The following is a 54,840-nucleotide window of genomic DNA, read 5'->3' as shown; positions in this document are numbered from 1 at the left end:
GTCCTGTACATTCATTGCATGCCTACTTCTTATATGGTGGGGATATTAATGCCCCGATTATTTATGAAGTGGATCGTTTGCGTGATGGTAAAAGCTTTTTAAGTCGTCAAGTGCGTGCCATTCAACATGGGCGTACTATTTTTTCAGCAATGGTTTCATTTGCAACACCTGAAGAGGGGCTGAATTATCAAATTGCTGAACCTGAATATCCAGATCCAGAATCATTAAAATCTGAACAGGAATTAAAAGAAAACTTAATCAGTTTTATTCCTGAAAACATTCGTGCTGCATTTATGCGTCCACGTCAGGTAGAAATTCGTCCGATTAATGTGACCAATCCTTTTCAACCGCAACCTGAAGCGCCATCCTATGCGCATTATTTGCGTACACATGAGCCATTAGCTGCGGAATTGGTAGATGATATTTCATTAAATCAGGCGATTGTTGCCTTCTATTCAGATTATACCTTGATGATGACTGCATTGCGTCCACACGGTTTAAATTATCTCTCGCCAAGTTTGCAGTGTGCGAGTATTGATCATGCGATCTACTTTCATAAGCCTGTCAAAGCAGATGATTGGATGCTGTATGACATGGATGCAACGGTCAGTGCAAATTCACGCGGTCTAAACTTTGGACGGATGTGGCAAAATGGTGAATTGGTGTGTAGTACTGTTCAGGAAGGTCTGATGCGTGTACGTGAAATCGAAACACAATAAACCAATAAACCATTCAGGATTAAACCATAAACAATTAAGCCATCATCATTGATGGCTTTTCTATTTTTTAGCAGAGCTTGTGACAAAAAAATGCTCGATTCTAAATAACTTCAATGGCATAGTTTAAAATGTGAAAATATATAACAGTCAATGACGATGAGCTTAAATACCCAAATTTTAATTGCCGCCATTCTTGGTGTGGCATTTGGATTTCTGTTAAACCAATTCCCTGATACTCAGTTTTTAGACAGTAGCATTTATGCTTTAAGTATCGCCAGTAGTATTTTTATTGGCTTACTCAAAATGCTGTTGGTACCGCTAATTTTCAGTTCAATTTTAGTTGGGGTTTCTAATTTAGAAGCAGGTAGCCAGTTAAGCCGTGTCTGGAAAATTACCTTAGCTTGCTGTGTAACCACCACCACCTTAGCCTTGATTCTTGGCTTGGCCTCCACTCACTTTTTCCATGTCGGGCAGGGTGTGGATATTGACTTGTTTAAAGATGCTATGAGTCAGCATAAAAGCCCTGATTCATTAACACCCAGTTCATTTCTGACCAATTTTATTCAAAACACTTTAATTAATCCTTTTAAGGCTTTTAGCGATGGCAATGTTTTGGCGGTTGTGCTGTTTGCATTGTTATTGGGTTTAGCATTGGTGCAGGGCGGAGAACGTTTTAATTCAATCAAACAACTGGCACGTCAATTTTTTGACATTATGATGATGTTGGTTGGTTGGGTAATGAAAGTTGCGCCAATTGGTATTTTTGCCTTAATGGCAAAGCTGATTGCAACAGAAGACATCTCTATTTTGAGCCGTCTTGCTGAGTTTGCGATTGTGGTTACTGGGACAACCATATTTCATGGCGTGGTGGTTCTACCGCTGTTGTTATGGATTTTTGGGAAAATGGATCCCATCACTTTTTTCAAAGGAACGCGTGCGGCATTAATCACGGCTTTTGCGACCAGTTCAAGTTCAGCAACAATGCCTTTAAGTCTGAAATGTACCCAAGAGAATTTAGGGGTACGTCCACAAATTGCAGGTTTTGTCGTTCCATTCGGTTCGCAGTTAAACATGGATGGGACCGCACTTTATGAAGCTGCTGCTGCACTGTTTATTGCGAACCTCATGGGGTTGGAGTTATCGATTACCCAACAAATTATTGTGTGTTTGACAGCGATGATTGCATCATTAGGTGCGCCAGGAATCCCAAGCGCAGGTATGGTCACCATGATTATGGTCTTACAGTCTGTGGGCTTGCCTGCTGAGGCGATTGCGATTTTATTACCAATTGATCGAATTCTCGATACGGTGCGTACTGTAGTGAATGTGCAAGGGGATATGATGATCAGTGTTGTGGTTGATCGACATACTCGAGATATGGAAAGTTCATCTTAGTGTACAGAGTGTAGACAGAAGCGTTATGCACTTATTTTAAAGTGTTAAGTATAAAAAGCAGGACTTTAAATCCTGCTTTTTTGATTCCAGTACTATTTAGGCTTGAGCAGTCCCTATGCTGCAACTCTAGGCAAAGCGCGTTTTGCAGCAGGCGATTGATCTAAATACGCAATTGCATCTTCAGTTTTAGCTTCATGTACAGGGTCGTACCATGGCATTAAGTAGCCCAACTGCTGTGAAACCAACCAAAGAGGGTGTGGCATTAAACGATTGTCAGATTGTGCAATACTTGCCCATTCACGCCAAATCCAAGGTTTATAGAATGCTGGCTTTTTGTCTGCAAAACGTGGGTCTTGTCCCATGATGTGTGCAGCACCATCTACCCATAAACCTAATACGGCAGCAATCACGATCACACTTTGATAATAACGTGAAATATAACCACCACCTAAGTGACGATATAGATCAAATGCAACTGTGCGATGTTCAATCTCTTCTGCACCATGCCATTTGACCAAATCGAGCATGTTTGGATCTGCGCCTAATTCAGCCCACTTTTTATTATAAAGTGCATATTTACCCAATACACAGGTCATATGTTCAACAGTTGCCACAATACCTAAACGGAACAAATCCCATTGATGATCAAGAACTTTAGGAACTTTGAAACCAAGAGGTTGATCTGCCAGTAACTTTCCAAACAAGAAATCCATAATTTCAAGATTTCTTTGAATATCAATATGGCGAACGGTTAAGTATTCTTTATTTGCTGACACATGTGCTTGTGCATGCATGGCTTCTTGGCGGATAAAAGCACGAACATCTTCTGCAAGTTTTTCATCTGTGACTTTGGGTAAAACGCGGTTGTATAAACGGCAAAACCAAAACTCACCCGCAGGAAGAATATTGTTGATCTCGTTGATAAAGTAGCTGACAAAAGGCTGATTTGGAATCCAATCGACTGGTGTGTCTTGCCATTCAAACTTCACTTTACGTGGTTTGATGTGGTACTGAATAGACGATCCAATCCGACTGTTTTTAAATTTAGCGAGTAACTTCATCACAGTGTCCTAATTTTTCTTTGGTGATTTCACACTTTATTTATTCAAGTATAAAAAAATGTCCTAAATAGTTATTAGCAATTTAGGACATTGAAGTATCAATATGTGATGAATTTTGTCAGACAAGACGATTTTTAGTTGTTACTCTGGTTTTTCATTTATATTTCCATCAATATTTTCAACATCAAGGTCTGCTTCAGCATCTTGATCGATAAACTCATCTTCGATGTCGTCAGCACTGAGTTCTGGAATCGCATCGAGATCAAAGCCTAAAGTTTTATCTAAGGTGTAATTTAGACGACCTGCCATCACAGAAGCGAGTTCTTCTAAACCTTGTTTATTCAGTGATGAGAACAGTTGAATCGAAAAGTTCAGCTTCATCTTTTTCAGTTGTTGCTGTACTTCTAACAAGGCTTTATTGGCAGGACCACGATTGAGCTTATCTGCTTTAGTGAGTAGAACGTGTACAAACAAATGACGAGAATATGCCCATTCCAACATCATGACATCAAAATGTTGCAGAGGATGGCGAATATCCATCAATAAAACTAAGCCTTGTAAACTTTTCCGATGAATCAAATAATTTTGAAGTTCTTTTTGCCAAACGATTTTCATTGCTTCAGGGACAGCGGCATAACCATAACCCGGTAAGTCGACTAAACGTTGGTCTGGATTTCCCAAGCTAAAGAAGTTAATCATTTGGGTGCGACCAGGTTTCTTAGATGCGCGTGCCAATTGTTTTTGATTGGTGAGTGCATTGATAGCGCTGGATTTCCCTGCATTTGAGCGACCCGCAAAGGCGATTTCATAACCTGTATCTTCTACACAAAGATTTAGTTTTGGCGCACTCATCAAGAATTCAGCTTTACGTAACCAGTTTAAAGATGAGGTTGAGTATTCCGAAATCGCAGGATCAGCCTTTTTTTCATAACTGATTTTCTGTTTAGGGGCATGTGATGCCTTACTATTTTTAGACTTTCCACTGCTGCGATGCATACTTCAACTTCAATAAATGGATAAACAAGGGACATTATAAAGGAAGTCGAAGATTCAAGCGAATTTTGACACAGATAATTCAAACGGGATTGAGGCGCTTATTTAAATGAAGACATTAAAATAATTTTAAAACAGTTCAATTGAGATCCAAATGCTTAAACATTCAAGTTTGGAATAGGAGAGTTAACAATGGTAGTTTGTGGTGGGGCATTTAAAACATCGGCAACCGTATATTGGTCTAAACTCTGATAAAACTGTTCAACGGCCTGATCTAGAATACCTTTTAAACCGCAACGAGGGCGAAGGACGCATGGTGGGGTATTGCATTCTACGATTTGTGCATCACCTTGCAGGATGCGCACGATATGCCCTAATCGAAACTCAAGAATTACAGGGTTTAAGCGTAAACCTCCACCTTTACCACGCGTGGTAATTAACCAGTCCTGTTTTCCCATAAAATGCACAATTTTAACCAAATGATTCTGTGAAACATTCAAGTCTTGTGCAATTTCGGCAATCGTATAAGGTGTATCTCTTGGAAGAGAGATGTACATCAAAATACGTAAGGCATAGTCGGTAAATTTATTAAGTTGCATAGATTTAAATTAATTGGACATGAACAGATTGCATGTTTATCTTAGCGTGAATAGACAATGAAAGATATGTTGTCTACAAATTGGCATATTCGAGGATCTCTTGTCCCATGAGTATGCAATCACTTTGGCTATAATACTCAAAGCGCATACGATACTGACCTTTATATATGTAGCCCCAGACTTCTAATACATCGAATCTTTGCTTTTTATTACGTGGGTTGACGATAGATGGAAGCGCTTTGACCTCTGGTTGAATTTCAATACGATCATCTGGACCAAAATGAAACTCTAAAAGTTTGGCGGCTTGTTTGATTGCTTGATCTTTACATTGCGTAGAAGATTTTATTTCAGTTGCATGGCTAGCCACTGAAAAAGATAACAAACTAATGCTTAGACTGAGAATCAATATGATACGTTGCATGATCTGAACTCTGCTTCATCAATATAAGTATCAGTGTATAAATATTGATTTAAAAGTTAAAGCGCAAAAAGATCAACGATAGTGTAGAGATTTTGAGCTATTCAAAGCATCGTAATGTATGGATTAATCAGGCACCATACATTACGGAGAATATCATTGAGTATTATTTTACCTGTGGTGCAGTCAATTTGACTTGATCACCCACTTGATAGTGATTCAATAATATATTGGATACCGAATATTCAGTGTGATTTTCTTCAGGCTTTACAGCAAATTGATAAGTGTTTTCAGTCGCCTGAAGGACAGTGTATTGATGTGGTTGCTCAATATCTTTTTGCGGTACTTTTACTTTTACTGAAATGAATTCGCCTCCATGAATCTGGGCAACTGTCTGTTGATCTACTGCTTCTACTGTAAAGGTTTTACCGTTTTCAGATACTTCAATTGAGATAATTTTAAATGCTCTCCAACCTGCCCAACCGCCATTTTGAGCAACTAGGTTTTCATATTTTTGCTTTTCAACACCAATCAAAATATCTGCCAATTGTAGATAAGCCACTTTCCATGCAGCAATCAATTCAGAGTCCATCGGCACATCTAAAACTTCACTAATAGAATGCAGTAGATTTTCACCGACAATTGAATACTGGTCGGGTTGAATATCTAAGCTAACATGCTTGGTCGCAATATGCTGAACTGCTTTTGCTAAAACAGCAGGATTTTCAATATTCTCAGCATAAGCCAAAACTGCTGCTGCAAGTGCACGAGGTTGGCGACCTGAGTTTTGACTATCTAAGTTGAAAATATTGTTCAGCTCAGGATTATTACCCAACATTCTTTTATAAAAATAGCTGGTTAATGCAACACCATTTTCACGAAGTACAGGGACTGTAGATTTTACAAGTTCAATATGCTGTGGAGTCATTGGCTAGACCTTTTTTATCTGGCTTAATAAGATGTATTTAAAATACATCTTATTAAAAATATTTGCAATACATCTATTTGAAAAGACATAAAATAATTATGGTTTATTTTAAGATTAAGCCTTATTGCTTGAAATAACTTAATTTATTTTTAGATTTTCATGAAAGTTCTTATATAAGTTCGGAGCAAATGATAAGGAAAAAGCAAATATCAAAATAAGTAATATATGTGGTTAAAGCATGGGAAATAAAAAGGAGCGTTAACGCTCCTTATAGATGTGTTTAAAAGAATTAACGCCCACCAAATAACGAACCTAATAAGCCACGTACCAGTTTTTGTCCTGTTGGACCGCCAAGTGTTCTGGCTGCACTCTTGGCAAATGTACCAATGACATCCTGCGTCAGTTTGGCACGAGCAGCGGCGGCTTTGGCTTCTTCTTTTTGTAAACGTTCTTGCTCTTTGGCTTGTTGTTTGTCTAGGACTTGTTGCTGTTTTGCGAGTTCTTCCAATTGTTTGGCTTGTTGTGCGGCAGCTTCAAAGGCAACTTGTTGCTGTGTGTTGTCGGTCACTTTACGTTGAAGCATTTCATAGGCACTGTCACGATCCACTTCATTGTCATAAACACCCGCCACAATACTTTGTGCCATCAGAGCTTTACGTTCTTCAGGTGTGATTGGGCTAAAAGAGGAGTAGGGTGGCATAACCATACCACGCTCTACAATTTGGGGGGTGCCTTGCTCATCCAGAAAACTAATCAATGCCTCACCAACTGCTAATTCTGTAATGGCTTGATCAACTTTGAATTCAGGATTGGTACGGAAAGTATCTGCAGCTGTTTTTACTGCTTTTTGATCCTTGGGGGTGAATGCACGTAATGCATGTTGTACCCGATTTCCTAATTGCCCTAATACATTTTCAGGAATATCTAGTGGGCTTTGAGTGATGAAATAAATACCCACGCCTTTTGAACGAATCAGACGAACCACTTGTTGGATTTTTTCTTGCAATGTTGGACTGGCATTATTGAATAATAAATGAGCTTCATCGAAAAAGAATACCAATTTAGGTTTGTCTAAATCACCGACTTCAGGCAATTTCTCAAATAACTCTGAAAGCATCCACAGCAAAAAGGTTGCATAAAGCTTTGGCGTATTCATCAACTTATCCGCAGCCAATAGGTTGATGTAGCCATGCCCATTTGAATCAGTTTGAATAAAGTCCATAATGTCTAGGCTTGGTTCACCAAAAAAACGCTGTCCGCCTTGATCTCCTAAAGCCAATAAATTACGTTGGATTGCACCTAAGCTGGCTGGAGAGAGATTGCCATATTCAGCTTTTAAGTCAGCAGCATTTTCGCTGACATAAGTCAACATGGCTTTTAAATCTTTAAAATCAATCAATAATAAACCTTGATCGTCTGCAACACGGAACACAGCTGAAAGCACACCTTCTTGGGTATCATTTAAATTCAACATTTGTGCCAACAATAAGGGACCAATTTCTGAAATGGTGGTGCGAATTGGGTGCCCTTGCTCACCAAATAAGTCCCAAAAAATGGTTGGTGATGCGGCAAAAGGAATACTGTCTATACCTAAGCTTTTAATGCGTTCATCGAATTTAGGGTTGCTTGAGCCAGCTTTGGCAATACTTGATACATCACCTTTGGCATCAGCAAGAAATACTGGAACACCAATTCTGGAAAAACTTTCAGCGAGCACTTTTAGGGTTACGGTTTTACCAGTACCTGTCGCACCTGCAATGAGTCCGTGACGATTGGCAAATTGTGAGTGTAGAACAATATCTTGAGTGGAATCTGAGGTCTTTTTTGCAATGACGATTGGTGTGCCCATTGTTATTCCTATAGCTTTGATCTAAGTTCGAATCTTATTCATTTGACTCGGTATTTATATGCTTATTGTTATACAAAATTGCATAAAATGATGATGTTGTAAATCTGTGTTCAATGATAAAAAGTTTTCACGTATCAAAAGCGATACGTGAAGTTATTAAAGCGCTATATTAAAAAAATATCAGATATAAATTAAATTGAAATCGCTTGAAGAGCTGTTTGAATATCATAGATTAAATCTTCTGGATCCTCTAATCCAATACAAAAACGCACCAAGATTCCTTGTTGTAAATGTGGACGTGCTAGCTGACGCATCTGGTCAAGTTGATACAACATCACAAGGCTTACTGGACAGCCCCAGCTAAATCCGAGCTTAAATAGTTGAAGCTGATCGCAAAATTTACGAACTGCCGTGAGATCGAATTCGGATTTGAAGATCACGCTGACGAGTCCTGCACTTTGCTGAGTTTCACAAGTTTCTTTCCAATAAGCATGACTCACATTGTCTGGGTCCGCTGGATGTAAAACCTGTGCAAAGACCGCTTGTTGTTTTAACCAGTTTAAGAGTTTTAAGGTACTTTGAGATTGATGCTGATAACGCAATTGCATTGACGCTAGACTACGTTGTACTTGGGCAGCATCATCACCTGATATGGAGATTCCTTGTATTGCATGCATACGATACAACTGATGATGTAAAGCCCGATCTTGTGTAACCACAGAACCCATCAAAATATCGCCCCCACCACTAGGGTATTTGGTGAGTGCATGTATGCTGATATCAACGGCTAAATGTTCTTGGCTAAAATCAAAAGCATTAAATGCCAGTCCTGCGCCCCAAGTATTATCCAAAGCGACCAGTATATTTTTGGCTTTTGCTTTTTTCACTAAATTAATCAAATCTGGGAATTCAAGCGTGACTGAACCTGCGGCTTCGAGCCAGATTAATTTTGCTTGTTCAGACGGTTGAAATGAGTCAGCACAAATAGGGTCATAAACTTTGACGATGATCCCATAGCATTGTTCAAGATTGCGCAAATGTTCCATATTTGGACCATAGATATTGTCTGCAACCCAAACTTCATCACCATGGCTTAAAAAACATGAGTTCACAAGGTTGATGGCTGATAACCCACTTGGAGTAAGCAAGCAATATTGACCACCTTCTATTTTTGCAATGTTGTCACCCAGCGTGAAAGTTGTTGGAGTGCCGTGGGTACCATAACTATAGTCATAATCATCAGTCCAATGGCGATTAAATAGTGCATCGGTATTTTCGAATATGATTGTCGATGCACGAAATAAGGGAGGTTGAACTGTATGGATGTACTGTGGCGCTTGTCTTGGAGAATGAATTAAAGCTGTTTGTGGTTTTAGTTTCACAAGAATACTCAAATTTTGTAAATATCAGGACTAAAATAAGGAAAACATAATCACTCGGTGACGAAAAGCAATAATTTGTGAAAAATAATAAATAAAACTGATATTGGCTTCATTTTTGCATTTGTTGAACTGTGTTTTTTGATTTGTAGCGTAGTCGATACAACAAGAATAGGTGATAACATGAAAAAACTTAAAGTGCATTATTTTCAACATATTGCAGGTGAAGGCTTTGGTAGTTGCTATGAATATTTAAAGGCAATGGGTGCCGAAATTACTGCAACAGAGTTTTTTGCTTTACCGACAGATTCAGCATTAGATATAGATGCATTACCTCATGTCAATGATGTGGATTTGCTCATTATTATGGGTGGGGAAATGAGTGTAAATGATGAAGCAAACTTTCCTTGGTTAAAAGTGGAAAAACGCTGGATTAGACGTTATTTGGCATCTGAGAAACCGGCAATTGGCTTGTGCTTGGGTGGGCAGTTAATTGCTAATGCACTTGGTGCAAATGTGCGCCGTAATAATGTGCAAGAGTTAGGCTGGACTTTTGTCAACAAAAGTGATCATGTGCCAGCAGAATACTTTCAACTTCCTGAGCAAATCAGTGTCATGCAGTGGCATAGTGAGACTTTTGATATTCCTAAAGGTGCGATTCGTTTGGCAGAAAATCAAGCATGTCCAAATCAACTCTATCAAATTGGTAAAAATGTTTTGGGTTTCCAGTTTCATCCAGAAATTACACCGCATAGCTTAAACATATTTATCGAGCATGAAGAGGAAGGCATGGTATTTAGCGATATACATAATCAGTCACTCTCCAATTTGAAAAAAACGCCAAACGCAGATTATGTCATTGGAAACCAGTTGCTGAATCATGCAATTGACTATGTTTTAAGGGTTTAAACCTTTGTTTAAATCTTAAACATTTTATTTCTTTACCAATATTGGAATACTGCGAAAAAAATCTAAATTTATTTGCTTAAGCGTTAAACAATCGTTATAATGGGCGACCCTTCGATATGAAGGGATGAATGGCGAAGAAAGTCATTCAGATCGTTACAGTCGTGGCATCGATCACGACCTTAGTGATTTTCACTGCCTTTGACACTTGCCTTATTTAGTGGGGTGAGATGCGTCAAGGGTGATTCTTTATATATTTGGCTTGGAGTTAACTGGTATGTCTAACCAGAGAATTCGTATCCGTCTTAAGTCTTTTGATCATCGTTTAATTGATCAATCTTCTCAAGAGATCGTAGAAACAGCAAAACGTACTGGCGCACAAGTTTGTGGTCCAATTCCGATGCCTACTCGCATCGAACGTTTTAACGTTTTGACATCACCACACGTGAACAAAGATGCGCGTGACCAATATGAAATCCGCACATATAAACGTTTGATCGACATCGTTCAACCTACAGACAAAACTGTAGATGCATTGATGAAGTTGGATCTTGCAGCTGGTGTTGATGTTCAGATCGCATTGGGTTAAGGCTTTCGGTTAATTAACGCTCTAAGTTAATTAAGCCGCTTTTTTAGAGGTTTATGCACATGGCTATTGGTTTAGTCGGTCGCAAGTGCGGTATGACACGTATCTTTACAGATGCTGGTGTTTCTGTGCCTGTAACAGTGATTGAGGTTGATCCTAACCGTATCACTCAAATCAAAACGCTTGAAACTGATGGTTATCAAGCGATTCAAATCACTACTGGTGAACGTCGCGAATCTCGCGTAACTAACGCTCAAAAAGGTCACTTTGCGAAAGCTGGTGTTGCTGCTGGTCGTTTGGTTAAAGAATTCCGCGTTGCAGAAGCTGATCTTGAAGGTCGTGAAGTTGGTGGAACTATCGGTGTTGATTTGTTCACAGTAGGTCAAGTTGTTGATGTTACTGGTCAATCAAAAGGTAAAGGTTTTCAAGGTGGTGTTAAGCGTTGGAACTTCCGTACGCAAGATGCTACACATGGTAACTCTGTATCTCACCGTGTAATCGGTTCTACAGGTCAAAACCAGACTCCTGGTCGCGTGTTCAAAGGTAAAAAAATGCCTGGTCACTTAGGTGATGATCGCGTAACTGTACAAGGTCTTGAGATTGTATCTATTGACGCAGAACGTTCAGTTCTTGTTGTTAAAGGTGCGATTCCTGGTGCTACTGGTGGCGACGTTATCGTTCGTCCTACGATCAAGGCCTGAGGGGAAATAACGTGAATTTAAAAACTGTTTCCGGCTCTGCTGTTGAATTGTCTGAAGTTGCTTTCGGACGTGAATTTAATGAAGCTCTTGTACACCAAGTTGTTACAGCTTATTTAGCTGGTGGTCGTCAAGGTTCTAAAGCTCAGAAGTCACGTGCAGACGTTTCTGGCGGTGGTAAAAAACCATTCCGTCAAAAAGGTACTGGCCGCGCTCGTGCTGGTTCTATTCGTAGCCCAATCTGGGTTGGTGGTGGTAAAACTTTTGCTGCTCGTCCACAAGATTGGTCTCAAAAAGTTAACCGTAAAATGTACCGCGGTGCAATGCAATGTATCTTAGCTGAACTTGTTCGCCAAGATCGTCTTGTATTGGTTGAAGAGTTTGCAGTTGAAGCTCCAAAAACTAAAGAATTGCTTGCAAAACTAAACGGCTTGAACGCTACTCGCGCATTAATCGTTACTGAAGCTGTAGATGAAAATCTATACTTAGCTGCACGTAACCTTCCACACGTTGATGTGGTTGATGCTGCTGGGATCGATCCTGTTGGTTTGATTGCGTTCGATAAAGTTGTTATGTCTGTTGCTGCTGCTAAGAAAATTGAGGTAGAACTCGGATGAACAACGAACGTATCTATCAAGTCCTAAAAGGACCTGTATTCTCAGAAAAAGCACAAGTTTTAGGTGAAACTGCTGGTGTTCAAGTATTTAAAGTTGCACTTGATGCAAACAAGCTTGAAATCAAAAAAGCAGTAGAACAATTATTTGGTGTGGAAGTTGTTAAAGTTAACACGACTATCACTAAAGGTAAGACTAAGCGCTTTGGTCGTACATTAGGACGTCGTTCTGATGTTAAGAAAGCATACGTCACCCTGAAAGCTGGCCAAGATGTTGAAATGGCTGACTTGGGCGATACCGCTGAAAGCGCAGCGGAATAAGGACGAAAATTATGCCGATTCAAAAATGTAAGCCAACGTCTCCAGGACGTCGCTTTGTAGAGAAAGTGGTTCATGATCACCTTCACAAAGGCGCGCCTTATGCACCGTTGGTTGAAGCTAAAAAACGTACTGGTGGTCGTAATAACAACGGTCACATTACTACTCGTCACGTTGGTGGTGGTCATAAACAACACTACCGTATCGTTGACTTTAAACGTAACAAAGATGGCATTCCTGCTGTAGTTGAGCGTATTGAATACGATCCTAACCGTACATCTCATATTGCTTTATTGAAATATGCTGACGGTGAGCGTCGTTATATTATCGCTGCTAAAGGTTTACGTGCTGGTGATAAAGTACAGTCTGGTAACGATGCTCCAATTCGTCCAGGTAACTGCTTACCACTTCGTAACATGCCTATCGGTTCTACACTACATAACATCGAGCTTAAAATCGGTAAAGGTGCACAATTAGTGCGTTCAGCTGGTACTTCTGCTCAGTTGTTAGGTCGTGACGGTTCTTACGCAATCATTCGTCTTCGTTCAGGCGAAATGCGTAAAGTACACGTTGAATGTCGTGCTGTGTTAGGTGAAGTATCTAACTCAGAAAGCAACCTTCGTTCACTTGGTAAAGCAGGTGCTGCACGCTGGCGTGGCGTTCGTCCTACCGTTCGTGGTATGGCGATGAACCCAGTAGACCATCCACATGGTGGTGGTGAAGGGCGTAACAAAGGTATTCAACCTGTAAGCCCATGGGGTCAAAAAGCTAAAGGGTACAAGACTCGTACCAATAAGCGTACGACTAAGATGATCATTCGCGACCGTCGCGTTAAGTAACAAGTAAAGGAATCTGACAATGCCTCGTTCTCTGAAAAAAGGCCCATTCGTCGATGCGCACTTGTTCGCTAAGGTTGAAGCGGCAATCGCGGCTAATAACCGTAAGCCGATCAAAACTTGGTCGCGTCGTTCGATGATCCTCCCGGATTTTGTTGGTTTAACAATTTCTGTACACAATGGCCGTAACCATGTTCCAGTGATCGTATCTGAACATATGGTTGGTCATAAATTAGGTGAATTCGCGCCAACTCGTACCTATCGTGGTCACGGTGTTGACAAGAAGTCTAAACGTTAATAGGTGCTATGATGGAAGTAACTGCTAAATTACGCGGTGCCGCTATCTCGGCACAAAAAGCACGTTTGGTTGCAGACCTAATTCGCGGCAAATCTGTTGCGCATGCTTTAAATATCTTGAACTTCAGCAACAAAAAAGCTGCAGTTTTAGTTAAAAAAGCTTTGGAATCTGCGATTGCAAACGCTGAACACAATAACAGTTTAGATGTTGACGATCTTAAAGTATCTACGATTTACGTTGATGAAGGCATGAGCCTTAAACGTATTATGCCACGTGCTAAAGGCCGTGCAGATCGTATTACTAAGCGTACTTGTCACATTACCGTTAAGGTAGGGGTTTGATATGGGTCAGAAGGTTCATCCAATCGGTATCCGCCTTGGTGTTGTAAAACGTCATAACGCCAACTGGTATGCGAGTCCGAAACAATACGCTGAATATTTGCTTAAAGATCTTCAAGTTCGTGAGTTTTTAACTAAGAAACTTAAAAGCGCGATGATCAGCAATATTCTTATCGAGCGTCCTACAGGCGCTGCTAAAGTAACAATTAGCACTGCTCGTCCAGGTATCGTGATCGGTAAAAAAGGCGAAGACATTGAAAAATTACAGCGTGAACTCACCACTATTATGGGTGTTCCAGCGCAAGTAAGCATCAACGAAATCGATCGCCCAGATTTAGACGCTCGTTTAGTTGCTGAAGCAATCGCTTCTCAATTAGAGAAACGTGTAATGTTCCGTCGTGCTATGAAGCGTGCGGTTCAAAATACGATGCGTGCTGGTGCTAAAGGTATCAAAGTTGAAGTTTCTGGTCGTTTAGGCGGTGCAGAGATTGCACGTACTGAATGGTATCGTGAAGGTCGTGTACCTTTGCATACACTTCGTGCTGATATCGACTATGCAACTATGCGTGCTGAAACTACTTACGGTACGATTGGTGTTAAAGTTTGGATTTTCCGTGGTGAGATCTTAGGTGGCATGAAACAAGTCATGAACCCTGCTCCTGCTGAAGAACGTCCAGCTAAACGCGGTCGCGGTCGTGGTGAAGGTCAAGAGCGTCGTGGTCGTCGCAATGATCGTTCTGCTGAAAAAGGAGAATAATCCATGTTGCAACCTAAACGTACTAAATTCCGTAAGGTGCAAAAAGGCCGTAACACTGGTCTAGCGCATCGTGGTAGCACAGTATCTTTCGGTACAATCGCACTTAAATCTATTGAACGTGGTCAAATGACTGCACGTCAAATTGAAGCTGCGCGTCGTACAATTAGCCGTCGTGTTAAACGTGGTGGTAAGATCTTTATCCGTGTTTTCCCAGACAAACCAATTACTGAAAAACCATTAGAAGTTCGTATGGGTAAAGGTAAAGGTTCTGTGGAATACTGGGTTTGCCAAATCAAACCAGGTAAGATCTTGTACGAAATGGATGGTGTTAGTGAAGAATTGGCACGCGAAGCGTTTACGCTTGCAGCTGCTAAGCTTCCATTTAAAACCACTATCGTTACTAAGACGGTGATGTAATGAAAACTAAAGATCTACGTGAAAAGTCGGTAGAAGAGTTGACAGCTTTGCTTGATGAGCAACAGTTGAACCAATTCCGTCTTCGTATGGCGAAAGCAACAGGTCAATTGGGTAAATCGCATGAAGTTGCGTTAACTCGTAAGACTATTGCTCGTATCAAGACCCTCCTTACCGAAAAACAGGGGAACGCACAATGAGTGAGCAAACAGTTCGCACGTTAACAGGCAAAGTAGTAAGCGACAAAATGGACAAGTCTATTGTTGTACTTATCGAACGCCGCGTTCAACACCCGTTGTATGGCAAATCAATCCGCCGTTCAACAAAATTACACGCTCATGATGAGAACAACACTGCTAAAACTGGTGATGTTGTAACCATTAAAGAAAGCCGCCCAATTTCAAAAACTAAAGCTTGGACTTTAGTGGAAGTTATTGAAGCAGCTGCTGAGTAATTAGACGTTCTTGTTGCATCATCGGTCAATTTCGAGTACTCTTTGAGCCTTTCGAAATTGCGACCGGTGATGCTCGGTTTTGGAGTAGGGCAATGATTCAGACCGAAAGTATGCTAGACGTAGCAGACAACAGTGGTGCTCGCCGCGTACAATGTATTAAAGTACTTGGTGGTTCACATCGTCGTTATGCTTCTGTTGGCGACATTATTAAAGTTACTGTAAAAGAAGCAATTCCGCGTGGTCGTGTTAAAAAAGGCGACGTGATGAATGCAGTTGTAGTTCGTACTAAATTCGGTATTCGTCGTCCAGACGGTTCTGTGATCCGTTTCGATGATAATGCTGCAGTTATCTTGAACAACAACAAGGCTCCGATTGCCACTCGTATTTTCGGACCAGTGACTCGTGAACTTCGTACTGAACAGTTCATGAAAATCATTTCATTGGCTCCTGAAGTTCTATAATAGAGGCAATCATGGCTAAGATTAGAAAAGGCGATCAAGTAATTGTGATCGCAGGTAAAGAAAAAGGCAAACAGGGTACTGTTTTGTCTGTTTCAAATGACCAAGTTAAGGTTGAAGGCCTTAATTTAGTTAAGAAGCATCAAAAGCCGAACCGTGCAACAGGTGCTGAAGGCGCTATCGTTACACAAGAAGCTTCGCTTCATATTTCAAACGTGGCAATTTTAAATGCTACAACCCAAAAGGCTGACCGTGTTGGTTACCAAGTGATTGAAGGCGTGAAAACTCGCGTTTACAAATCAAATGGTGAATCAGTGGCGGTAGCGAAGTAATAGGTTGAAATAGGCTATGGCCAGACTTAAAACACGTTATAACGACGAAATCCGAGCTAAGTTAAAAGAAGAACTTGGTTTGGCTAATGTGATGGAGATTCCTCGCATCACTAAAATCACCATCAACATGGGTGTTGGTGCGGCTTCAGCTGACAAGAAATTGTTAGATGGCGCTTTGGCGGATATGCAAGCTATTGCTGGTCAAAAACCAGTTCTTACATTAGCGCGTAAATCAATCGCTGGTTTTAAAATCCGTGATGGTTGGCCGATTGGTTGTAAAGTAACTTTACGCGGCGAACAAATGTACGAATTCTTAGATCGTTTGATCTCTATTGCGATTCCTCGTATTCGTGACTTCCGCGGTTTTTCTGCGAAATCATTCGATGGTCGTGGTAACTACTCAATGGGTCTCAAGGAACAAATCATGTTCCCTGAAATCGATTTTGATAAGATCGATCGTATTCGTGGTATGGATATTACTATCACTACGACTGCTCGCACCGATGACGAAGGCCGTGCGCTAATCCGTGCATTCGGCTTCCCGTTCAAATAAGAGGTCGATATGGCTAAGAAAGGTATGATTAATCGCGAATTGAAACGCGAAGCTACAGTTGCTAAATACGCTGCAAAACGTGCTGAATTAAAAGCAACAATTGCAAACGTAAATGCTTCTGATGAAGAACGTTTCGAAGCGATGATGAAGTTACAAGCATTACCACGTAATGCGTCTCCAGTACGTCTTCGTAACCGTTGTGGTTTAACTGGTCGTCCTCATGGTTACTTCCGTAAGTTCGGTTTAAGCCGTAACAAATTACGTGACACAGTAATGCAAGGTGATGTACCGGGCGTTGTTAAGGCAAGCTGGTAAGGAGCGACTATAAATGAGTATGCAAGATACCGTTGCCGACATGTTAACTCGTGTTCGTAACGCACAAATGGCAAAGAAACAAACTGTTTCTATGCCTAATTCTAAGTTGAAAGTTGCAATTGCAAACGTACTTCAACAAGAAGGTTACATTTCAAATGTAGAAGTTGCTGATCTTGAAGGCAAAGCTACTTTGACAATTACTTTAAAATATTTTGAAGGCAAACCAGTTATCGAAACTGTGAAGCGCGTAAGCCGTCCAGGTCTACGTCAGTATCGCGGTAAAGATGCACTTCCGAGCGTTAAGCAAGGTTTAGGTATTGCAATTGTTTCTACAAGCAAAGGCATCATGACTGATCGCGCTGCACGTGCTGCGGGCGTTGGTGGTGAAGTTATTGCTTTTGTTTCTTAATAGGTGATTCCTCATGTCTCGTGTGGCTAAAGCCCCAGTAACTGTACCTAACGGTGTAGCAGTTACTCAGAACGGCCGGCAGGTCGAAGTGAAAGGCAGCAAAGGTACGTTGTCTTTCAACCTGCATGCGCTGGTCGAGCTTAAACAGGAAGAAGGTCAACTTCATATTGCTCCAGTTAAAGAATCTCGTGATTCTTGGATGCAAGCTGGTACTGCTCGCGCTGTTCTTAATAACCTTGTTAAAGGTGTTAACGAAGGCTTCGAACGTAAGTTACAACTGATCGGTGTTGGTTATAAAGCTGCGGTTAAAGGTACTGTTGTAAACCTTAACCTTGGTTATTCTCATCCAATCGATTACGCTCTTCCAGAAGGTGTAACTGCTGAAACTCCGACTGCTACTGAAATCATTTTGAAATCAGCTAACAAGCAATTGTTAGGTCAAGTTGCTGCAGAAATCCGTGGTTATCGTCCGCCAGAGCCTTATAAAGGTAAAGGTGTTCGTTATTCTGACGAAGTTGTACTTCGTAAAGAAGCTAAGAAGAAATAAGGCGCGAGGTTCTTATGAACGAAAAGAAACAATCCCGTTTGCGTCGTGCGAAAAGCACACGCTTGCACATTCGTGCATTGGGTGCGACTCGTTTGTGTGTAAACCGCACGCCGCGTCACATCTATGCTCAAGTTATTTCTGCAGATGGTGGCAAAGTATTAGCGCAAGCTTCTACTTTGGATGCATCTTTACGTAGCGGAACTACTGGTAATGTAGATTCAGCTACTAAAGTAGGTGCTTTAATCGCAGAACGTGCAAAAGCTGCTGGTGTAACTAAAGTTGCATTTGACCGTTCTGGTTTTAAATATCATGGTCGTATCAAAGCCTTGGCTGATGCTGCTCGTGAAAACGGCTTGGAGTTCTAATCATGGCTAAAGTTGAACAAAACGAAGGTCTTGTTGAAAAGCTGGTTGCCGTTGATCGTGTAGCCAAAGTTGTTAAGGGTGGTCGTATCTTCTCTTTCACAGCATTAACTGTTGTGGGTGATGGTAATGGTCGTGTAGGTTTTGGTCGCGGTAAAGCGCGTGAAGTTCCAGCTGCTATTTCTAAAGCACTTGAAGCTGCACGCCGCAACATGATCACTGTTGATCTTGTTGATGGTACTGTACAACATCCTATTAATGCTCGTCATGGCGCTAGCCGTGTTTACATGCAACCTGCATCAGAAGGTACTGGCGTAATCGCTGGTGGTTCTATGCGTGCGGTTTTAGAAGCTGCTGGTGTACGTAACGTATTGACGAAGTGCTATGGTTCTACTAACGCAGCTAACGTTGTAAACGCGACTTTTAACGGTTTGCGTGATATGACTTCTCCTGAGAAAGTTGCTGCGAAACGTGGTCTTTCAGTAGAACAAATTTTAGGGTAATCAATCATGAAAACGATTAAAGTTACCCAGACTAAATCTTCTTCGCATCGTTTGAAAAATCACAAACTTTGCCTACAAGGTTTAGGTCTGCGTCGTATTGGTCATACAGTAGAAGTGGTAGATACTCCTTCTAACCGTGGTATGATCAACAAAGTCTACTATATGGTTAGTGTAGAGGAATAAGCCATGACTCTGCGTTTAAATGAGCTTGCACCTGCTGAAGGTGCAAAACGTGAAAACCGTCGTTTAGGCCGTGGTATCGGTTCTGGCGTAGGTAAGACTGGTGGCCGTGGTGTCAAAGGTCAAAAATCACGTAAAAGCGGTGGCGTTCGTCCAGGCTTTGAAGGTGGTCAAACTGCGTTATATCGTCGTTTACCTAAATTCGGTTTCACAAGCCAATTGGCTTTGAAAACTGCTGAAGTACGTTTGTCTGAACTTGCTAAAGTTGAAGGTGATATCGTTTCACTTGAAACTTTGAAAGCTGCGAATGTAGTACGTAAAGATATGATACGTGCTCGTGTCGTTCTTTCTGGTGAAATCACTCGTGCATTCACTGTTCAAGGTGTTGCATTGACTAAAGGCGCTAAAGCTGCTGTTGAAGCTGCTGGCGGTAAAGTCGAGGAGTAATCGCGAGTGACTATGTCTCCTAGTTCTACAGGTCATGTTAACATGATGAAAGGTCAGCCATTTCACGTGAAATACCGTGAAATTATTCGCCGATTAATGTTCTTGATTGGTGCATTGGTGGTCTTTCGACTAGGAGCGCATATTCCGCTGCCAGGTATTGATAATGTTGCTCTAGAACGTTTTTTCAAAGCTAATGAAGGTACTTTCTTAGGTTTGTTTAATATGTTCTCGGGTGGAGCATTAGAACGAATGTCCATTCTTGCGTTAGGGATCATGCCATACATTTCTGCATCCATTATTGTGCAGTTAATGTCTACAGTGGTTCCTTCGTTAGAAGCATTGAAGAAAGAAGGCGAGCAAGGTAAGCGTAAGATCAATCAATATACGCGTTACGGCACTCTATTGCTTGCATTGGTTCAAGGTATCGGGATGTGTGCTGGTCTGATTAGTCAAGGGATTACTTTGACTTCAGGACTGGCTTTTTACGTTCCAGCACTAACATCGTTGGTTGCAGGTACTATGTTCCTGATGTGGTTAGGTGAGCAGATTACTGAACGTGGTGTTGGTAACGGTATCTCAATGATTATCTTTGCAGGTATTGTTGCTGGTTTACCGAACTTAGTGATTCAAGCATTTACTTCGGTAGATAATGGTCAATCCAGTCTTATTGGTTTGGCTGTATTTGGATTGCTATCAGTTGCTGTTTTAGCCGCAATTGTGTTTATTGAGAAAGCTCAACGTCGCATACCTGTAAACTATGCACAAAAACAGCAAGGTCGTCGTGTATTTACTGCACAGCAAACGCATTTGCCATTGAAAATCAACATGGCAGGGGTAATTCCAGCAATTTTCGCAAGTTCGTTATTGTTGTTCCCTGCAAGTTTAGGACAATGGTTAGGCAGTGCTGATCCAAATGCAGGAATTGTAAAACGTAGCCTACAAGATTTGGCATTGGTATTATCGCCTGGACAACCGTTGTATTTAGTGCTCTTCGGTGCGTTAATTATCTTTTTCTGTTATTTCTATACGGCGCTTGTATTTAGCCCGAAAGAAGTATCAGAGAACTTGAAACGCAGTGGAGCTTACGTACCTGGTATTCGCCCAGGTGAGCAAACTGCTCGTTACTTAGATCATATTCTTAATCGTTTGACGTTTATTGGTGCAATCTATATCACGGTCATCTGTTTAATGCCGATGATTTTACAAAGCTCTTTCGGTATTCCATTCCATTTGGGTGGTACCTCATTGCTTATCGTGGTTGTGGTTGTGATGGACTTTATGGCTCAGCTTCAAGCCCATCTCACTTCGCATCAATATGACAATCAATCGTTAATGAGAAAAACGACTGCTCATCCTAAGGGATAAGCGCACTTAGAAGGTTTCATCATGAAAGTACAAGCTTCTGTAAAGAAAATTTGTGGTAGCTGTAAAGTTATCCGTCGTAATGGGGTTATTCGCGTAATTTGCAGCGCAGAACCTCGTCATAAGCAGCGTCAAGGTTAATTTAATTAAGACCTGTTGATTTCAGTAGGCTAATTAGGTTATTATCCGCCCCTCAAGATTTTTGTGGGGCGGTTGATTATCTCTACTGCCTTTTTGGAGAAATTTGAATGGCTCGTATTGCCGGTGTAAACATTCCGGATAACAAGCATGCTGTTATCTCTCTCACGTATATTTTTGGTATTGGTCGCCACACTGCTAAGAGCATCTTAGCTGCTGCTGGTATTGCAACTACGACTAAAATCCGTGAATTAGATGACGCTCAGCTTGATGCGATTCGTGCTGAAGTTGCTAAGGTTCCTACCGAAGGTGACTTACGTCGCGAAATTTCCATGAACATTAAACGTTTAATGGATTTAGGCTGCTACCGCGGTCTTCGTCATCGTCGCAGCTTGCCTGTTCGTGGACAACGCACCAAAACTAACGCACGTACCCGTAAAGGTCCGCGCAAACCTATTAAGAAATAAGATTTCTGGAAGCTAAAAGATGGCTAAAGATACTCGCACACGCAAGAAGGTCACTCGTACCGTCTCTGAAGGTGTTGCACACATTCACGCTTCTTTTAATAACACCATTGTTACGATTACTGATCGTCAAGGTAATGCATTGGCTTGGGCTACTTCAGGTGGACAAGGCTTCCGTGGATCACGTAAATCAACTCCGTTTGCTGCTCAGGTAGCTGCTGAAGTTGCTGGTAAAGCTGCTTTAGATTACGGTTTGAAAAACTTGGACGTCCTTGTTAAAGGTCCTGGTCCAGGTCGTGAATCTGCGGTTCGTGCATTAGGTGCAGTGGGTTATAAAATTAACAGCATTACCGATGTGACTCCGATTCCGCACAACGGTTGCCGTCCACCTAAAAAACGTCGCGTGTAAGGAGAAACATTCATGGCTCGTTATATTGGTCCAAAATGCAAACTCTCTCGCCGCGAAGGGACAGACCTGCAATTAAAATCTGGCGTTAAACCTTTTGACGTCAAAACAAAAAAATCTGCTAAAGCTCCTGGTCAACATGGCCAAAGCCGTGCTAAACAATCTGAGTATTCACTACAATTACGTGAAAAACAAAAAGTACGTCGTATGTACGGTGTTTTAGAGCGTCAATTTAGTAATTACTACAAAGAAGCTGCTCGTGTTAAAGGCGCAACTGGTGAAAACTTGTTGAAATTGCTTGAAAGCCGCCTCGATAACGTTGTTTATCGCATGGGTTTTGGTTCTACACGTGCAGAAGCTCGTCAGCTGGTATCTCACCGTTCAATCACTTTAAATGGTCGTCGTGTTAACATCGCGTCTATCCAAGTTAAAGCGGGTGACGTGATTGCAGTTCACGAAAGCGCTAAACAACAATTACGTATCAAAAACGCAATTGAATTAGCTGCTCAACGTGGCACAGCTGCTTGGATTGACGTAGATCATTCAAAACTTGAAGGTACATTTAAAGCTGCACCTGATCGTTCTGATTTACCTGCTGAAATCAACGAAAGCTTGATTGTAGAATTGTATTCTAAATAATCCTTGAGGTAGCAATAATGACGCGTACTGCAAACGAGTTTCTAACTCCGCAAGCGATCAAGGTCGAAGCGGCAAGCGGGACCTCGGCAAAAGTGATTCTTGAACCATTAGAGCGTGGCTTCGGTCATACTCTTGGTAATGCTTTACGTCGCATCCTATTGTCTTCTTTACCTGGCGCTGCTGTGGTAGAAGTTGAAATAGAGGGTGTCGAGCACGAGTACAGTACTTTAGAAGGCTTGCAGCAGGACATCGTCGAGCTCTTGCTGAACCTAAAAGGATTGTCTATTAAGCTGTTCGATCAAAACGAAGCATATTTAACATTGGAAAAGCAAGGTCCTGGCGATGTAACTGCTGCTGATCTTCGCTTACCGCATAATGTTGAAGTGGTTAACCCTGAACATTTGATCGGTACTTTAAGTGCTTCAGGCTCATTAAAAATGCGCTTGAAAGTTTCTCAAGGTCGTGGTTATGAAACTTCTGACTCACGTTTCCCTGAAGGTGAAACGCGTCCTGTAGGTCGTCTACAGTTAGATGCTTCTTATAGCCCAATCAAACGTGTGTCTTACACAGTTGAAAACGCTCGTGTAGAACAACGTACTGACCTTGATAAGCTGATCATTGATCTTGAAACAAATGGAACAGTAGATCCTGAAGAAGCGATCCGCAAAGCGGCAACAATCTTGCAACAACAAATTGCAATTTTTGTTGATCTTCAGAAAGATCAAGCTCCAGTTGCTCAAGAGCCACGTGAAGAAGTTGATCCAATCTTGCTTCGTCCAGTTGATGATCTAGAGCTTACTGTTCGTTCTGCTAACTGTTTGAAAGCAGAAAATATTTACTACATTGGTGATCTAGTACAGCGTACTGAGGTTGAGTTGCTTAAAACTCCTAACCTTGGTAAGAAATCGCTTACTGAGATCAAAGATGTTCTGGCTTCTAAGGGCTTACAGCTCGGCATGCGTTTAGAGAACTGGCCACCAGCTAGTCTCCGTATGGACGATCGTTTCGCCTATCGTAGCCGTTAATTAAGTAGGACTATCACCATGCGTCATCGTAATAGTGGTGTGAAATTAGGCCGTACCAGCAGCCATCGTAAAGCGATGTTCCAAAACATGGCGAATTCTTTGTTTGAGCACGAGTTAATCAAAACGACTGTGCCTAAAGCAAAAGAATTACGTCGTGTAGCTGAGCCTTTAATCACTTTAGCTAAAAACGATACTGTAGCAAACCGTCGTTTAGCGTTTGCTCGTACTCGTTCAGCAGCAACAGTTGGTAAATTATTTACCGTTCTTGGCCCTCGTTACAAAGAACGTAACGGCGGTTATCTACGTGTTCTTAAAGCTGGTTTCCGTGCAGGTGATGCTGCGCCGATGGCTTATGTAGAGCTTGTGGATCGTGAAGTAAACTAATTACTTACGTCATAGAACAATCGGTTGTTCGAAAAAGGTCGGTGTCTCACCGACCTTTTTTTGTGCCTGTATTGTTAGACAATTTTTTGAATTTGTCCTCAATTGACATAAATTTCGTCAGAAAAATTCAAACTTGACATTGCGTATTGTCAAATTTATGCTTTAATAAAAATGTACTCTTAAAAAGGTTATAAAAAGAACATGGAAAAGCAAGTTGATATTCTTATCGTTGGCGCAGGTATCTCTGGTATCGGTGTTGCTGCACATCTTTCTAAAAACTCGCCACAACGTTCATTTGAAATTATTGAACGTCGTGCAAGCTTCGGTGGTACGTGGGATTTATTTAAATATCCTGGTATTCGCTCTGACTCAGATATGTCTACATTTGGTTTTAATTTTAAACCATGGCAAAAAGCCAATGTATTAGCTGATGGCGCATCAATCAAAGGTTATGTTGCAGAAGTTGTTGAAGAGTTTAAGTTAAAAGATAAAATTCATTTTAATCATCGTGTGCGTACTGCAAATTATGATTCTTCAATTAAAAAATGGATTGTAGAAATTGAAGATGAAAATCAAAAATTACAAACTTGGGTCGCAAACTTCGTAGTTGGCTGTACAGGTTATTATAATTACGATCAAGGGTATCAACCCGACTATCCAGGTAAAAATGATTTTAAAGGTGAATTCGTTAATCCACAATTTTGGCCAGAAAACTTAGATTACACAGGTAAAAAAGTAGTGATTATTGGTAGTGGGGCAACTGCCATTACTTTAGTTCCTGCAATGGCTAAAGGTGGAGCAGGTCATGTGACCATGTTACAACGCTCACCGACTTATGTTGCGTCTATTCCATCAATTGATTTTGTTTATGACAAGATGCGTAAAGTTTTACCAGAAGATATTGCCTATAAATTGACTCGCGCACGTAACATTGGTATTCAACGTGGTTTATATGCTTTGGCACAGAGCCAACCAAAAATTGTTAGAAGTTTTTTACTGAATCGAATTGAACGTCAGTTAAAAGGCTCAACAACAGATATTAAGCATTTTACACCTAGTTATAATCCTTGGGATCAACGTCTATGTGTCGTTCCAGACAGTGATTTATTTAAAACCTTACGTTCGGGTAAAGCCAGTGTGGAAACCGATCATATAGAAAGAATCACTGAAACAGGTATTCAGCTCAAGTCTGGTAAGCATTTAGATGCAGACATCATTGTTTCGGCAACAGGTTTAGAAATTCAAATTTTAGGTGGTATTAAAGCTACTATTGATAATAAGCCAATGAATACTTCTCAACATATGTTGTATCAGGGTGTAATGGTCAGCGATGTGCCAAACATGGCGATGATTATTGGTTATATCAACGCATCATGGACATTGAAAGTTGATATTGCAGCAGAATATATCTGTCGTCTGGTCAATTATATGGACAAGAAAGGCTATGATGAAGTGATTCCTCAAGGTGATGCAACAGAGTTAATGGAAGATACTGTGATGGGTAGCTTAAGCTCGGGCTATATCGCACGTGCTGCGGACGTTATGCCAAAACAAGGTAAGCATGCGCCTTGGAAAGTGACCAATAATTATCTTGCAGATCGTAAAGAGCTTAAAAATGCCAAGTTTGATGATGGGGTTTTAAAGTTTCACAAACGGGAAGCGCAAGCAGCAAAAAAGCCTAAACTGGTTTCCTGATTTAATTTGGAAATAAAAAGGAGCGTAAGCTCCTTTTTTATGTGATGATAAAATTTAATTATAAAAAGCTTGGCTATAGAAAAAGGAGCCGAAGCTCCTTGATTAGAACATTTCAATTATAAGGAACGTGAAATGAGTTCTTTCATAATTTCATTGGTTCCTGCATAAATCCGATTTGCACGATTATCAATATATGCACGAGCAATTGGATATTCCATCATATAGCCATAGCCACCATGCAATTGTAGACATTCATCGACAACATTTGAAAATAGTTCAGAAATTTTATATTTTGCCGCTGCTGCAGCATCGACCCCTAAGCTTCCTTGAAGTTGTAATTCCATACAACGATCAAGATAAGCACGGCAGAAATCAATTTCTGTGCGCATTTCTGCAAGTTTGAAACGGGTATTCTGAAATGCACCAATCGGTTTACCAAAGGCTTTACGATCTTTGGTATATTGAACGGTATGCGCCAGTGCGGCTTCTGCACCCGCCTGACAAATAATTGCCACCAACATACGTTCCCAAGCCAACTCTTTCATGAGCATGATGAAGCCCATACCTTCCATACCCAAAAGGTTTTCTTTCGGGACTCGCACATCTTCAAAGAACAATTCACAAGTGTCTTGACCTTTCATCCCAATTTTATTGAGGGGTTTGCCTTTGGTAAATCCAGCACGGTCTGCTTCAACGATAATTAAGGATAGGTTTGCCGAACCTTTATCAGAATTGCCTGTTTTACAGACCACAATTGCCATATCACAAAGATAACCATTGGTAATAAAGATCTTAGAACCATTGATGACATATTCATCACCATCCAGAACGGCTGTAGTGCGAACACCTTGTAAGTCAGATCCAGTACCCGGTTCAGTCATTGCAATTGCAGTGACGGTTTCACCAGATGCCATTTTAGGCAACCAATGTTTCTTTTGCGCTTCATTACCAAAATTATTGATATAGTTGGCAACGATATCTGAATGTAGAGAAAAGCCAGTTGAAGAATCCATCGCATAGGCTTGTTCTTCAATTAAGATCATGCTGTATAGGCGATCTACTCCATAACCACCATATTCTTCAGGCATGGTTGCACAAAGTAAACCCAGCTCACCAGCCTTATTCCACAAGTCACGGTCGACATGTTGTTGTTGCTCATACTTTGCAATATTCGGTACAACTTCTTTTTCATAAAATTTTCGTACAGTTTCACGAAAAGCCTCGTGATCTGAATTAAATAATTGGCGTGGCAACATATTGCTTAGAGGTCGAATTGCACCTGATTGCATTTTTATAATATCCATATGAGTTTTAGTGAGTTGAAATTAGGTGAAATGTCGAATTGCCGCAATGAGATGAATGCTCAAAACTTATTTTTAAATGATGAATTTGGTCATTTCAAAGAATTTAGCGCGAAATTAATGTTGAATAAGGTAAACTAAGCCAGAACTGAATCATTGGGGTAAAAAATGTCAGAAGAAATGAGTTTAGAAGAGCGTAAGGTGATTTATCGCGCACGTCGTGGTCTAAAAGAGATTGATGTTTATTTTGACCCTTATGTAAAACAATATTACTTACAAGCGGATGCACAAGAAAAAGCCTTATTTAAAGAATTGGTTGATCAAGAAGATCCAGACCTACTTGATTGGTTTATGGAGGTTTCTGAACCACCACGTCCAGAGTTAAGAGTATTGATCAATAAGTTAAAACATTATGTTCATGGCTGAATCAAGTCAACATCAGCGATATGAATTAAGACCCAGTCGGATTGCACTGGGTTTTCAGCTTTTATGCCTAGCATTGATGTTTATTCTGTGGCTGAAAATTTTGAATATTTGGTTGTGTTTGTTGTTACTGTTGTTGGGATTACTCAGTTTAAAATGGTTGAGAAAACATCGGCAGGTAAAAAGTTTGGCACAATTGGATTTAGCTGAATGGGTGATTCAATATACGGATTTACAACAAGCACAGCATGTGCAGATCAAACACATGATTGATCATAGTTTTTATGTTGTGGTGTATTTTAATGAAAAAAAACATGCGAATTTGATTATTTGGCAGGATCAAATGAGTATTTTGGCGTGGAAATCTTTAAAATCTAGGGTCAAACTTCAATAATTGTCTAACAAATATAAATTTTTAAAGTTAAATTTAATCCTGATAAAACAATTTCTTAATTAAAAAAATGGCAATCTAGTTCACATTGTTAGACCAAAAGGATAAAAAATTGTGCAATTCAGCAATTGTCTGACAATTATCTCTTCAAAAACATACTTCTACCTGTAAATTAAAAATACCAACAGCGAGGAGGAATTTCCAAATGGGTGAAATTCATACGTTTTGGTTCTTAGTGGTTGCAATCATGCTTGCAATTATATTTGGAAGACTAGGAACTATGCTGAGGGAACAGATTGAAAAGGCTCACGATAACAAAGTTAACGCGAGTAAGTTTAAAACCAATAAGCTCTCTCAATAGAGTTTACCTTTTAATAAGTAGCATGTGCTGAACCGTCGCAATGCTACTTTTTTTTGCCTAAAATTTCTATAAAAAAAAGATCAGGTCAATTGAATACACAAGGAAGTCTGTCAAATTGTTCAGATAGAATTAGAGCAATTACTCTTTTATTCAGAGAATGCATCTGATATTGTTATTTAAAAAGGATATAAACACAATTATATAGAGGACAGGAGTATGTCTAAGGCCCGTAAATTTGGTCAATTGATGCTGACCGCTGTGATTGCTTCGTCTGTATTATCAGGATGCTCATATGTCGTTAAATCAGGCGCCAATGTTGCACTTGGATTTAGTGAAAAGCATATCGTTCCACCAATTTTGGCGGGAAATGATACTGATATGGCGTGTAATTCTGGCAATGCATTAACTCCAGCAATCATGGCAACTAAAGATATGGGGGCAGATCCAACCCGTATGGCAGTATTACTCTATTCCGCTGCGGGAATGTGTGCAGAAAATCGCGCCTTGGATGCTGAACTCAGATATTTACGTGCTTCCAAAGACGGTAAAGTCACAGAAGCGCAAGATGCGCGTGTAGAACAAAAGCGCTGGGCAGCATTGGCAGCAGAACGCCAATACACGGGTTATCAGTTATTTGCAGAACGTTGGCAAGCCAAATATAAATATACCTTGGGTGACTCTTGTCCAACCATGCGTAAGGACTTAGATCAAACCATCTATCTCATTGGTTTACTGAGTGGCTTGCAGGCTATGACCAATGATATTAACTCTGGCGGTGCAGTGAATGTGCCTAAAGATATTGCTGCAATAGTTGAACGTGGTATGACATGTTTAGACAATAACAAATTCTGGGGTGCGCCAATGGCGACCCGTGCTGTAATTTGGATCTTGTTACCAGGTGCAGGAGATGGTAAGCCAGATCCGACACAAACCTTACAACAATCTATGCAAATTGCAGAACAAAAAGGCGTTCGTTTGGCATTTGCAATGAATGCTGTGGCTGCTCAAGCCAGCGGTGATGACGCAAAATTGCGATCTGCGTTAAAAGCTTATGCTGCATCTCGTGCTGATGATAAGCCTGTTAACCCTGAATTTAGATTGTTAGATGGTATGGCAGGTCAGATGATCCAAGGTATCGCAGATCGTTACTGGACTGAAAACACAGGTGTACGTGCGCCAGATGATGGTATGTCTACTTTCTGGGATGAACAAGCTTCCTCTGGTGATGACGAGTTATTCAATGACTTACCTGCGCCAACAGAAGATCCTGCTCCATCTACAGAAGAACCCGCAAATAATCCATAACATTCATTTTCTTTCTAATGAATAGATTGGTTAGAATCAAAGAAGAGCAATAGCTCTTCTTTTTTATGGTGTCGTATGGTCCAACAGAAGCATAATGAGAATTTTTGGTTTATTGGTTTAAGCATCACTTTTTTTGCAGTTCTTCAGCTTTTTCAAAATACCTTGATTTATCAATCAGACTTATTTCTGACTCAACCTTGGCGTTGGTGGACAGGGCATTGGGTACATGTGGGATGGATTCATTATGGCTTAAATGTGTTGGCTTTGGCATGTCTCCCTTTGCTATTTCCCAACATTCAACAAAAAGTCTTAATCTTATTATTGCTGGTTTTATCACCTTTACTCAGTCTTTGTTTCTATCTATTTTATCCTCAGATTTTCGCTTATGCAGGCTTGTCAGGTGTTTTGCATGGTTTATTTATTTTTTGTGCAATTGTGAGTTTGCAACAACCACAGGAACATAAATTTGCTGCATTGCTACTCTTACTCATCCTTGGAAAAATAGCTTGGGAATATCGCTTTGGCGCTCTACAAACAGAACAATTGATTGGTCATCCTGTATTGACGCAGGCTCATTTACTAGGTGTCATTTTTGGCAGTATTTGTTCAATTTTAACTTTGGTTTTTCATTTTAATGTTTTAAAGAATAAGTAATATTGTAAGTGGAGACAAAAATATTAACTTCTTACAATTGATTAATTTTGATCTGCTTTTGTTCTTGATTCTTCAGGCATTCAGCGTATTTTAGTAAGAATAATAGATAAACACTGATTTTTTCTCATATTAAATTATAAATTTAGAGGTGAGTTGACAAAAAGGTCGCCAAAAAAATTAATCTTTGTCATGTTTTTTCTAGGAAAATTACGGCAAATTTAAGATGTACCGATAGGAATGGGTATTGGTAAAGGATTTTACCTCTGACCTAATAATAAAGATAAGTTATGCAAGCAATTGCATAGTGGTTTTAAAACTGGAATAACAATGCAAGAACCTGTAAATAATAGATCGGGATTAGGTCTACTCAGTTATCTCTGGAATGAGTGGTTCTCAACCTTTTCCATCCTTATTCTACTCCTGCTGACCTTGATTATTGGGACAGGGGATATGATCCATGGGCAAATGCTCCGTTTAGGCGAACGCCTGTATGGAGACGAAAAAATAGGAATGCAATATTCCTTTTTACGTGCCGAACCAAAACAACCTTCATGTGATCGCAATCTAGACATCGATAAGCTGGTAAAAGAAAAAATGCAACAGGAAGCCAGTGATCCTGATGCTGCGTTTTTCGGGTTAACACCTGAGGCGGATGTCCGAGCGTCATTTGTTTCAGCCCAGACTGATTGTGAACAAAAATATGCGTTCTATGATAAGTCAATGAAGCATATGGAAGATCATCCATCCATTCGTACTTATCGTTCAATGGAAACGGGCTTTTTCTGGATATTGAAATGGGGCTCTGAACATCGCGTCCTGATTTTAATTTTAATGGTGGTGATTGCTGCAATCACAGCATCATTAAAAATGCATCATATTGGTTTACGCCCTGCACGAACCAAACTTGATTTTAAAGTTTATAACGTTGCAATGGTGCTTGGTAATGCATTGCTCAGTTTCTCGGTAATTAGCCAGTATCGTTCCGTACAAAACTCAGGTGTAGAATCTACACTGGAAACCATCGGTGTCTACTGGTTGTGGATGATTCTATTTACCGTCCTCACCGTGATTAGCCTGTATAAATTATTCCGCACACCTGAAACAGCCGAAGAAGGTGGGAATTTTGGACTGGCACTGCTCAGCATTCCTTTATATGCCTTCATGGCGATTGTAACGGGTATTGCCTTTACATTCTTTATGGACTATCCAATGGGACAAGGGATTTACCTTGGCTTATTGACTGAGTTCTCTAATATCTTCCTGAACTTAGCGCTGTTCATTTGGGCGGGGATGTTACTGACTCAAACCCGAGTCATGGACTTGTTCTTGGCGATTTTACGCCCATGGAACTTGGCGCCAGAAACATTGACTTGGATCATTTTGATTGGTGCTGCAATTCCTACAGCCTATACTGGCGCATCGGGTATCTTCGTTGTTGCCGCGGGTGCGATCATCTATAAAGAAGTATGGAATTCTGGTGCACGCCGTCAATATGCATTGGCTGTTTCAGCAATGTCAGGTTCATTGGGTGTGGTATTACGTCCATGTCTGTTGGTGATTTTAATTTCGATGCTTGATAGCCGTCATGTCACTTCTGATGAGTTATTTGATCACGGTATCTATGTATTCTGGTTAACTGCATTTATTTTCCTCGGGGTGTCATTGTTCCTTGCAGAGAATAAATTCCGCATTAACTCACCAAAAGTTGCAGTTCCAGGTATGTTGCGGGCATTCTTACCTGTGATCCCATATATTTTGATTGTTGCAGTTGTGATCGGCTTCTATAAGTTCGGTTTAGACACGCAAATGGATGAGTTTACTGCACCTGTTATTCTTCCAATCATGCTGTTGGCATTTATCTTGTTTGATAAATTATTTGGCAATAAATTACCAATTCCGGAAAATCCAAATAAAGCACTTGCACTGGAACATGAAAAGAATTCAGAGTACTTACGTGAGCATGGAGATACCGCAGAAACTAAGCGTGGTTTCCGCAGTGCGATTCGTTTTGCGACCTCTGAGAGTGTAGGACATATTGGTGCGCTGATTATCCTGATGGCATTGTCTGCAAGTGTGGGTGGTTTGATTGAGCGTAGCGAAATCGTGACCATGGTTCCAACGCATCTGGGCAGTATCTTGGTAACGCTTGGCTTTATGGCGTTATTGCTTGCAATGATCGGGATGACGACAGATCCATTCGGTGCGGTGATTCTTGTTGCTGCAACGATTGCGCCAGTTGCATTTGATAATGGTATCCATCCAATCCACTTCTGGATGATTGTATTGGTTGCATTCGAGTTCGGTTATGTGACGCCACCAGTTGCACTGAATCATTTGCTGACGAGGCTCTCTGTGGGCGATGCTGAAGTCGCCGCCGCTGACGCTGAAGCGAAAGCAAAATATACCAGCTTCTATTATCGTTATGAGCGTTGGATCTTACCAATCGTGGTCTTGTTCTCTGCCTTAATGATCGTGACCTATGCACCTTACTTATTTAATCTATTTGATTGGTATAGTGCGAAGTAATGACCACAATTAAAAAGCGCCTTAGGGCGCTTTTTTTGATGGTATGTATTATGTGGAGAAATTACAGCTTTTAAGTGCTGATATATTTGAGCAAAAAAGTTAAAGCGAACATTTATAAATAGCTGTAGTCGTTATGTCGATGATGGTGCTAAAACTTGATGACCGTGTTTAGAGTGAGTCAGACTGAAACTGTTGAATATATTCACTGGGCGTTAAACTGGTCTCTCGTTTAAACATGGCACTAAAAGCACTTGCACTGTCATAACCTAAATCTAAAGCAACATTGAAAATTGACTTATTCATTGCGAGATCAATCATTGCTTGCATCAAGCGGGCTTGGCGAACCCAATGACTAAAATGCATTTGGGTTTCTTTTTGAAAATGTCGTGTAAGGGTTTTGGGGCTGATATGCAAAAGTGCTGCGGCATGCGCTAAGCTCCAATCCTGAGCCAGATCATTTTTAATAGCAACGCAAAGTTTTTGCAGTTTAATATTTTGCGGTTCGGGCAAGTTAAAAGGCAGTACATTTAGTAGTGCCACTTCATCTAAAATCAACTCAAGTAATCGCTGTTCTCGACTGTGTGGCTGAATTGGGCTTTGAATCTGCATGGCATGACGAATCAACTCTTTGAGCAGTGGAGAAATACTCACGACACGACAATGATTCACCAATTGATCACGTGCATCAGGTTCGATAAATACGCCATAGGCTTGTACATCACCACTGATGTGCAAGGCATGAAGCTGATAGGCAGGAATCCATACGCCACGTCCAGGAGGTGTAACCCAAGTTCCCTCTGTGGTTTGTACTCGAATCACACCAGTAAGCGTATGAATGAGCTGAACTCGATCATGGCTGTGCCAATCTTCTACATGACCGTGACTATAGTTTTCAGTAAATGCATATACAGGATAATCTAAAAATCCATGATCGTAATTATTGCCCAACGACCTACCTCCATATTTGAATGTTTGGTTTTATTTTCAATATGACCCTGTGCCTATCATAAATAAAGTGTCCTTTTCTCGATAATTTTTGTCATTTTGTCGTACAAGCTCGAAATCAATATTTTTTAACATGATTGCTTCTTTCTGTATAGGCAGAAGCTTATGTTCCAAAAAGCATATTTCTATCCCTTGTTTGCCATTTTGTTTTGGGCTGGAAATGTCATTGTGTCCAAAATGGCGAGCCATGCAATTTCACCGATAGCGATTACATTTTATCGATTGGTCTTTGCATTGGCTGTGATGAGTACTTTTGTTCTGATTCCGACATGGAAAAATCGTAAAGTCATTGCTCAATACTGGAAGCACTTGGCTTTAGGTGGCTTTCTATCAGTCTCATTATTTCAGTTTTTATCTTATCAGGCTGCTGCTACCACGACCGCAACCAATATGTCGATTGTCACAGCGCTGATTCCCTTATTGACAATTATTTTAAGTACTTGGATTTTAAAAGATCAGGTGAGTTATGGTTTGGTGATCGGGGGCTTATTGTCTTTTTATGGTATTTTGTACTTATTGAGTCATGGACATATTGCTCAGGTGTTTACTCAAGGTATGCATCTTGGTGATGCCTTGATGCTTATTGCATCAATCGGTTATGCGCTATATGGCGTCCTGTTAAAGCGTTGGAAAATGCCGATCCCTGCGTGGCAAGCAAATTTTGTGATGTCTACTTTTGCAATCCTATATGTTTTACCTTTTTTCATTTTTTTACCTGCTTCTCAAATGCAGTTGAATCAACACACCATTCCTTTAATTTTATATGCCAGCATTTTCTCGTCTATTTTGTTGTCTTATTTATGGATTGAGGGGGTAAGGCATTTAGGACCGAATAAGAATAGTATTTTTATGAATTTATTGCCGATTTTTACTGCTTTGATTGCAGTGGCGTTGCTCGGAGAACAGCTGCAAGTTTTCCATTTGGTTGGTGGTGGTCTGACATTGTGTGGAATTTTATTGGCACAAATGGTGCAAAAACCGATTCAATGGGGCAAACGAAATAAACAGTCACTCGACTCACTTTAAATGTATTTTATTGACCATAAAAAAAGCCTAAACAGTGTGTTTGTTTAGGCTTTTATGAATCCACCGCTTTATTGCTTTTGAGCAGCAAGTTGTTGTTCTAATATTTTAATTTGCTCTTCTTTCAACTTAATCAATTGATCTGCATCCGCATGTTGAGAGGTGAGGTTCTGCTGTTGATCATCCAATTGTTTTTGAATGTCTTCTAACTTGGCAACTTCCTCTTTTGCCAAACTGGCATTCTCTGGGACTTTATCTTTTAAAATCGTTTCATTGACTAATTCCACATTGGTTGCAGAAGTGCTTTGCTCAGCCGGCTGTGCGGTAACTGGAGCAGTTTCTGGTACTTTTTTGGCAGGTGCAGTTTGATGAATTTGCTCATTATTTTGTGCCGTTTCAGATGAATGATTCAACCAGAAAAAACCTGCAATTAATAAAATAACCGCTATTAAGCCACCTGCAATGATCCACATTAATTTTGAATTATTTCTTTCTTCTACATACATTTTATAAGATCCAATTTATTTTGAAGAGCGAGGCTTGAATTGAATCACCCCAATTTCATCAGGTATGGCTGGCTCTTCAGGCGCATCTACATGAGTAGGGCGATTTTCAGAGTAACCACACTCGATGCATTCAATCCATTCAGCATCGCCTTGGGTGAGCATTACAATACGATCCATCGCTTCACATTTCGGACATTTTGCACCAGCAATGAAACGACGTTTAATATTCATACACCCACCACACTTTAAACAATTTTGACCGTTAGTTTAAGCGTTTTTTTAGCTATTCGTCCAACCTTGATGACGCAATAATGCATCTATTTTTGGCTCACGACCACGGAAATTGATAAATGCGTCAAGTGCTGTATCTTTTCCGCCAACTGCAAGAATTGCCTTACGAAATTCTTGTCCAGTCTGGGTGTTAAAAACACCTTCATTTTCAAAACGGTCAAAAGCATCACTGGCTAAAACTTCAGCCCATTTGTAGGAATAATAGCCTGCAGCATAACCTCCTGCAAAAATATGACTGAACCCATTTTGGAAACGGTTATAAGGTGCAGTTGCTAACACTGCATATTTATGGCGAATATCATCTAAAGTCGCTTGGATCTGTTCTGCATTCAGTGCAGGAGTGAGCTTGTGAATGGTTAAGTCAAATAAAGCAAATTCGATTTGACGTAACGTTTGCATACCTGATTGGAAGAAACGTGCATCCAACAATGCTTTAAGCAGGTGATCGGGCAGTGTATCTTTAGATTCGATATGTTCACTGATTAAAGCTAAACTTTCACGGTCCCAGGTCCAAAACTCCATAAATTGACTTGGTAATTCAACTGCATCCCAAGCCACACCGTGTGTTCCTGCAACTGCGATATTATCCACTTCGGTTAACATGTGATGTAAGCCATGACCAAACTCATGGAATAAGGTATTCACTTCATCATGTGTTAATAACGCAGGTTGATTACCTACAGGAGGGGTGAAATTTCCAACCATATAGCAAATTGGTTTTTGTAAACCTGTTTCGGTTTGCATACGTGACCGGAAGCCACTCATCCATGCACCACCACGTTTACCATTGCGGGCATAAAGGTCAAAATAGAATCCACCTATTACAGTCCCTTTATCTTCTAGCTCATAGTAGTGTGCATCTTTATGCCAAAGTGGAGCTTCACGCTCAATCACTTGGATACCATACAAGCGTTTTACAACATTGAATAAGCCTTGAATGACTTTAGGTGCAGGGAAGTAAGGTTTTAAATCTTCTTGAGAAAGATTGAACTGTTGAACCTTAAGTTTCTCAGAATAGTAGGTACTGTCCCAGGCTTTCAGTTCATCGATACCATCTTGTTGAGCGATGGCTTTGAGTTCATCAACTTCTTTTAATGCTGGAGTGCGCGCATGTTCTGCTAAATCCACAAGAAATTGATCTACAGTGGCAACATCGGGTGCCATTTTTGATGCAAGTGAATATTCAGCATAATTGTCAAAACCTAAAAGCTTTGCCATCTCCTGACGTAAGCTCAGGATTTCAACCATGACCGGCGCATTGTCAAACTGTGTGTCAATTGCTTGATCAGATGCACGTGTTACGTAGGCATGGTAAAGCTCTTCACGCAAAGCCCGATCATCAGCATAGGTCATGATCGCCAAATAGGATGGAATATCTAAAGTAGCAACAGGTTGGTCTAACTCACGTTGCTGTCCATATTGTTTGAGCAATTCGATGCTACTTTGCGGTAAACCTTTTAACTGGTCTGTCGTTAAAACTTTACTATATGCTTGGGTCGAGTCTAAAACATGATTTGAAAAGTCTGACGAGAGTTGTGAGAGACGTGCTGAAATTTCAGCATAGCGTTTTTTGGCTTGACCTTCTAAAGCGACACCTGAAAGCTTAAAGTCTCGAAGCGCGAGTTTAATTGCACTCTGTTGAGCTGCTGATAAGTCAGCAAAAATAGAGTTGTCATAGACATTTTGATAGGTCTGAAACAAAGCAAAGTGTTGACCAAGCTGAGTGTAGTATTCGCTGAGGCTTGGTAATAAGGCTTGATACACTTCGCGTGTTTCGGCATTGTTCATGACCGCATTGAGGTGTGACAAAATTCCCCAAGATTCACTCATATTGTTTTCAAGTGTATCTACCGTTTCAATCACTGTAAGTTGTTGCTGAATCGTTTCAGGAACTTGAGTCAATTCGTTTAAAAAGTTTTGACCATTTTGAATGGCTTGTTCAATATTGTGTTGAAGTTGATCTAAGGTGATTTGATCAAATTGGGGGACAGGCAAAGTTGCCTTTTCTAATGTCATATGCTTTATGCCATATCAATTCTAAAGTTATAGATAGATGTAGGGCTTTTAAGTGGCGAAATCAAGGTATAACAATAAAATTAACACAGTGCTTAGTTTAACTGTTTGGTTTTGATGTTGTATTCGAAAGGTACAGAAAATGGTCCAGCATCGAAACTAATGCCTAAAATATCTTTGTTCAGATAAAAACCATCTGCTTTTTTTAGATCAATGATCTTTCGATCTTCTGCATAGTCTCGATATAGATATTGCAGATCTGCGCTGTCACAAGTCTCAGCGATTGCTGATTTTTGTTGCTCAATACATGGATCAAGTTGTTTGGCAATCTCACTTGAAATTTGGCTTGCGGACAATTGATATTTTTTGAGTAATTGTGGCAAAGTCACGAATTGTTTCTTTTTTAAATCGATCACATAGTATTTTTCACGATAATAACTTCGACCACCTTCAATCTCTAAATGGATATGAATACTTAAATAATCGTGATTTTGATAAACCTGCTCTGAACTAAAATCAATTCGAGACGTTTCATCTGCTAAAAGTTCTTGCTGGATCTGTTGATTGATTTTTTCAAAGCCTTTGCCTTGGATAAAAGGAATAGTTCCTGAAAAGTTTGTGTATTTTGAAGGAATCGTTTGAGTTTTAAAGGTGATGGTTTCAGCAGAAGCTACACAGCTGAGTAACAGTGTTGCAAGTGACATGGTGGTTTTAATTTTCATAACTTTGCTTCTTGGGCTATTCTTATTTAATAATTATAGAGTAAACGCATATTGAACATTTCAATTTTAACGAATGGAATCATCCGTGACTAAATACTTTAATGTGAGTAATTAAAGAGCCTAATGGTGACTCAACGACAATAAGTTGAGTCGGAATTTCTTGCTGATCCTTAAATTTGTTATAGAAATCTTCTGAAATGCAGAGATTTAGAAATTCATTAGAATGATCATTGATACCCAATTGATAATTACACGTGAAAAAATTACGGCGATTTGATTTATAAATGGTATGTGTTTGAACATTTATCAGTTTCTGTTCTCCCAAAAGTGAGGTATATGCTATAGGAACAATTCCAGAAACTTGGCAATCAATAAAAAAGAAAATAAGTAGGGGTAACCATAATAAATTAAAAGCTTTTTCTGGATCATAAATTATATTTAAAGGATCAATTTGTTTGATATTTTTTCTAAAAACATAAATTAAAATTGTAGCAATTATCGTGAGTACTGCACAAAGCACCAATAATGCAATATCTAACTTAGGGTTAAGTAAAAAGCTTGCATTTGATTTAACCCAGATCGCACTGACGAGCATATAAATATAGATCAAACAAACAATAGATTTTATATTTTTATTTTGCATATTTTGAATGATAAAGTGACTCAATTAATCAAAAGAAGCCTTACAAAGTAAGGCTTCCTAAAAAATTATTCATCTTTTGCTTTCGCATTCGACTTTTTCTTTTTTACCTTTTTCTTCACTTTATCTTTAGCCTTTGTTTCAGGCTGAGTTGCAGCACTTTTTCCAGATTTTTTACTGTAAGAGCTGGGTTTTCCTTTGGCTTTTTTCTTTCGAATGGGGCGTTCTCCATCTTCACTGACATTTGAACGATCAGATTCAGATTTAGCCTTGTTTGGACGCTCAGAGAAAACTTCTTCTTTTGCTGTTGGTTTGGCAACACGTGGAGCACGACTGCGAATCGCACGACCTGCATGAGACAGTTGTTGCAACAACTCAAAATCAATCTTACGCTCATCCAGATTGACGCCAGCAACCTTAATCTTCACTTCATCACCTAGACCAAAAACTTGTCCACGGTTTTGTCCAATTAAAGTTTGGCTCACTTGATCATAAACAAAATAGTCATCGCCCAACTGACTCACATGCACCATACCATCGACATACAAGTCTTTTAAGGTGATGAATAATCCAAACTCAGCCGTTGCACTGATTACACCAACAAACTCTTCACCCAAATGCTGTTGCATATAGTGACATTTCAACCATGAAGTAACAGAACGAGAAGCTTCATCTGCACGACGTTCAGTTGCAGAGAAATGTTCACCTGCATCTTCTAACGCCGCACCTGAAAGTGGATACTTTTTGTTGGTTAAACTGGCTTTAATCGCACGATGTAAGAGCAGGTCAGGGTAGCGACGAATTGGTGAGGTAAAATGAGTATATGCTTCATAAGCCAAACCATAGTGACCTACATTTTTTGGTCCATAATAAGCTTGCATCATTGAACGTAACAACACTGCATGGATACTTGGCGCATCAATACGATCTTTGGTCGCTTCAATAACAGCTTGATAGTCCGCCTGTGTCGGCTGATCAGGGAATTTAAGACCAAGTAATTTGACAAAGTCTTTGACTTTTTGAATGCGTGAAAACTCTGGTGCTTCATGCACACGGTACAGCATAGGGACTTCATTTTTTAAACAATATTCTGCTGCGGCAACGTTGGCGAGCAACATACATTCTTCAATCAGTTTGTGTGCAACATTTCGAGTGCGCGGTAAAATCTCTTTAATTCCACCTAATTCATCAAAGGTCATGTACGTTTCAACGGTTTCAAATTCCATTGCATGACGCTGTGCACGTAAACCTTTTAATGTTTCATATAATTGGTAAAGTGTATTGACAGATTTACGCACATCACGATCTTCAGGAATCGCATTGCTGTCGCCATCTAAGTATTGTGCAACTTGAGTGTATGTTAATCGTGCTTTTGAATGCATCACCGATGGGTAGAATTCAAATTTAGTTACCCGACCTGCACGGCTGAGATTTAAATCACAGACCATACATAAACGGTCAACATGTGGATTTAAAGAACATAACCCATTTGATAATGCTTCAGGCAACATCGGCAATACATAGTGAGGGAAATACACGGATGTACCACGCTCTTGTGCTTCATCATCTAAAGGTTGACCGATTCGCACATAATGGCTGACATCAGCAATAGCCACAACTACACGATAACCACCACCTGCACGTTTTTCAGCATAAACAGCATCATCAAAATCACGAGCATCTTCACCATCAATGGTGACTAGTGGCAAATCACGTAAATCTATACGCCCTTGTCGATCTTTTGCTGAAGGTTCTTTATAAGCTTCAGCCTCTTTGATGACTTCTTCTGGGAATTCATAAGGTAAACCATATTCTAAAATGGTTTGTGGGATGATAATTTCAGTATCTGCTTTATCCGCCATGGACTGAATCACATGACCTGTCGCAAATTCGTCCCGAGTAGGATAGTCATCAATTTCTACACGTAAAGCATCACCCACTTTGGCTTTGGCATGCTCAATGAGTTCTTTTTCTAAGGTAATGGGTTGGTGTGCATTTGGATTGGCTGGTTGTATAAAGTACTCACCATCAAATTCTGCAACTTTACCAATCAATTGCTTCACTCGGCGTTGAGTCACTTCGGTGATATATCCCCAAGCTTTACCTTTACGGTCGACAGAGGTTTGCTGAACTTTTACTCGGTCACCATGAAAGACTTGGCGTAATTCACGCTCAGGTAGCAGGTATTCATCTTTTTTACCATCCAGACTGGCAACCCCTAAGCCTTTTGCATTGACATACACAGTGGCATCAAGGGTCGGTTGATCTGCCATGAGTTGATATTTAAAACCATCTTTCATCAACTGACCATCACGTACCATTGCACTTAAACGATGGCTTAAAGCATCTATACTTTTCTGATCGACAATTTCAAACAGTTCTACAAGATCGGCATGTGATAATGCTTCTTGTTTTTGCTCAATGATTTCTAAGATCAGTGTACGACTTGGAATGGGATTGTCGTAACGCTCAGCTTCAGCTTTGGCTTCAGGATCGACCCAATTTTTCATGATGTATTTGGTTTCTAGTCAGAAGATAGGATTAGCATAAGACATACCGTGCAATACTGCACGTAATTGATTGCAATATTGTGTTTTTAATTTGGTTTTTTTAGAAATTGGGCATGTTTTTTAAGATGATGAATATTTTGCAGCATAAAAAAACAACAAAATGATGAAAAACGCTTAAAAAGTATTTAATTGAGTAAATTTCTCTATTTTTTTTAATATCATCACTTGCCGAATCGGGTTTAACTTTGTATTATGGCGGCTCGTTACGGTGAGATGGGTGAGTGGCTGAAACCACATCCCTGCTAAGGATGCATACGGGTAACTGTATCGAGGGTTCGAATCCCTCTCTCACCGCCAACGATTACTTATGACGCGCTCATAGCTCAGCTGGATAGAGCACTTGGCTACGAACTAAGGGGTCGGGAGTTCGAATCTCTCTGAGCGCACCAATAAGTTAATCAACATGTAACGAACGCCTTTAGGCAACACAAGTATTGCGCTCATAGCTCAGCTGGATAGAGCACTTGGCTACGAACTAAGGGGTCGGGAGTTCGAATCTCTCTGAGCGCACCAACTTGAACATCTTCGGATGGTAAATCAACCGCTTCATTGCGGTTTTTTTGTGTCTGTAATTTGATAAACTAATTTTAGTTTTTTAGTATATTGATTCTCTTCACAATTTTTCGAAAAATAAAATAGCTAAATGCAATAAGCCCAATAACAATGCCAGTTATCTCAAAATAGGAAATAGTTTTAATGTTAAAAAGCATAAAAATGCTACTTAAACATAGGCTAAGCCACAATAAAGAGAAAAATAGGATTTCATTAAAGAAAAATACTTGAAAGAGCCATTTGCGTAGCTCTCTATTTTTGATTCGAGTGAGAAATAAGAACCGATGTTTATAATTTAATGGGATGTCTGATGATATTTCCTCTTTGGATAAGAGTATTTGATAAAAATGTGCTTCATCAAAAGATTTGTTTAATTTATTTTCAATAGAATTATCTAACTTTTCGTTTCTATTTAACCATATATCTACTTCAACACAAGGCAGTAAAGACTCACCAAAACCGTCTATATCTAAATATCGATGTTGTGGTGTTTTTAGCTCAAAAGATTTTAGAAGCCAATATCTTGATGGTGATGGGCTTGTGGGATCATGATGTTTTTCTTCAATGAAATTGATCATATCCAGCATTTCATTTTTAGCCTCTATGCTAAACGGATCAATCATCATTCCCATAATATCAGTCACGTTAAGTTCGACTGAGAATGTTGGAGTGCGTTGTAAATATCGTAAAAATGCTTGAGCTAAAATTTCTACTTTTTCGTCATTATAGAGTGCTGACCATATATTGAGTCTAGATTTAAATGTTTCACAACTTTTTAAGATTGTTGCACGAAAGACGTAATAGGTTAAGCCTTCTTCATCTTGAAGAGGTTGAATGTCTTCAGCTTTAAATAAAGCTAACCAAAATAATGGAATCGAGTATTTAACTTCTTGATAGGTTTCATTTTCATCCATTTCACCCGTGATTCTATCGAGATCGGATGAAATCCAAAGTGTTGAATAATGTCCCATTTTTTACATTTTTATTTAAGTATTAATTTATGATTATACTCAGAAAATTGTGTGCTAATCCAAAATAATTTATGAATTTATACGCGTCTATTCTTGTCGCGAAGCAAGTTGTCTAAGCCCAATTTTCGAGCTAAAAACTTTAAAATGACAACCAGAATATTGGCTTTGAAGGGATCACATGACAGCATATACAGACGGATACTATATCTATGAGCATGTGGATTTCATTTGCCATTTTAATTTACAGCAATGTGATGGCTGTAATCGAACCTTGACAGGCTTTGTCTATGAACTGCAAATTCAAAGCTTGGACAATGAGTCTGTGATTTTTTGTACAGCGTGTATGGAGCAATTGGAGTTGGTGAACGTGGATTAATCACTTCGAATCTTGTGCTTTATTGTTCTGATTGTCCCCCCGATATTCTCTATAAAAAATCAACGACGGACCATTATATTTATCGAAAAGCTTATCTGATAATCATATTTATTTAGAAAAAAATATCGCTGTAAGATGGTTCAAAATCATTTTTTCTGCTTTAGCACATTGCATAAAATAATTATTCTGGACGATTTCTTTGAATTGGCAATATATCTACAGTGTGATGCCTCAGTTTGTTTCGGCAACGCTGACGACACTTAAAATCTCAATCATCAGCATTATTCTTGCCATCTTGGTGGGTTTAATATGCAGTATTTTGATGACTTATCGAGTACGTGTATTCGACAAAATAGCCAAAGTCTATATTGAGCTATCTCGCAATACCCCCTTATTAATTCAGCTTTTTTTCCTTTATTACGGTTTACCCAAATTAGGAATCAAAATCGATGGATTTACCTGTGGTGTGATCGGTTTGACCTTCTTAGGTGGAAGCTATATGGCGGAAGCGTTTCGGGCAGGATTGCAATCAGTTGCCCAAGGGCAAATTGATTCAGGTGAAAGTATTGGTCTGAATCGAGTGCAAGTCTTTCAATATGTTGTTTTCCCCCAAGCCCTATCCGTTTCGATTCCTGCAATTGGGGCAAACTGTTTATTTCTGATTAAAGAAAGTTCAGTCGTCAGTGCAATCGCCGTGGTTGAATTACTATTTGTCACCAAAGACTTGATTGGTATGGACTATAAGACCACAGAAGCATTGTTTCTGCTGATCCTGTCCTATCTGATTATTTTATTGCCTGTCTCTATTCTTACCAGTTATCTGGAATACCGTAGTCGGAGGGCAAGCCATGGAGTTTGATTATCTCTTTCAAACAAGCCACCTTGTTCGGTTGTTTGAAGGGCTATGGGTTACTGCCAAAATCGCCTTCATTTCTGTATTTTTCTCGGCAATTTTTGGCACTGTTTTGGGGGTGATCATGACCTCAAAAAATATTCTGATTAAAGCAATTTGTCGTCTGTACTTAGAGGCGATACGCATCATCCCGATTCTGGTTTTACTGTTTGTTTTCTACTTTGGTTTTGCAACATGGTTTAACTGGCAATGGTCAGCAGTGTTTGTTTGCATTGTTGTTTTTGTTTTGTGGGGAACTGCGGAAATGGGTGATTTGGTCCGAGCGGCAATCACCTCTATTGATCAGCATCAAAAGGATGCTGCCTATGCACTGGGTTTGAGCTCAATACAAACTTTGAGTTTTGTGGTTTTTCCATTGAGCCTTAAACGTGTTACGCCTGGTGCAATCAATTTGTTTACCCGTATGATCAAAACCAGCTCCTTGGCTGTCCTGATCGGGGTGGTGGAAGTGATCAAAGTTGGACAACAAATTATTGAAAACTCGCTGTTGGTTGTACCCAATGCCTCGCTGTGGATCTATGGTTTGATCTTCTTTTTATATTTCCTGATTTGCTATCCCTTATCTCGTTTGGCAACACATTTAGAAAAAGTTTGGGAGTCACGATGACTTTGTTATCTATACAACAATTACAGAAATCATTTGCAGAAAGTCATATTTTACAAGGCATAGATTTGGACGTAAAACAAGGTGAAGTTGTGGTGATTCTGGGTCCTTCAGGATGTGGAAAAAGCACTTTGTTGCGCTGTATTAATGGCTTGGAAAAGATCCAAGGCGGTCAGATCTATTTAGAGGGTTCGGGGGTGTTAGGGCAGGATTTACCATGGGTTGATGTACGTCAAAAAATTGGCATGGTGTTTCAAAACTACGAACTTTTTGGACATATGAATGTGATTGATAACATTCTGTTAGGACCCTTAAAAGTTCAGAAACGCCTTCGCATAGAAGCAGAAAAGGTTGCGGATGAATTATTAAAGCGGGTCGGATTATATGATCGCAAGCAGGATTATCCACGACAACTTTCGGGTGGTCAAAAACAACGTATAGCAATAGTGCGCTCTTTAGTCATGCAACCCCAAGTGATTTTACTGGATGAGATTACAGCGGCTTTAGATCCTGAAATGGTGCGAGAGGTTTTGGATGTGGTGCTGAAACTTGCCCATGAGGGAATGACCATGTTGATCGTGACACATGAAATGTCGTTTGCTCGAAAAGTCGCAGATCGTATTATCTTCATGGACAAAGGTAAAATTATAGAACAAGCCACACCTGAACAGTTTTTTCAGCAGCCACAAACTGAACGTGCGAAAGCATTTTTAAATATGTTGAATTATTAGCAAATCGATTTAGAAATAATAACGAGGAAGTATGGCTTTATCTTATTTAACACAATCTCCGAATTTTTTAAAAATTTCTACGGCTGTTCGAACATTGGGTATCGCACTATGTATGGGAGTAATGACTGCTTGTAGTCCCTCATCAGAATCACAGCAATCGATCACGCAGGATCAACAAAAGGATCAATCTTTAGAAAAGATCAAGCAGAAAGGAATTTTTCGAGTTGCCGTTTTTGCCGATAATCCACCATTTGGTTATGTGGACAGTGCGGGTAAACCACAAGGTTTCGATATCGCTTTAGCAAAAAGAGTGACCAAAGATCTGCTTGGGAATGAAAATAAGATTGAATTTGTGGTGACTGAGGCTACAAACCGTGTGGAATTTTTAAAATCAGGTAAAGTGGATGCCGTATTTGCGAGTTTTTCAGTCACACCTGAGCGTAAACAAGTGGTTGATTTTGCTCAGCCTTATTTAAAGGCAGCCTTGGGTATCGTATCGCCTAAAGCTAAGGTGATTACAGATATTCACCAGCTCGAAGGTAAAACCTTGATCGTCAATAAAGGTTCAACTTCTGATATTTATTTCACCAAGAACTATCCAAAAATTAAATTATTGAAGTTTGAACAAAATACCGATGCATTTAATGCCCTAAAAGATGGTCGTGGTGATGCTATTTCGCAAGACAGCACTTATGCCTTGGCATGGGCATCGGAAAACCCAACATTTACTGCGGGGATTCAACAAATTGGAAACCAAGATTTTATTGCCCAGCCGTAAAAAAAGGTGATACGCAACTTTTAGCTTGGTTGAATCATGAAATTTTAAGCTTACAAAAAACGGGCGAAATTCAGAAAATTTACGATCAAACCCTACAACCCGTTTATGGCACAACCGTAGATTCCAAAGTCTTTTTGGATGTCACACCGAAATCATAGTTGAACAAAACATCACAATAACGATCGCTTAAATATCAAAATAGAACAGAGGATAATGAAATGAATATATCGCTTAAACAGTTCACTCATTTACTGGCGGCATCCGTATTGAGCTTGGGTTTGGTGGCGTGTAATAAAAATACAGCTAGCACTGACAAAACGGTCGAACCTGAGCAAACAGCGACAAACAGTATTGAACAGATTAAGAAAAATGGGGTGGTTCGTATAGGTGTATTTAGTGATAAACCACCTTTTGGTTATCTCGATGCACAAGGTAAAAATCAAGGCTTCGACGTGGAAATTGCCAAGCATGTTGCCAAAGACTTATTGGGGGATGAAAATAAAGTTCAGTTTGTTTTAACTGAGGCAGCCAATCGTGTTGAATATTTAAAAGCCAATAAAGTGGATATTATTTTTGCCAATTTCACTGTGACACCTGAGCGTCAGGAAGTGGTCGATTTTGCTAAACCTTATTTAAAGGTTTCTTTGGGAGTGGTCTCACCTAAAGCCAAGCCGATTACAGATCTGGCTCAATTAAAAGGGCAAACCTTGTTGGTCAATAAAGGCACTACAGCAGATTCATTTTTCTCTAAATCCCATCCTGAAATTAAATTACAGAAATATGAGCAAAATACAGAAACTTTTGACGCGTTGAAAGATGGTCGAGGTGTTGCACTGGCTCATGATAATTTATTGGTTTTGGCTTGGGCAAAAGAGAACCCAAATTATACAGTAGGTATTACCAGCTTAGGTCAGCATGATTTAATTGCACCTGCAGTGAAAAAGGGCGACAAAGCACTTTTAGATTGGTTAAATCAAGACCTCGAAAAATTATCTAAAGCAGGTGTAATCCAACAAGCCTATGAGAAAACACTCAAACCTGTCTATGGCGACAGCATCAATCCAAAAGATTTGCTGGTGGAGTAATGCCATCATCAGGTTCTACGACTGAAAAAGCTTAGCACGTTGAGTACAAGGGAAGCATTTTGCAACTAAGAGATTTTTTTGACGAAAGTATCTTGTGCAAGAATCTGCTTTCCTTGTTTTGTCATGGGTTGCATAAGTGCTAACTCTTCTCCTGTATGTTGATCTATCAAAATAGAGTGGGGTTGATTGTGATCAAATAAAAATTGTTCGCCCCATTGTCTGAATGCAACCACAATTGGAAATAAGGCAATGCCTTGTTCTGTTAATGCATATTCTAAATAAGCAGAGCCATCTGAAGCAGGTTGAGTTTTAAGAATTTGCGCATCAACTAATTTGGTCAAACGATCGGAGAGAATGTTTTTGGCAACATTTAAATTTTTTTGGAAATCGCTAAAACGCTTAAGACCATCAAAAGCATCTCTAATGATCAGTAAGACCCAACGATCTCCAATCAACTGTACTGAACGAGCCACAGGGCAGGCTTGGTATTTTTCTTGATTCATTTTATTTACACGTCATCAAAACTAAGACTATAAAACCAGTTGCAATTTAAAACAAGTTTAAGTAGTTTTAATCTGGTTGCAAATTAAAACCAGGTTAATATGAAATGAAAAATAAGACGATCCAAGCGCAACAAATAAAAGCCCATCAAGAAAATTTCTCAACACTGCCACAGGCTTTGGTGATTTTATTGGCATGTGCTGCTGGGTTGAGTGTGGCAAATGTTTATTATGCCCAGCCTTTACTGGATTTGTTTGCTCAAGATTTTAAATTGTCTTATTCATGGGCAGGTCTCATTGTTTCATTGACTCAAATAGGCTCAATCATTGCGCTGATTTTTATTGTGCCTTTAGGTGATTTATTACAACCAAAGCGATTGATATTGTTGCAAATACTGAGCTTGTGTGTGTCACTGGTTTTATTGATTGTTTCAACGCATATTGTTGCTCTATTTGCAAGTATTTTGCTTGTGGGAATGCTGGGAACAGCAATGACTCAAGGGCTAATTGTATACGCATCAGTATTAGCACCTGCTGAAGCACGTGGAAAAGTAGTGGGTACGGTTCAAGCTGGCGTGTTGATGGGCATACTGTTATCCAGAGTTGTGGCTGGAACTTTAGCCGACTGGTTCGGGTGGCAAGGAACTTATGTATTTTCACTCATCTGTATGAGCATGACCTGTATGCTGTTATGGAAATTTCTACCGATGACTTTTCAAGGTATTGCATTATCTAAAAAGCCCAGTTACTTACAGATTATATTTTCAGTATTTGAACAACTATATCGTCGTCGTGTTTTACAAATTCGTGGTCTATTGGCTTTGATTATTTTTATCAATTTAAATCTTTTTTGGAATGCTTTGGTTTTTCCTTTATCTATCCCGCCGTTTGAATATTCACATCGTTTAATCGGCTGGTTGGGTGCGATTGGTGCGATCGGAGCAGTAATGGCGATTCGTGTAGGGGGATTGGCAGACCGCGGTTATGCACAACAGGTCACCCAATTTGCATTTTTACTCATGATCATTTCGTGGTGGGTGTTGAGCAGTTTGTATTTTTCAATTTGGATATTTATTTTGGGTATTGTCTTGTTGGATGTTGCCATTCAAGCCGTACATGTGATTAACCAAAGTTTAATCTTTCAAGCAGACATTCAGTTACATGGGCGTTTGGTGGGGGCGTATATGTTGTTTTATGCATTGGGTAGTTCTATCGGTTCAATCTTAGCAACAACTTTATATAGTTCTTGGGGGTGGTCAGCCGTGTGTTTGGCTGGCGGAATATTGAGTTTAGTCGGGTATTTATTTTGGTATTTGACTCGGAGGATCGTTGCTGAATGGCAAAAAAGTATGCTTCGGTCGATTGCTAAAGCTTAAAGCGACTGCTTTTTAGCTACTTAGAAAGGAATAGCCCAAATACTAGACACTTAGATCATAACGGGATAAATAGCACTTAACAAAAAAATGAAAAGGCGTATAATGCGTCCCATCAAGACGTCGCGCTCATAGCTCAGCTGGATAGAGCACTTGGCTACGAACTAAGGGGTCGGGAGTTCGAATCTCTCTGAGCGCACCAACTTGATAAAATATTGAAAAAACCGCTTCTTTGCGGTTTTTTTGTGCCTAAAAAATGTCACAATGACAAGGATAACAAAAAATAAGGTCAGTGTTTTGATGTATGAAAAATCTTTATTTTTGCTGATGGTTGTTGTTACGCTGTTGAGTGGATGTACAGCAATTTTATGGAATAATAGTGATTCTGGAACGCTAGCCACAGGTAAAGTAGTTTCTAGTCATGCAGATAGAGTCACTGTAGATCAGGATCAAATTGTTGGCTTTGCCTACTTAAAAGAAAGTTCCTCTTCAACAAACAATGTTGATATAAAAAAACTGGACACATCTTTAATTGTGATTGGGCAAAAATATGCTTATATGATTGATATTGGTAATCAGGAAATTTTAGAGACTATTCAATCTGATTTAGACCCAAAATATTGGCGAATTAGACCTGTTCGTTCAAATGAAGAATATTTTGGATTATCTTTACTCCCTAAAATCGATGACGATAAGCATTTACAACAGGTTAAATTCAGTGCTGATATTGAACTGTATTATGCTAAAAACAATTTAACCCAAAATGAGCAGCAGCAATTATCTCGGTTGGATTTGAGTCAATATGAATATGGTCAAGAAAACACTGAGTTCTATCGTAGAAAAATTGGATTGGTAGGGCATATTGTGGGTCTAAATGCTGAAATGAACAAAATGAAATTTCAGCACTTTAGCCATAATTATCCGATTGAGATCTATACAAGTGGTAAAACACATTATTCTCTACATGGGAAAAACCTTTTACAGAAGATTGCACTCACTCCTGTGACCTTAGTCGGGGATATTGTGGCAATCCCGCTTTATTTGCTTTTCAATATCGGATCGACCATTAAAAATATTGCCCATTGATGAGGGATAGCAAGCAACACCGATTATTTCACTTTCTGAGCAAAAATAGCATTTGCCCCCAGTGCAGGTAACATTTCATGATAGGGTAAGCTACGTGCTGCTTTGAGTAAAAATGGTGCTTTTTCATCGATTTTGATGGTTGTGGTCATCTTTAATAAAGTGTCATTGCCTTGAGGTAAGAACTGAATTTGACCTTTGAGATAGCGCAAATCTCCTCCATTGGCGTAGAAGTTATTTTCAGTCGCTTTGGGGTAGCTAAAATGCATCTTAAAATCAAAAGGAATACTGATCACACCTAAACCTACACTGACTTTAAATTCCGCATCTTGACCTTGTTGAGTACTAGGTGTTGTTTTTATGTTTTTGATTTGTCTTGGAAAAATTTCTTTATAAGACATCGGTTGAGTCCAACGCTGTAACTGTTGTGGTGTTGCATTGATATATTGGTAAGTGGTGGTAAAGCGTAGAACTTCACGACCATGCGTATAAGGAACTGTGACAGGATTTAATATCAGGCTCACAGGTTGTTGAGCATTGGCACTCACTTGAACAATTTTATTGATTTGAGCTGTGCTCAATTGAGGACTAGGCAGTTGACCTGCGTTTAATGCGGTTATCTTTTTCGTTGAAAACTTATTTTTTAATGCTTCCAATACAAATGCACTTGAACCATTCGGAATGGCAAGTTTGACTTCAGGAAATGCATTTAAAATCTTCTTAAATAAAAATCCTTGCGGCTGATTTAAATCTCCCCACTGCGTTAGGGTAATTAAGGTTTTATTCTCTCCTAAACTAAACCATTCAAATTTTCCTGCTGCATAAGGAATAGGTCCATCAATCACCAGTGTTGAAACACTGTTTGCTCCAATTTGATGTTGCAAGATAACATCTTCGTTAAAATTTAAAACAGGGATCGGTGTAGGGATCGAAATACGATATTTCAGTTGACTGACTTGACCTACGGATTCTATTACTTTTGCTGATTTTAAAGTGGGAAATAATCCGACATATTGGCTGTAATTGCTTAACGTTTTTGCAACTTCTTGACTGCTTACAGGGACAACGATTGCCGCTGTAGAAAAATGAGCAATCGGTTGTGGATTTTTGGTCAAGGTTGGTAACGCTGTTTTAATGGCAGGATGGGGATAAATTAAAATATTATCTTGTGCAATTGCAGCAATTTGTTGTGCATTTTGGTCAAAAGGTTTTAATGCACTTGGAATATTTTCTGTCCATGCTACTAATTTTGCAACACTATTTTGGTTTATTCCAAGCAAAATAATCAAACTGATATTCACATAAACGTGTTTCATTGCGGTTCCTTTGCAAACTTTATTTTTGGTGATCTTCATTCAATTTAGACGATCTTTGTCTTATGGTTATTAAAAAGGGTTTGGCTGAAAAAAGTAGAACTGTTGTGTAAAACGTGACGAAAATCGGTCTATCAGGCTCTAATCTGGTGTAATATCTTGGCATCCTAAAATATTTATATTGAAGCAACTATGTCAGACACTCAGCCTGCATTATCTGCACGTTATTATCTTAATCTAGAAGAATCTCAAGATGGTTTTAAACTGGCGACATTTGGAAAAAAACAAATCAGCCAATTGCTTACTCCTTTGGTCAGTATTGGGATCATTGTATGGGGTATTTATCTTGGTTTGGATGGTGTGGGTAAATACTACGTTTGCTTGGGTGCTTTTTTCTTAATTTTACAGATGTTGATGCGCTATTGGTTTTTACCGATGATGTTTAAACGTCAGTTTGTAAAGTACCAATTTGGTAAGAGTGAGCAAGGCATTGAACTGTTCCAAGATTATATGGAATTATTCAGTAGTGGACGACCGAAACAAGTGCATCATTATTCAGATGTACAGAAATTTGCAGAAGGCAAACTCACTTATATGATTGAATTAAAAAATCGTACTGTGGTGATTGTACCAAAACGTGCTTTTGCAACACCCACAGATCAAAGCATTTTTATCAATACATTCAAGAAGTAATTAGACTGAACAGTTTTTAACGGTGATCAATAAGAAGGGAATAATATGAGTACACGTCCATCTAAAATTGTGTGTGTAGGTCGTAGTTATGCAGCACATGCAGCAGAATTAGGAAATGCAATTCCAGACCGTCCAGTCTTATTTATCAAACCACCCAGTAGTCTGATTTCATTACAAGAGGGTATTTCTTGGAATGAAGCATGGGGCAATTGCCATCATGAGTGTGAACTGGCTTTACGTATAGATCAACCCCTCAAAGCTGAGACCAATCTAGACAAAGTTTTAGATGCAATTGGTGCTGTGACTTTAGGTTTGGATCTGACGTTGCGTGATTTACAGGATGATTTAAAGAAAAAAGGTCAACCTTGGGAGCGCGCTAAAGCATTTGATGGTTCATGTGTGTTGGCGGATTGGGTCAGTGTAGATGAAGTCAAAGACTGGTCGGCAGTAAAGTTTGAATTTGCTGTAAATGATCAAGTTCGACAAAAGGGAGATACCTCACTGTTGATTTTTGATATTGCTTATTTACTTGCAGATATTAATCAAGTGTTCTGTTTAGAACCGGGTGATGTCATCATGACAGGAACGCCAGCAGGGGTCGCTGCCTTGGCTTCAGGGGATCAACTTTCGATGACATTACATGGTCAAAGTCAAGATTTTGTTTGGAAAACCTTTGTAAAATAAAAAAGCAATCACCAACATTAAACCCATTGTTTATACCTGACTAAACAATGGGTTTTTTGTTGAATGTGATTCTTATTCGTCTCTTTTAAATACTTGAATTTTTAAGATAAATTTCTTGTTTTGGTTTGTTGAAAATTACAAAAGTCCTATTTTTTTGATTCAATATTCAGTATATTGACTACTATTGTTTATATTTAAATATAAATCATTTTAATAAAATTAAATTATAAGAGCAGAGTTATGAATAAGCCCATTATTGTCCAAGGCTGTAAAACTGATCATGGTGGCGTTGTTTTGCATGGTCATCCAACAATATCAATAAATGGTATAGGGATGGCAGGCAAAGGTTATATGGTCGCTTGTCCTAAGTGTAAAGGCATTTTTCCAATAGCCGAAGGTGCACCTAATTTTATTCTTCCTGATGATACTCAAGTTGCTTTAGTTGGAATGAAAACTGCCTGTGGCGCAAAATTACTGCCAAGCTCATTTCAGGTGGTTGTTGAGCCCAGTTCACCCTTTGGTTCTCAGTTAATGGGCAATCCAAATGATGAGGGAGAGGAAACAGTCCCACCACCACAAGACCATCAAGGGCGTTTTCAATTGGTTGCTCAAAACACTGGTGAACCTATAGCGAATCGTCGAGTTCGTGTGACGATGGGAGATGGTACAACGACGATTTATGCAAGTGATGACCAAGGTTTTACCGATTGGATCTATACGCCTTCCGAAGAGGAAATTCATCTTAATTTAGTGGATGAATTAGACAATGGCTGATCAAGGAAAACCGCAAGGGATTTTAACGACAGGACCCTCTCAAAATCCGACGATTAAAGTCGTTGCTATTATCAGCGATGCCTTAGATCTTCAAGATAAAAAAGTGATTTGTAAGGCGATTTGTTATTGTGAAGTCAATCCCAACAAAGGAAAAAAGAAAGAAACCAATCAATACCAAGCTTGCGTATCAGAACGTTTAGGAGAGCTGGATAAATTTTTAAATTATCAAAGCCCTTACAAAGCAGAAGTGAATTATGATATGCATCGGAATCCGCCCGCACCAATTATGGAAAAAGGAATAATCACCAAAGTACACCCTTATCTTCCAGGTTGGATTAAAAAGTATTGGGAAGTTGAAAAAGGTTATTCTTTTGAAAAGGGGCAGGGTATGGTGCGTCGTCCTGATGTGGTGATTGTGAAAGATCCTAATCTTCCCCCGACCCAAGACAATATCAAACATGTTGTTGAAATAAAATTTAAAGATAGACTGAGTGAAACTCAAATAAAAGACTACCCAAAAATTGCAGGCGATTCAAGTAAAGTTAAGCGCTTAGATCCAGATGAATGCGATTGTGGAAATGATGATGAGAATGGTAAAACCTCAACGGTTGTCGAGTTTGTAACTTGGGCTGCTGGACTGATTGCTGCTGCAATTCAATTAAGAAAAGGCAAACTTCCAAAACTTCCTCGATTTCCATCACCTAAACCTTCACCTCAGCCTGCTTGGTAAACGGAGAATACAATGTATTTAAAAACTGAAGAAGAATATAAACTGTGGGCTGAGCAACAAGAACAAGGTGCGATTGGTGGAGGGCTTTTTGCCAAAGGTGGTCCTGAAGATTATGTGGGTGCAATACCTGCAATTCGTGCAGTTTTATATTTTAAAGAGGGCTTTAGTGAT

The 54,840-nt window shown here is 39.6% G+C and carries 67 protein-coding genes, 4 tRNA genes and 2 pseudogenes (1 of these 73 only partly in view); 55 read left to right on the top strand and 18 right to left on the bottom strand.

What is annotated here, in order from left to right:
- Positions 1–719 carry the 3' portion of an acyl-CoA thioesterase gene (locus tag ACINWC743_RS15175; RefSeq protein ID WP_005034152.1) on the top strand. 157 nt of this gene lie to the left of the window's left edge, so only the last 719 of its 876 coding nucleotides appear in the window; its start codon lies off the left edge, out of view; the stop codon is at positions 717–719.
- Between the two features lie 156 nt (positions 720–875).
- Positions 876–2,114 carry a dicarboxylate/amino acid:cation symporter gene (locus tag ACINWC743_RS15170; RefSeq protein WP_009586025.1) on the top strand — a complete coding sequence of 413 codons (1,239 nt, stop codon included), beginning with the start codon at positions 876–878 and terminating at the stop codon, positions 2,112–2,114.
- 113 nt (positions 2,115–2,227) lie between these two features.
- Here ACINWC743_RS15170 and ACINWC743_RS15165 read toward each other — a convergent pair whose 3' ends face one another.
- The 7 genes from ACINWC743_RS15165 to ACINWC743_RS15135 form a co-directional block, all read right to left on the bottom strand.
- A complete protein-coding gene (locus ACINWC743_RS15165) occupies positions 2,228–3,175 on the bottom strand; it encodes a metal-dependent hydrolase (RefSeq protein WP_004825204.1) in 948 nt (315 codons plus the stop codon).
- 141 nt (positions 3,176–3,316) lie between these two features.
- Entirely contained in the window at positions 3,317–4,171 is an 855-nt protein-coding gene (gene yihA, locus ACINWC743_RS15160; protein WP_009586026.1) for a ribosome biogenesis GTP-binding protein YihA/YsxC, read from the bottom strand.
- A gap of 155 nt (positions 4,172–4,326) precedes the next feature.
- Positions 4,327–4,767, bottom strand: coding sequence for an RrF2 family transcriptional regulator (locus ACINWC743_RS15155; RefSeq protein ID WP_004825199.1), 441 nt, complete (start codon positions 4,765–4,767; stop codon positions 4,327–4,329).
- 73 nt (positions 4,768–4,840) lie between these two features.
- Entirely contained in the window at positions 4,841–5,188 is a 348-nt protein-coding gene (locus ACINWC743_RS15150; protein ID WP_009586041.1) for a hypothetical protein, read from the bottom strand.
- Positions 5,189–5,351: 163 nt separating this feature from the next.
- Positions 5,352–6,113, bottom strand: coding sequence for a globin domain-containing protein (locus ACINWC743_RS15145; RefSeq protein WP_009586035.1), 762 nt, complete (start codon positions 6,111–6,113; stop codon positions 5,352–5,354).
- Positions 6,114–6,402: 289 nt separating this feature from the next.
- Positions 6,403–7,962 carry a helicase HerA-like domain-containing protein gene (locus tag ACINWC743_RS15140; RefSeq protein WP_009586069.1) on the bottom strand — a complete coding sequence of 520 codons (1,560 nt, stop codon included), beginning with the start codon at positions 7,960–7,962 and terminating at the stop codon, positions 6,403–6,405.
- 191 nt (positions 7,963–8,153) lie between these two features.
- Positions 8,154–9,344 carry a PLP-dependent transferase gene (locus ACINWC743_RS15135; RefSeq protein ID WP_009586050.1) on the bottom strand — a complete coding sequence of 397 codons (1,191 nt, stop codon included), beginning with the start codon at positions 9,342–9,344 and terminating at the stop codon, positions 8,154–8,156.
- 180 nt (positions 9,345–9,524) lie between these two features.
- On the opposite strand from ACINWC743_RS15135, the gene ACINWC743_RS15130 reads away from it, so the two are divergent.
- The 30 genes and pseudogenes from ACINWC743_RS15130 to ACINWC743_RS14985 all read left to right on the top strand — a co-directional run bounded on the left by ACINWC743_RS15130 (position 9,525) and on the right by ACINWC743_RS14985 (position 25,778).
- Positions 9,525–10,250, top strand: a complete 726-nt coding sequence (locus ACINWC743_RS15130; protein WP_004825194.1) for a type 1 glutamine amidotransferase — start codon at positions 9,525–9,527, stop codon at positions 10,248–10,250.
- Positions 10,251–10,524: 274 nt separating this feature from the next.
- Positions 10,525–10,836, top strand: a complete 312-nt coding sequence (gene rpsJ / locus ACINWC743_RS15125; protein WP_004725677.1) for a 30S ribosomal protein S10 — start codon at positions 10,525–10,527, stop codon at positions 10,834–10,836.
- Between the two features lie 59 nt (positions 10,837–10,895).
- Positions 10,896–11,534, top strand: coding sequence for a 50S ribosomal protein L3 (gene rplC, locus ACINWC743_RS15120; protein ID WP_004825193.1), 639 nt, complete (start codon positions 10,896–10,898; stop codon positions 11,532–11,534).
- 11 nt (positions 11,535–11,545) lie between these two features.
- A complete protein-coding gene (gene rplD / locus ACINWC743_RS15115; RefSeq protein ID WP_004816870.1) occupies positions 11,546–12,148 on the top strand; it encodes a 50S ribosomal protein L4 in 603 nt (200 codons plus the stop codon).
- Complete coding sequence (rplW, locus tag ACINWC743_RS15110) at positions 12,145–12,465, top strand: 50S ribosomal protein L23 (protein ID WP_004825192.1); 321 nt, start codon at positions 12,145–12,147, stop codon at positions 12,463–12,465. The genes rplD and rplW overlap by 4 nt, the downstream gene beginning before the upstream one ends.
- An 11-nt stretch (positions 12,466–12,476) precedes the next feature.
- The gene (gene rplB, locus ACINWC743_RS15105; protein WP_004825191.1) at positions 12,477–13,301 is read left to right on the top strand and encodes a 50S ribosomal protein L2; all 825 of its coding nucleotides are present in this window, start codon (positions 12,477–12,479) and stop codon (positions 13,299–13,301) included.
- Positions 13,302–13,320: 19 nt separating this feature from the next.
- Complete coding sequence (gene rpsS / locus ACINWC743_RS15100) at positions 13,321–13,596, top strand: 30S ribosomal protein S19 (RefSeq protein ID WP_004281508.1); 276 nt, start codon at positions 13,321–13,323, stop codon at positions 13,594–13,596.
- Positions 13,597–13,607: 11 nt separating this feature from the next.
- Positions 13,608–13,937 carry a 50S ribosomal protein L22 gene (gene rplV, locus ACINWC743_RS15095; RefSeq protein ID WP_001982638.1) on the top strand — a complete coding sequence of 110 codons (330 nt, stop codon included), beginning with the start codon at positions 13,608–13,610 and terminating at the stop codon, positions 13,935–13,937.
- Between the two features lies 1 nt (position 13,938).
- Positions 13,939–14,755: pseudogene (rpsC, locus tag ACINWC743_RS15090) on the top strand (30S ribosomal protein S3).
- Entirely contained in the window at positions 14,695–15,108 is a 414-nt protein-coding gene (rplP, locus tag ACINWC743_RS15085; RefSeq protein WP_004825189.1) for a 50S ribosomal protein L16, read from the top strand. The pseudogene rpsC and the gene rplP overlap by 61 nt, the downstream one beginning before the upstream one ends.
- Positions 15,108–15,305, top strand: a complete 198-nt coding sequence (rpmC, locus tag ACINWC743_RS15080) for a 50S ribosomal protein L29 (protein ID WP_004825188.1) — start codon at positions 15,108–15,110, stop codon at positions 15,303–15,305. The genes rplP and rpmC overlap by 1 nt, the downstream gene beginning before the upstream one ends.
- Complete coding sequence (rpsQ, locus tag ACINWC743_RS15075; protein ID WP_004725698.1) at positions 15,302–15,559, top strand: 30S ribosomal protein S17; 258 nt, start codon at positions 15,302–15,304, stop codon at positions 15,557–15,559. The genes rpmC and rpsQ overlap by 4 nt, the downstream gene beginning before the upstream one ends.
- Positions 15,560–15,651: 92 nt before the next feature.
- Positions 15,652–16,020, top strand: a complete 369-nt coding sequence (gene rplN, locus ACINWC743_RS15070; protein ID WP_004725701.1) for a 50S ribosomal protein L14 — start codon at positions 15,652–15,654, stop codon at positions 16,018–16,020.
- 11 nt (positions 16,021–16,031) lie between these two features.
- Complete coding sequence (gene rplX / locus ACINWC743_RS15065) at positions 16,032–16,349, top strand: 50S ribosomal protein L24 (RefSeq protein ID WP_004825187.1); 318 nt, start codon at positions 16,032–16,034, stop codon at positions 16,347–16,349.
- A gap of 16 nt (positions 16,350–16,365) precedes the next feature.
- A complete protein-coding gene (gene rplE, locus ACINWC743_RS15060) occupies positions 16,366–16,902 on the top strand; it encodes a 50S ribosomal protein L5 (RefSeq protein ID WP_004825186.1) in 537 nt (178 codons plus the stop codon).
- Between the two features lie 9 nt (positions 16,903–16,911).
- Positions 16,912–17,217: a 30S ribosomal protein S14 gene (rpsN, locus tag ACINWC743_RS15055; RefSeq protein ID WP_004825185.1), complete on the top strand. Its 306-nt coding sequence runs from the start codon at positions 16,912–16,914 to the stop codon at positions 17,215–17,217.
- Positions 17,218–17,230: 13 nt separating this feature from the next.
- Positions 17,231–17,626: a 30S ribosomal protein S8 gene (gene rpsH / locus ACINWC743_RS15050; protein ID WP_004725709.1), complete on the top strand. Its 396-nt coding sequence runs from the start codon at positions 17,231–17,233 to the stop codon at positions 17,624–17,626.
- A gap of 13 nt (positions 17,627–17,639) precedes the next feature.
- Positions 17,640–18,173, top strand: a complete 534-nt coding sequence (rplF, locus tag ACINWC743_RS15045; RefSeq protein WP_004725711.1) for a 50S ribosomal protein L6 — start codon at positions 17,640–17,642, stop codon at positions 18,171–18,173.
- Between the two features lie 14 nt (positions 18,174–18,187).
- Positions 18,188–18,538: a 50S ribosomal protein L18 gene (gene rplR / locus ACINWC743_RS15040; protein WP_004725713.1), complete on the top strand. Its 351-nt coding sequence runs from the start codon at positions 18,188–18,190 to the stop codon at positions 18,536–18,538.
- Between the two features lie 2 nt (positions 18,539–18,540).
- Positions 18,541–19,038: a 30S ribosomal protein S5 gene (gene rpsE / locus ACINWC743_RS15035; protein WP_004825184.1), complete on the top strand. Its 498-nt coding sequence runs from the start codon at positions 18,541–18,543 to the stop codon at positions 19,036–19,038.
- Positions 19,039–19,044: 6 nt separating this feature from the next.
- Complete coding sequence (gene rpmD, locus ACINWC743_RS15030) at positions 19,045–19,221, top strand: 50S ribosomal protein L30 (protein ID WP_004825182.1); 177 nt, start codon at positions 19,045–19,047, stop codon at positions 19,219–19,221.
- Between the two features lie 3 nt (positions 19,222–19,224).
- Positions 19,225–19,665 carry a 50S ribosomal protein L15 gene (gene rplO / locus ACINWC743_RS15025; RefSeq protein WP_004825179.1) on the top strand — a complete coding sequence of 147 codons (441 nt, stop codon included), beginning with the start codon at positions 19,225–19,227 and terminating at the stop codon, positions 19,663–19,665.
- A 45-nt stretch (positions 19,666–19,710) separates the two neighbouring features.
- The gene (secY, locus tag ACINWC743_RS15020) at positions 19,711–21,030 is read left to right on the top strand and encodes a preprotein translocase subunit SecY (protein ID WP_171064902.1); all 1,320 of its coding nucleotides are present in this window, start codon (positions 19,711–19,713) and stop codon (positions 21,028–21,030) included.
- Between the two features lie 21 nt (positions 21,031–21,051).
- Complete coding sequence (gene rpmJ / locus ACINWC743_RS15015; protein ID WP_000867907.1) at positions 21,052–21,168, top strand: 50S ribosomal protein L36; 117 nt, start codon at positions 21,052–21,054, stop codon at positions 21,166–21,168.
- A 107-nt stretch (positions 21,169–21,275) separates the two neighbouring features.
- Positions 21,276–21,632, top strand: coding sequence for a 30S ribosomal protein S13 (gene rpsM / locus ACINWC743_RS15010; RefSeq protein ID WP_004825176.1), 357 nt, complete (start codon positions 21,276–21,278; stop codon positions 21,630–21,632).
- Between the two features lie 19 nt (positions 21,633–21,651).
- The gene (rpsK, locus tag ACINWC743_RS15005) at positions 21,652–22,038 is read left to right on the top strand and encodes a 30S ribosomal protein S11 (protein ID WP_001040166.1); all 387 of its coding nucleotides are present in this window, start codon (positions 21,652–21,654) and stop codon (positions 22,036–22,038) included.
- Positions 22,039–22,050: 12 nt separating this feature from the next.
- Positions 22,051–22,674, top strand: coding sequence for a 30S ribosomal protein S4 (gene rpsD, locus ACINWC743_RS15000; RefSeq protein WP_004825175.1), 624 nt, complete (start codon positions 22,051–22,053; stop codon positions 22,672–22,674).
- Positions 22,675–22,691: 17 nt separating this feature from the next.
- Complete coding sequence (locus ACINWC743_RS14995; RefSeq protein WP_004650465.1) at positions 22,692–23,699, top strand: DNA-directed RNA polymerase subunit alpha; 1,008 nt, start codon at positions 22,692–22,694, stop codon at positions 23,697–23,699.
- An 18-nt stretch (positions 23,700–23,717) separates the two neighbouring features.
- Positions 23,718–24,083, top strand: coding sequence for a 50S ribosomal protein L17 (gene rplQ, locus ACINWC743_RS14990; RefSeq protein ID WP_004281488.1), 366 nt, complete (start codon positions 23,718–23,720; stop codon positions 24,081–24,083).
- 201 nt (positions 24,084–24,284) lie between these two features.
- Positions 24,285–25,778: a flavin-containing monooxygenase gene (locus ACINWC743_RS14985; protein WP_009586044.1), complete on the top strand. Its 1,494-nt coding sequence runs from the start codon at positions 24,285–24,287 to the stop codon at positions 25,776–25,778.
- 116 nt (positions 25,779–25,894) lie between these two features.
- On the opposite strand, the gene ACINWC743_RS14980 is transcribed toward ACINWC743_RS14985, so the two are convergent.
- A complete protein-coding gene (locus ACINWC743_RS14980; RefSeq protein WP_005034122.1) occupies positions 25,895–27,067 on the bottom strand; it encodes an acyl-CoA dehydrogenase family protein in 1,173 nt (390 codons plus the stop codon).
- Between the two features lie 180 nt (positions 27,068–27,247).
- Between ACINWC743_RS14980 and ACINWC743_RS14975 the strand changes: the two genes are divergently transcribed.
- The 6 genes from ACINWC743_RS14975 to ACINWC743_RS14955 all read left to right on the top strand — a co-directional run bounded on the left by ACINWC743_RS14975 (position 27,248) and on the right by ACINWC743_RS14955 (position 32,739).
- Positions 27,248–27,505, top strand: coding sequence for a succinate dehydrogenase assembly factor 2 (locus ACINWC743_RS14975; RefSeq protein ID WP_004825172.1), 258 nt, complete (start codon positions 27,248–27,250; stop codon positions 27,503–27,505).
- Positions 27,498–27,896 carry a hypothetical protein gene (locus tag ACINWC743_RS14970; RefSeq protein ID WP_009586036.1) on the top strand — a complete coding sequence of 133 codons (399 nt, stop codon included), beginning with the start codon at positions 27,498–27,500 and terminating at the stop codon, positions 27,894–27,896. Before ACINWC743_RS14975 ends, ACINWC743_RS14970 begins: the two co-directional genes overlap by 8 nt.
- Positions 27,897–28,098: 202 nt before the next feature.
- A complete protein-coding gene (locus ACINWC743_RS24520; protein WP_004825168.1) occupies positions 28,099–28,254 on the top strand; it encodes a hypothetical protein in 156 nt (51 codons plus the stop codon).
- A 216-nt stretch (positions 28,255–28,470) separates the two neighbouring features.
- Positions 28,471–29,559 carry a hypothetical protein gene (locus ACINWC743_RS14965; RefSeq protein ID WP_004825166.1) on the top strand — a complete coding sequence of 363 codons (1,089 nt, stop codon included), beginning with the start codon at positions 28,471–28,473 and terminating at the stop codon, positions 29,557–29,559.
- Between the two features lie 75 nt (positions 29,560–29,634).
- Positions 29,635–30,213, top strand: a complete 579-nt coding sequence (gene rrtA, locus ACINWC743_RS14960; RefSeq protein ID WP_009586051.1) for a rhombosortase — start codon at positions 29,635–29,637, stop codon at positions 30,211–30,213.
- 327 nt (positions 30,214–30,540) lie between these two features.
- On the top strand, positions 30,541–32,739 hold the full coding sequence (locus tag ACINWC743_RS14955) for a TRAP transporter large permease subunit (RefSeq protein ID WP_004825161.1): 2,199 nt from the start codon (positions 30,541–30,543) through the stop codon (positions 32,737–32,739).
- A gap of 168 nt (positions 32,740–32,907) precedes the next feature.
- Here ACINWC743_RS14955 and ACINWC743_RS14950 read toward each other — a convergent pair whose 3' ends face one another.
- On the bottom strand, positions 32,908–33,687 hold the full coding sequence (locus tag ACINWC743_RS14950; protein ID WP_005034115.1) for an AraC family transcriptional regulator: 780 nt from the start codon (positions 33,685–33,687) through the stop codon (positions 32,908–32,910).
- A 162-nt stretch (positions 33,688–33,849) separates the two neighbouring features.
- On the opposite strand from ACINWC743_RS14950, the gene ACINWC743_RS14945 reads away from it, so the two are divergent.
- A complete protein-coding gene (locus tag ACINWC743_RS14945; protein ID WP_009586048.1) occupies positions 33,850–34,770 on the top strand; it encodes a DMT family transporter in 921 nt (306 codons plus the stop codon).
- Between the two features lie 68 nt (positions 34,771–34,838).
- Here the strand turns inward: ACINWC743_RS14945 and ACINWC743_RS14940 are convergent, their stop codons facing one another.
- From ACINWC743_RS14940 to rnr, 6 genes are all read right to left on the bottom strand, one after another.
- The gene (locus ACINWC743_RS14940) at positions 34,839–35,273 is read right to left on the bottom strand and encodes a hypothetical protein (RefSeq protein WP_009586049.1); all 435 of its coding nucleotides are present in this window, start codon (positions 35,271–35,273) and stop codon (positions 34,839–34,841) included.
- A gap of 15 nt (positions 35,274–35,288) precedes the next feature.
- A complete protein-coding gene (locus tag ACINWC743_RS14935; protein ID WP_171064900.1) occupies positions 35,289–35,498 on the bottom strand; it encodes a YheV family putative zinc ribbon protein in 210 nt (69 codons plus the stop codon).
- Between the two features lie 54 nt (positions 35,499–35,552).
- The gene (locus ACINWC743_RS14930) at positions 35,553–37,580 is read right to left on the bottom strand and encodes a M3 family metallopeptidase (protein ID WP_009586045.1); all 2,028 of its coding nucleotides are present in this window, start codon (positions 37,578–37,580) and stop codon (positions 35,553–35,555) included.
- 92 nt (positions 37,581–37,672) lie between these two features.
- Complete coding sequence (locus tag ACINWC743_RS14925) at positions 37,673–38,299, bottom strand: hypothetical protein (protein ID WP_009586029.1); 627 nt, start codon at positions 38,297–38,299, stop codon at positions 37,673–37,675.
- A gap of 79 nt (positions 38,300–38,378) precedes the next feature.
- Positions 38,379–38,942, bottom strand: coding sequence for a hypothetical protein (locus ACINWC743_RS14920; protein WP_005034104.1), 564 nt, complete (start codon positions 38,940–38,942; stop codon positions 38,379–38,381).
- 65 nt (positions 38,943–39,007) lie between these two features.
- Positions 39,008–41,452 carry a ribonuclease R gene (rnr, locus tag ACINWC743_RS14915; RefSeq protein ID WP_193786309.1) on the bottom strand — a complete coding sequence of 815 codons (2,445 nt, stop codon included), beginning with the start codon at positions 41,450–41,452 and terminating at the stop codon, positions 39,008–39,010.
- A 264-nt stretch (positions 41,453–41,716) separates the two neighbouring features.
- Between rnr and ACINWC743_RS14910 the strand changes: the two genes are divergently transcribed.
- The 3 genes from ACINWC743_RS14910 to ACINWC743_RS14900 all read left to right on the top strand — a co-directional run bounded on the left by ACINWC743_RS14910 (position 41,717) and on the right by ACINWC743_RS14900 (position 42,022).
- Positions 41,717–41,806 (top strand) — tRNA-Ser (locus ACINWC743_RS14910).
- Between the two features lie 15 nt (positions 41,807–41,821).
- Positions 41,822–41,898 (top strand) — tRNA-Arg (locus ACINWC743_RS14905).
- Positions 41,899–41,945: 47 nt separating this feature from the next.
- A tRNA-Arg gene (locus ACINWC743_RS14900) sits at positions 41,946–42,022 on the top strand.
- 74 nt (positions 42,023–42,096) lie between these two features.
- Here ACINWC743_RS14900 and ACINWC743_RS14895 read toward each other — a convergent pair.
- A complete protein-coding gene (locus ACINWC743_RS14895) occupies positions 42,097–42,975 on the bottom strand; it encodes a hypothetical protein (protein ID WP_228129114.1) in 879 nt (292 codons plus the stop codon).
- Between the two features lie 235 nt (positions 42,976–43,210).
- Here ACINWC743_RS14895 and ACINWC743_RS14890 point away from each other — a divergent pair, with 235 nt between their 5' ends.
- From ACINWC743_RS14890 to ACINWC743_RS14865, 6 genes and pseudogenes are all read left to right on the top strand, one after another.
- Positions 43,211–43,408 (top strand): hypothetical protein, encoded by a 198-nt coding sequence (locus tag ACINWC743_RS14890; protein WP_004825146.1) that lies wholly within the window; start codon positions 43,211–43,213, stop codon positions 43,406–43,408.
- A gap of 199 nt (positions 43,409–43,607) precedes the next feature.
- Positions 43,608–44,267 (top strand): amino acid ABC transporter permease, encoded by a 660-nt coding sequence (locus tag ACINWC743_RS14885; protein ID WP_009586062.1) that lies wholly within the window; start codon positions 43,608–43,610, stop codon positions 44,265–44,267.
- Positions 44,257–44,928 carry an amino acid ABC transporter permease gene (locus ACINWC743_RS14880; protein WP_009586052.1) on the top strand — a complete coding sequence of 224 codons (672 nt, stop codon included), beginning with the start codon at positions 44,257–44,259 and terminating at the stop codon, positions 44,926–44,928. The genes ACINWC743_RS14885 and ACINWC743_RS14880 overlap by 11 nt, the downstream gene beginning before the upstream one ends.
- Positions 44,925–45,656: an amino acid ABC transporter ATP-binding protein gene (locus ACINWC743_RS14875; RefSeq protein ID WP_009586058.1), complete on the top strand. Its 732-nt coding sequence runs from the start codon at positions 44,925–44,927 to the stop codon at positions 45,654–45,656. The genes ACINWC743_RS14880 and ACINWC743_RS14875 overlap by 4 nt, the downstream gene beginning before the upstream one ends.
- Before the next feature lie 112 nt (positions 45,657–45,768).
- Positions 45,769–46,592 (top strand): annotated as a pseudogene (locus tag ACINWC743_RS14870) (transporter substrate-binding domain-containing protein).
- 60 nt (positions 46,593–46,652) lie between these two features.
- The gene (locus ACINWC743_RS14865; RefSeq protein ID WP_005033989.1) at positions 46,653–47,519 is read left to right on the top strand and encodes a cysteine ABC transporter substrate-binding protein; all 867 of its coding nucleotides are present in this window, start codon (positions 46,653–46,655) and stop codon (positions 47,517–47,519) included.
- A 65-nt stretch (positions 47,520–47,584) separates the two neighbouring features.
- Here the strand turns inward: ACINWC743_RS14865 and ACINWC743_RS14860 are convergent, their stop codons facing one another.
- Positions 47,585–48,022 (bottom strand): winged helix-turn-helix transcriptional regulator, encoded by a 438-nt coding sequence (locus tag ACINWC743_RS14860; protein ID WP_005033986.1) that lies wholly within the window; start codon positions 48,020–48,022, stop codon positions 47,585–47,587.
- Between the two features lie 104 nt (positions 48,023–48,126).
- On the opposite strand from ACINWC743_RS14860, the gene ACINWC743_RS14855 reads away from it, so the two are divergent.
- The 3 genes from ACINWC743_RS14855 (at position 48,127) to ACINWC743_RS14845 (ending at position 50,478) form a co-directional block, all read left to right on the top strand.
- Complete coding sequence (locus tag ACINWC743_RS14855; protein ID WP_009586032.1) at positions 48,127–49,395, top strand: MFS transporter; 1,269 nt, start codon at positions 48,127–48,129, stop codon at positions 49,393–49,395.
- A 122-nt stretch (positions 49,396–49,517) separates the two neighbouring features.
- Positions 49,518–49,594: transfer RNA gene (locus tag ACINWC743_RS14850), tRNA-Arg, on the top strand.
- A 98-nt stretch (positions 49,595–49,692) separates the two neighbouring features.
- Positions 49,693–50,478, top strand: coding sequence for a hypothetical protein (locus ACINWC743_RS14845; RefSeq protein WP_009586027.1), 786 nt, complete (start codon positions 49,693–49,695; stop codon positions 50,476–50,478).
- A 23-nt stretch (positions 50,479–50,501) separates the two neighbouring features.
- On the opposite strand, the gene ACINWC743_RS14840 is transcribed toward ACINWC743_RS14845, so the two are convergent.
- Entirely contained in the window at positions 50,502–51,791 is a 1,290-nt protein-coding gene (locus ACINWC743_RS14840; protein ID WP_009586031.1) for a hypothetical protein, read from the bottom strand.
- Between the two features lie 189 nt (positions 51,792–51,980).
- Between ACINWC743_RS14840 and ACINWC743_RS14835 the strand changes: the two genes are divergently transcribed.
- The 4 genes from ACINWC743_RS14835 (at position 51,981) to ACINWC743_RS14820 (ending at position 54,669) form a co-directional block, all read left to right on the top strand.
- Positions 51,981–52,481, top strand: coding sequence for a YcxB family protein (locus tag ACINWC743_RS14835; protein ID WP_004825133.1), 501 nt, complete (start codon positions 51,981–51,983; stop codon positions 52,479–52,481).
- A gap of 45 nt (positions 52,482–52,526) precedes the next feature.
- Complete coding sequence (locus ACINWC743_RS14830; RefSeq protein ID WP_005033976.1) at positions 52,527–53,165, top strand: fumarylacetoacetate hydrolase family protein; 639 nt, start codon at positions 52,527–52,529, stop codon at positions 53,163–53,165.
- A gap of 240 nt (positions 53,166–53,405) precedes the next feature.
- Positions 53,406–53,939 (top strand): PAAR domain-containing protein, encoded by a 534-nt coding sequence (locus ACINWC743_RS14825; protein WP_009586039.1) that lies wholly within the window; start codon positions 53,406–53,408, stop codon positions 53,937–53,939.
- A complete protein-coding gene (locus ACINWC743_RS14820; RefSeq protein WP_004825130.1) occupies positions 53,932–54,669 on the top strand; it encodes a VRR-NUC domain-containing protein in 738 nt (245 codons plus the stop codon). Before ACINWC743_RS14825 ends, ACINWC743_RS14820 begins: the two co-directional genes overlap by 8 nt.
- The last annotated feature ends 171 nt before the right edge of the window (positions 54,670–54,840 follow it).

The sequence above is a fragment of the Acinetobacter sp. WC-743 genome (genome assembly GCF_000335555.1).
In the GTDB taxonomy this organism is placed as follows: Bacteria; Pseudomonadota; Gammaproteobacteria; order Pseudomonadales; family Moraxellaceae; genus Acinetobacter; species Acinetobacter bereziniae.
The sequence above is the reverse complement of the archived record's forward strand: the minus strand, read 5'-3'. Positions and strand labels throughout refer to the sequence as shown.

Bases quoted from the DNA above. Each gene is read 5' to 3' on its own strand.
- rplV (WP_001982638.1), top strand. From the start codon at position 13,608: ATGGAAGTAACTGCTAAATTACGCGGTGCCGCTATCTCGGCACAAAAA.
- secY (WP_171064902.1), top strand. From the start codon at position 19,711: ATGAAAGGTCAGCCATTTCACGTGAAATACCGTGAAATTATTCGCCGA.
- rpsE (WP_004825184.1), top strand. From the start codon at position 18,541: ATGGCTAAAGTTGAACAAAACGAAGGTCTTGTTGAAAAGCTGGTTGCC.
- rpmC (WP_004825188.1), top strand. From the start codon at position 15,108: ATGAAAACTAAAGATCTACGTGAAAAGTCGGTAGAAGAGTTGACAGCT.
- ACINWC743_RS15155 (WP_004825199.1), bottom strand. From the start codon at position 4,767: ATGCAACTTAATAAATTTACCGACTATGCCTTACGTATTTTGATGTAC.
- ACINWC743_RS14855 (WP_009586032.1), top strand. From the start codon at position 48,127: ATGAAAAATAAGACGATCCAAGCGCAACAAATAAAAGCCCATCAAGAA.
- rpsM (WP_004825176.1), top strand. From the start codon at position 21,276: ATGGCTCGTATTGCCGGTGTAAACATTCCGGATAACAAGCATGCTGTT.
- rpmD (WP_004825182.1), top strand. From the start codon at position 19,045: ATGAAAACGATTAAAGTTACCCAGACTAAATCTTCTTCGCATCGTTTG.
- ACINWC743_RS14965 (WP_004825166.1), top strand. From the start codon at position 28,471: ATGTCTAAGGCCCGTAAATTTGGTCAATTGATGCTGACCGCTGTGATT.
- rplF (WP_004725711.1), top strand. From the start codon at position 17,640: ATGTCTCGTGTGGCTAAAGCCCCAGTAACTGTACCTAACGGTGTAGCA.
- ACINWC743_RS14955 (WP_004825161.1), top strand. From the start codon at position 30,541: ATGCAAGAACCTGTAAATAATAGATCGGGATTAGGTCTACTCAGTTAT.
- ACINWC743_RS14975 (WP_004825172.1), top strand. From the start codon at position 27,248: ATGTCAGAAGAAATGAGTTTAGAAGAGCGTAAGGTGATTTATCGCGCA.
- rplB (WP_004825191.1), top strand. From the start codon at position 12,477: ATGCCGATTCAAAAATGTAAGCCAACGTCTCCAGGACGTCGCTTTGTA.
- ACINWC743_RS14835 (WP_004825133.1), top strand. From the start codon at position 51,981: ATGTCAGACACTCAGCCTGCATTATCTGCACGTTATTATCTTAATCTA.
- ACINWC743_RS14830 (WP_005033976.1), top strand. From the start codon at position 52,527: ATGAGTACACGTCCATCTAAAATTGTGTGTGTAGGTCGTAGTTATGCA.
- ACINWC743_RS14945 (WP_009586048.1), top strand. From the start codon at position 33,850: ATGTTCCAAAAAGCATATTTCTATCCCTTGTTTGCCATTTTGTTTTGG.
- ACINWC743_RS15130 (WP_004825194.1), top strand. From the start codon at position 9,525: ATGAAAAAACTTAAAGTGCATTATTTTCAACATATTGCAGGTGAAGGC.
- ACINWC743_RS15145 (WP_009586035.1), bottom strand. From the start codon at position 6,113: ATGACTCCACAGCATATTGAACTTGTAAAATCTACAGTCCCTGTACTT.
- rplO (WP_004825179.1), top strand. From the start codon at position 19,225: ATGACTCTGCGTTTAAATGAGCTTGCACCTGCTGAAGGTGCAAAACGT.
- ACINWC743_RS14995 (WP_004650465.1), top strand. From the start codon at position 22,692: ATGACGCGTACTGCAAACGAGTTTCTAACTCCGCAAGCGATCAAGGTC.
- rpsQ (WP_004725698.1), top strand. From the start codon at position 15,302: ATGAGTGAGCAAACAGTTCGCACGTTAACAGGCAAAGTAGTAAGCGAC.
- ACINWC743_RS14880 (WP_009586052.1), top strand. From the start codon at position 44,257: ATGGAGTTTGATTATCTCTTTCAAACAAGCCACCTTGTTCGGTTGTTT.
- rplR (WP_004725713.1), top strand. From the start codon at position 18,188: ATGAACGAAAAGAAACAATCCCGTTTGCGTCGTGCGAAAAGCACACGC.
- ACINWC743_RS15150 (WP_009586041.1), bottom strand. From the start codon at position 5,188: ATGCAACGTATCATATTGATTCTCAGTCTAAGCATTAGTTTGTTATCT.
- ACINWC743_RS14970 (WP_009586036.1), top strand. From the start codon at position 27,498: ATGGCTGAATCAAGTCAACATCAGCGATATGAATTAAGACCCAGTCGG.
- rpsJ (WP_004725677.1), top strand. From the start codon at position 10,525: ATGTCTAACCAGAGAATTCGTATCCGTCTTAAGTCTTTTGATCATCGT.
- rpsK (WP_001040166.1), top strand. From the start codon at position 21,652: ATGGCTAAAGATACTCGCACACGCAAGAAGGTCACTCGTACCGTCTCT.
- rplX (WP_004825187.1), top strand. From the start codon at position 16,032: ATGGCTAAGATTAGAAAAGGCGATCAAGTAATTGTGATCGCAGGTAAA.
- ACINWC743_RS14920 (WP_005034104.1), bottom strand. From the start codon at position 38,942: ATGCAAAATAAAAATATAAAATCTATTGTTTGTTTGATCTATATTTAT.
- ACINWC743_RS14845 (WP_009586027.1), top strand. From the start codon at position 49,693: ATGTATGAAAAATCTTTATTTTTGCTGATGGTTGTTGTTACGCTGTTG.
- ACINWC743_RS14825 (WP_009586039.1), top strand. From the start codon at position 53,406: ATGAATAAGCCCATTATTGTCCAAGGCTGTAAAACTGATCATGGTGGC.
- ACINWC743_RS14865 (WP_005033989.1), top strand. From the start codon at position 46,653: ATGAATATATCGCTTAAACAGTTCACTCATTTACTGGCGGCATCCGTA.
- ACINWC743_RS15170 (WP_009586025.1), top strand. From the start codon at position 876: ATGAGCTTAAATACCCAAATTTTAATTGCCGCCATTCTTGGTGTGGCA.
- ACINWC743_RS14875 (WP_009586058.1), top strand. From the start codon at position 44,925: ATGACTTTGTTATCTATACAACAATTACAGAAATCATTTGCAGAAAGT.
- ACINWC743_RS14985 (WP_009586044.1), top strand. From the start codon at position 24,285: ATGGAAAAGCAAGTTGATATTCTTATCGTTGGCGCAGGTATCTCTGGT.
- ACINWC743_RS14895 (WP_228129114.1), bottom strand. From the start codon at position 42,975: ATGGATGAAAATGAAACCTATCAAGAAGTTAAATACTCGATTCCATTA.
- rrtA (WP_009586051.1), top strand. From the start codon at position 29,635: ATGGTCCAACAGAAGCATAATGAGAATTTTTGGTTTATTGGTTTAAGC.
- rplQ (WP_004281488.1), top strand. From the start codon at position 23,718: ATGCGTCATCGTAATAGTGGTGTGAAATTAGGCCGTACCAGCAGCCAT.
- rpsN (WP_004825185.1), top strand. From the start codon at position 16,912: ATGGCTAAGAAAGGTATGATTAATCGCGAATTGAAACGCGAAGCTACA.
- ACINWC743_RS15165 (WP_004825204.1), bottom strand. From the start codon at position 3,175: ATGAAGTTACTCGCTAAATTTAAAAACAGTCGGATTGGATCGTCTATT.
- ACINWC743_RS14925 (WP_009586029.1), bottom strand. From the start codon at position 38,299: ATGAAAATTAAAACCACCATGTCACTTGCAACACTGTTACTCAGCTGT.
- ACINWC743_RS14980 (WP_005034122.1), bottom strand. From the start codon at position 27,067: ATGCAATCAGGTGCAATTCGACCTCTAAGCAATATGTTGCCACGCCAA.
- rpsD (WP_004825175.1), top strand. From the start codon at position 22,051: ATGGCTCGTTATATTGGTCCAAAATGCAAACTCTCTCGCCGCGAAGGG.
- ACINWC743_RS14940 (WP_009586049.1), bottom strand. From the start codon at position 35,273: ATGTATGTAGAAGAAAGAAATAATTCAAAATTAATGTGGATCATTGCA.
- ACINWC743_RS14930 (WP_009586045.1), bottom strand. From the start codon at position 37,580: ATGACATTAGAAAAGGCAACTTTGCCTGTCCCCCAATTTGATCAAATC.
- rpsS (WP_004281508.1), top strand. From the start codon at position 13,321: ATGCCTCGTTCTCTGAAAAAAGGCCCATTCGTCGATGCGCACTTGTTC.
- ACINWC743_RS14860 (WP_005033986.1), bottom strand. From the start codon at position 48,022: ATGAATCAAGAAAAATACCAAGCCTGCCCTGTGGCTCGTTCAGTACAG.
- rplE (WP_004825186.1), top strand. From the start codon at position 16,366: ATGGCCAGACTTAAAACACGTTATAACGACGAAATCCGAGCTAAGTTA.
- ACINWC743_RS14820 (WP_004825130.1), top strand. From the start codon at position 53,932: ATGGCTGATCAAGGAAAACCGCAAGGGATTTTAACGACAGGACCCTCT.
- rplC (WP_004825193.1), top strand. From the start codon at position 10,896: ATGGCTATTGGTTTAGTCGGTCGCAAGTGCGGTATGACACGTATCTTT.
- rplN (WP_004725701.1), top strand. From the start codon at position 15,652: ATGATTCAGACCGAAAGTATGCTAGACGTAGCAGACAACAGTGGTGCT.
- yihA (WP_009586026.1), bottom strand. From the start codon at position 4,171: ATGCATCGCAGCAGTGGAAAGTCTAAAAATAGTAAGGCATCACATGCC.
- rplW (WP_004825192.1), top strand. From the start codon at position 12,145: ATGAACAACGAACGTATCTATCAAGTCCTAAAAGGACCTGTATTCTCA.
- rplP (WP_004825189.1), top strand. From the start codon at position 14,695: ATGTTGCAACCTAAACGTACTAAATTCCGTAAGGTGCAAAAAGGCCGT.
- ACINWC743_RS14840 (WP_009586031.1), bottom strand. From the start codon at position 51,791: ATGAAACACGTTTATGTGAATATCAGTTTGATTATTTTGCTTGGAATA.
- rpmJ (WP_000867907.1), top strand. From the start codon at position 21,052: ATGAAAGTACAAGCTTCTGTAAAGAAAATTTGTGGTAGCTGTAAAGTT.
- ACINWC743_RS14890 (WP_004825146.1), top strand. From the start codon at position 43,211: ATGACAGCATATACAGACGGATACTATATCTATGAGCATGTGGATTTC.
- ACINWC743_RS24520 (WP_004825168.1), top strand. From the start codon at position 28,099: ATGGGTGAAATTCATACGTTTTGGTTCTTAGTGGTTGCAATCATGCTT.
- rpsH (WP_004725709.1), top strand. From the start codon at position 17,231: ATGAGTATGCAAGATACCGTTGCCGACATGTTAACTCGTGTTCGTAAC.
- ACINWC743_RS15140 (WP_009586069.1), bottom strand. From the start codon at position 7,962: ATGGGCACACCAATCGTCATTGCAAAAAAGACCTCAGATTCCACTCAA.